Origin of the sequence: Nocardia yamanashiensis NBRC 100130, assembly GCF_001613325.1 — a bacterium.
In the GTDB taxonomy this organism is placed as follows: Bacteria; Actinomycetota; Actinomycetes; order Mycobacteriales; family Mycobacteriaceae; genus Nocardia; species Nocardia yamanashiensis.
The window spans coordinates 1-53,964 of record NZ_BDCD01000040.1; the positions used below are offsets into that span (position 1 = coordinate 1).

Sequence of the window (53,964 nt, forward strand, 5' to 3'; positions counted from 1 at the left end):
CCGCTGCTGCCGCCGCGCCCGCCACCGGCCGGGGGTCGCAGGCCGACGCACCACCCGCGGATCTCGTCGGTTCGCGGATCGCGCGAGCGGCGAAACAGTACGCCTTGACTGCGGAGGGTGCGCACGAACTCGGCTTCGTTGCGCGATGCGGCGAGCGAGGCGCGCACAATGCGTTCGATGGTGTCGCGGTCGGGTTCGATGGTGGCGGTGCGCATGGCTTGTTTGGCCTCCCCTCGGGCGATGCCCGCGGCGCGGGCAGCGGCGTAGATCTGGGCGCGGTGGTAGCCGCGTGTGGTGCGGCCGTCGAGACGGCCGAGTACCACGCGCAGGCCGTGGCGTTCCTCGAGCTGTCGGCAGGCGTCCTGGGCGCGGGCGAAGTCTCGATAGGTGTTGACGCGGGTTCCGTCTTCGCGGACGGCGCTCGCGGCAATGTGGATGTGGTCGTTGCCGCGTACAGACAGACCATGTCGTACGGCGGCCCAACGTGCATCGGCGCGGCCTGTCTGGTCGCCGGAGAACTCCATGATCTGCATGAATTCGTTGGCGATGGCGGCCCACTTCTCATCGGGGAGTTGGCCTTCGTCGGCGTGCAGGCTCAACGAGCAGTGCCACACGTTGCCGTCGCGCTTGGGCTGGAGTGGGTTGACCACGGGGCGGCCATCGGCGTCGATGATGGTCCGGCCCTGCGCGTCCCGCAGGTAGTTCGGCACGGTGACCACCGTGCCGAAGGCGCGACGCGGCGCGTCGATCTCGCGGGCGACGACGCGCGCTTGAGCGATGGTGAGTTCGCCATCGAATCCGAGCCCCATCACCGAATCGTGTCCCGCGACAAGGTGCGGATTGTGGTGCTGGTTCTCGTCTCCGGGTCCGGCGAGGTAGGCCAGCAGCCCACCCATCTCGGCACCGCGCGTGATTTTAGGAATCACCAGGACACCACCTTTTCAATGGCGGTACCGGCGCGGTCGGCGTACCTCTCGACGGCGGCGAGAACGGCGGCCAGTTCTGCGCCCTGGTCGCCGAGTTCGCGGGTCGCGTTGGTGACGCGAGCGATCTGATTGAGGTTGTTGCCGATCTTGCGCAGCGCTCCTTGCACCCGGAACAGTTCGTGGATGAGTTCGCGGAACTCATCCGGTGCCACCGGGAGCTCATCGGCGAGCGCGGCCTCACGCAGCAAGCGCGCTGTGCTCACGCGAGCGAGGTCGGCGAGCTCCTGGAGGTCAGCGTCCTCGGCGGGACTAACTTTGACTTTGATGGCCTTCGTGCGTGGGCCGTCTCCAGAGTTGGCGGTGCGCCGGCGCCTCTCGGCGCGGGTGGCATTGCGACTTGCTGAGTTGCGAGACAGCATCCGGACCGCCCGCGGTTCGGGCTGAGGCGTGACGTCTTCGGACATCTCGACACCTCCCCTTCTCCGTGCGGCCTTGCCGCGCGATTCCGGCCGTGAGCTGACTCCAGTTCAGCACGGCCGCGCCGCAGGCGCAATCGCCTGCCTCACTTAGGGCCTCTAAGTGCATAACTTGCTCCCGCGAGGAGCTTTAGCGACGAGCGGTGCGGCGGTTGGTACTGCTGGTTTGATGTGGCGCGCGCCGGCCTTCTTCGGCGCGGCGCAGCACGCGCAAATGGGCGGCGCGCGGCGTCGCACCGGCCTACGATGACGGACATGTCTGATCTCGATGAGCTGGAGACTGCGATCCGTCAACAGGCGGAGCAGAAGATTGCAGTGGGGCGGGCGCTGGCTGGCTCGCGCGACAAACTGTTGTCCGCAACGAATGACTACCGCCGGGATTTCGCGGAAGCGCTGAAGCACTTCACCGAAGCGGAGCTGAAAACGGTCGGGTTACTCATTGACGGGATCCGACCGGCTCCCAAGCAACCGGCGCGAGGGAAGGCCGCAGCGAAGGGCAGCAAGGCGGCGAAGACTGCTACGCCCGCTAAGGGCGAGGCCGTACAGGCGGACAAGTCCGCGGGAAACACCGAGAGTCTTGCGGCGGCACCGGTCGACGGGACAGAGTCAGCGACGGCCTGAAACGCAAAAGAAGGGGGGCCCGGCCGCTGCTGCGGCCGGGCCCCCCTTTCGGTGTAGGGCGGGTGACTAGGTATGCGGGTGTTCGCGTAGATGGGCGAGGCGTTGGCGCATTTCTCGCCATAGCCTTACGGCGTCGCCGGTCATCTGCTCGAGGTCGCTGATCGGTGCGTATGCGTCCGACATTTGTTCCATGCGCGCGCCGTGCTCGGCGAACGATCGGCGGTAGCTGTCTTCGACGACTTGCGCGGCGTCGGCCCATGCGGTGAGCGGCAGTCGCGTGGTGTAGACGTTGGCCAGATACATGAGGACGGATTGCGGCGAGGGGCGCGGTGTGACGGCGAGATGCCCGCGGGCGCGCGCCGCGACGGCTTGCGGTGTGGGGTCGGCTCCACCGACTGCGAGCTGTCGAATCAGGCCGATCGCGGTCCGGGGTAAGTGGCCTTGTAGATCGTCGTCCTGGACGTAGGCGAGTACGGCGGCGGCCTGTGTGGCGTCCAAGTTCAGCAGAGCGGCCACCAAGTTGTTCTCCGGATCGAAGACAGCTGCCGCCTCGGCCTCGAGGTGCTCGACGATCGCGTCGTATACATCGCGTTCGGGTGTGGGCGCGAGCTGACTACTGTTCCCCGCCGGGATGACTTCGGGGTGCGGATGGTCGTCGGGCTCGATCGGCTCGCGCATGCGAGGTCGTCTCCCTCCCTGCCGCCGGTGTGTGTCGCGGCGCAACGTGCCCCGTCCGTGCTCGGGTCGGCCCGGGTGTGTCCAGGGTATCCGGGCCGCCGGTGCCGCTGACCATGAATCGGGTCGCGTGCGCTTCGCGGGTCCGTTCGGTCGGTGTGTGCGTCGTGAGGGGCTGCCGCGCCAACTTCGTTGGCTTGCCACGGAGAGAAAGTGGGCGCGCTGGGAAGTGGTGTGCCGGTTGGTGGCGCGGCGGGTGAGTCGGGTGTGCTGCCGGTGGTGTTCGGTGACCGGCCCGCCGGAGAAAGACAGCATGGAGCGCAGCGGAATTCCGTTGCCGGGCGACCGTGCGGCCGCCGGCGGTCTGCTACGCGGTGCGAGCGCTGGCGCGGGCGTTGGCTTGGCTGACTCGGGCGCGCATGGCTCGCCATTGGCGAACGGCGGTGCCGGTGAGTTTCTCGAGATCTTCGATGGGTGCGAACTGGTCGGCCATTTGTTCCATGCGCGCGCCGAACTCGGCGAAGGATCGGCGGTAGCTGTCTTCGATGACACGGGCGGCGGCGGCCCATGGGTCGGATTTGATGCGGGAGGTGTAGACCTGGGCGAGGTAGAGAACGATGGTGCGGTGTGAGGGCTGGGGGGTGATGCCGAGCGGGCCGCGTGCGTGTGCGGCGACTGCGGCGGGTGAGGGCTGGCGGCCGCGGTGGGTGAGTTCGGCTATGGCGGTGAGGATGACGCGCGGCATGTGGGCGGCGAGATCGTCGCGGGTGACGAGTGTCAGGATGTCGGCGGCTTCGGCGGTGGTGGCGTTCAAGAGTGCTTCGATGAGTGCGTTTTCCGGGTCGATCTCCGTGAGCATCTGGGTACCGGGATGCTCGGCGATGGCGGCGACGACGTCGGCGAGCGGGTCGGGGTCGGGGACCGGGCGCAGGTCGCGGGCGGGCTGCGCGGGTGCGGCGGGATGGTGGTGGCGGGCGTGGGGCTGGGTGGACATCGGGTGTTCCTCCCCGCCCCACCTTCCGCAACTTATATCTAACGTTTCTTACGTTATGAACGTGGCGGAGGTGGGGCGTTCGGCGGTGGACGGGCGGCTAGATGAGGGTGAGTTGCTCGGTGTCGGCGGCGATGGCGTCGTAACGCCGGGCCTTGGCCGTGTGTTCGGCGTGCTCGGCCTCGAGTTGCGCGATGCGATCGGCGAGGTTGGCGGCAGCGCGGTTCTGCTCGGCGCGCCGGTAGGGCGCTTCGACGGCGGCGGCCGCGCGGTGCAGGGCGTGCAGATCGTCGCGGGTCATGTAGTGGCGCAGGATGGCCCGGACGATGGCGGCGGCGCGCTCCTTGGTGCGCGGTGGTGCGTCTTCGTCATGGGTCGGCCCGAGCGAGCGGCGGCAGTGCAGGCGGGTTCCGTCGATATCGTCGATGCGGTCGACGGTGAAACCGGCGGAGCCTCCGACAAGATCGATGCCGTTGATCACCGGCCGGTCTCGGCGGTGGTAGCGGTCGAACGAGTGGGGCCGGTTCCCCTCGCCGTACTCCACGCTGAAGCGCTGTACGGTGTCGCTCTCGGTCGGGTTCTGCGACACGATAGTGAATGTGCCGCTGGCCCGGGGGCCGGTGACGGTGTAGAAGGTGCGACCGGTGGTGTAGTCGGTGCGGATGGTGGCGTGTGCGTCGGCGTACTTGCCCAACTCGAGGAGGATCCGCGAAGGGTCCGCCGGCGCGGTCGGGGCTTGGCGCGCGGGGGTGGCGGCTCGCGGTGCGGGCTGCTGGCGGGGGCGTTCGGCCGGGGGCAGGGTGAGCACGACGGCGAGGGCCTGGGCGAGCTGCTCGGCCTGCCCGCCGGGGCCGGTGGTGATGGTGCGGGCCTCGTGGTCGATCTCGGCCCCGGCTCCGGGGGTGACCTGATAGCCGTAGCGCTCGAGCTGCTCGACCAGGGACGCGGCGAGGGCGGCGGCCGGATCGGCGACCGGTTCGACGGTGACCGGCTCGCCGTCGAAATTTTCGATGCCGTCGGTTTGGGAGATGTCGAAAACCGGCGCCATGCGAAACCGGGTCTTGGTCTGGGTCTCGCCCTCGGCGGCGCTGTCGGTGGGCGCGGGCTCCGCGTTGTTGTCGTTCTTGACTTCCTCGGTGCCGCGAGGGGCGACGATGCGCAACGCGCGCTCACCCTTGCGGATGGAGCGGCCGCGCATCTGCCACCCGCGGAAGTTCTCGACGTCGGTTACGTCCATGCCGCGCTCCTGGCCCTGCTTCTCGAGCATGGCGCAGTTGCGCAGCGAGTAGCGCAGCATCTTCGGGGCGGTGCAGCGGCTGAGTTTGGAGATGAGCGCCGCGACTGCGGCGGGGTCGGACAGCAGTGCGTCTGCCTGGTCGCGAATCGCGGCATCGGCGGCGTCGCGCTCTGCTCGTTCGGCTTCGCTGTAGGTGCGGCGCTTTCCCATGGTTCCTGGCTCCTCAATCCTCGTTAGCGGTAATTAAATTCTCTCATTTCTTACGTTTCATTGCGGCGGAATCGGCCCGATGACCGGGCGACGCCGTACGCGGCTCGCGGCCCATCTCCGCGCGCGGTCTACCCAGTTATCGGCCTGCGGGCGCGCCGGGCGGCGCTGGACGGACAGCATGTGCCATGCCTGGTTGTAGGCGGCTGCGAGGTTGGCGTGCCGGTCGCTGTAGCTGAGGGCTTCGCCGGAGCACTCGGGATTGTCGAATATGCCGACAGTCCATTCGGTGATCTCGTCGCGGCTGCGGGCAAGGTCGTTGTCTGCGCTGGTGACGAGCAGGTAGAGGGTGCCGGTCGGGTCCATGAGCGGGCCCGCTTCGACCTTGATGGCCATGCATCCGCCTCCGGTGCCGACGATGCGGACGGTATCGACTCCGGCGAGCTGGGCGAGTAGTTCGGCCTCGTGCTGGTGGACGGCGAGCAAGTGGCGGGCCTGGTGGTCGGGGCCGGGGGTCTCGGTGGTCATGGTGTCGGTTCTCCTTCGGTCGTACTGGGGGCTTCGGTGGTGATGTCGTCGTGTGTCACTGCGGCCGTTCGGGGGAGTCGCGCACGATGGCGCGCACGGATTCGACGGTTTTGCACCGCAATCCGAAGTAGGCGCGAACCCTGCTGGCCTGGATGTCTGGCGACAGCCTCGTGAAGGCGTCTTGCAGGGAGGCACTGAATACGGTGATCTCGGCGAGGATGACGGCGCGGTAACCGTCGCCGGTGGCGGTGATCTCGAGGTGTGTCGGGTGGTCGGCTTCGGTGGTGGTGGCCATGGTGGGCGCTCCTTGTGTCGGTTGGCGTTCACGCGGGCCGGGCATCTAACGAATGCCCGGCCCGTGTGGCTGCCGGGTGGGTGTTAGGACAGAACGGGTTTGATGCGCATGGCGTCGATGTAGCGGGCCTCGGTGTAGAACTCCGCGGCTTCCTCGCTGAGGTCGCGCACGTGGTCGCCGGTTCCGCCGGTGTCGAGCACCTTTTGCGCGGCCTCGATGGTGTTGGCGGCGGACTCGAGGCAGAACGCCACGCGCCGATCGAGGTAGGCGTGGAACTCGGCGGGGGTCTTGGAATTGGTGCCGGTGCCGATCGCTTCGCGGATGGCGGTTTCGATGCGGGCGGGGGTGCTGTAGCGCGGGGTGCGGGTGAGGTGCAGGCGCTCGATGGTGCCGGGCTCGCCCTCGGCGGTCCATTCGCCTTGGGGGGTGTAGCCGTGCTCGATAAGAGCCTGCTCCGCGGTGGTTCCGCTGTAGTCGATGCGCTCGACGAGCTCGTGTACTTCGTGCCCGGCGGCGGTGGTCTCGACGGTCTGCACGTGGATGATGGGGCCGGTGTGCTTGGGATGGCCTTCGGGGGCACGGCGGGCGATGAGTTCGGGCATGGCGGTGTGTTTCCTTCCTGGGGTGGGTTCACCGGTTGCGGGGCCGGCGGCGGTTCTTGCGGGCGATGCGATGGGGCCGCAAGTGGGCGTTCATCGGCTCGGCTGGTCGTCGGGGTCGGGCTGGTGGGGTTCGCGGGGGCTGGTGAGGGCCTGGGCGAGGCGGGCGGCGTCGGCGTCGCTGATCTGGACCCATGCGCACAGTCCGGTTCCGTCGCCGTAGGTGATGGCGAGAACGTATCCGCCGGTGCGGATTTCGCGGGCGGCGGTGACAGTGTCGCCGTCGCGGAGTCTGTCGGTGACGCGGACCAGGGTGCGCAGCGGCGGCGCGCCCGCGTTGGTGATCTGGATGTCTTCGGGTGTGGGGGTGGCGAGGGGGATACCGGCGGCGGTCGCGAGGGCGGCGGCGAGGTCGGCGGCGTCGGCGTCGGTGAACTGCGCGTAGTCGTGTGTGTCGTCCTCGAGGCGGGAAAAGGTGAGCTGGATGAGGCTGTCGGGTTCGCGGGTCGCTACGACGCCGTCGCCGTCGTGATCGAGGAATCGGGCCAGCACTGCGCCGGGGGTGTGGCTCGCGTCGATGAGCGCGGTGGCGAGCTGGGCGGCGTCGGCGTGGTCGATGCGGGCGTATTGCCGGGTGCTGGCGCGCTTGATCGTGAGGGTGAGCAGGTCGGCGGATTCGCGCGCGAGGTGTACCCGGATGCCGTGAACGTCGTTGATGCGGAACAGGATTGGTGCGGTCATGGGTGGGTTCCTTCGTGGTTGGCTCAGCGGAAGGCGGCGTAACGGGGTGAGCGACCGATGTCGATTCCGCGGGCTTTCATGACGGGATTGGTTTCGCCGTTGGCGGTGGTGAGGCTGGCGCGCACGGCCTCGGCTTCGATGAGCACGGTGTGGCCGACCGCGAAGCTCTGGTGGACACGGTCGGCCATGCCGTTGCGAAATGACACGTCATAGACCGTTTTGCCCGCGTCGATGTATCCGCCGTTGCCGTCGCTGCGCTGGTGGTTGTCGATGACGGTCACGTAAAGGGTTTTCGTGCCTCCGTCGTCATATTCGCGAATGTCGGAAATTCGGGCGATATTGCCTTTGATAAGGGCGCTGCTCATGGTGGCTTTCCTTTCCGGTGAGGTGGTCGCGGCCGGGTGGCCGCTGGGTTCCCCGCCCCGTGACGGGGCGGGGTGGTACGGGTTAGAGCACTCCGAATTCGGCGCGCAGGGCGTCGACCTGTTCGGCGGTGGGTGCGGTGGCGGGCGGGGTGCTGGTGGCCCAGAGACCGGCACTGATGCGCAGCTCGAAACCGGCAAGGCCGCTGCCGGTGAGCTGTTCGGCGAGCTGCTGTACGCGCTCCTGCATGGCGGCGCGGTAGGCGGAGACGCCGGTGGCGAGGTCGGTCGGGAATCCGAATTCGCCGAGTCGGGCGTAGGCAAGAAGGGCTTTCACGGTGTCGGGTGCGGCATGAGCGGGGATGGCGAGGGACACGCGGCGGGCGTAGCGGTCGGTCTGGGTCATTTCGGGGCTCCGTTCTCTCCGTTGCTGTTGTAACTATTCTATCTTTCTTACGTTTTGAATTCGGCCTTTCCGGCTTCTTTGAGGGGTGATGATTGTCTCGGTATTTTGGGGGTTTGGGGTGTTGCTTTTTTCTTTGGCCTCCCTTGGGCTTGGCTGCCTCCCGGCGAGGGCGGGGGTGTCGGGGGCTGGCCCCCGTGCACGCCCGGAGGGCGTGGGGTTGTTGGGGTTTCGGTGGACGGGCCGGGGGTGGCCGCGGTGGTGGACCCTTCGGATGGCTGGGGCGCTTTCGATCGCCGTGGGGGCCGGCAGGGCAAGGTGTGGGTTTTGCCTTGCCCTGCCGGCCCCCACGGCGATAGCCCTGGGTTGCCGTCCGGAGGGTCCGCCGCCGCCCCCGGTCCGGCCGCCGCGCGAGCGGAGCTCGCGGAGTTCGGCGAGGGGTTACGGCGCCGGGCGGCGGGCTGGGGCTCGGCCTCCTTGGGCGCGGGTCGGCTGGGGGGTGAGCCTGCGGGAGCTGCGTGGCGGCGGGAGGGCTTGGTGTCGCGGTAGCTCTAGGCGTTTTCGGTGTTGTGGTGGGGCTCGGCGGCCGGGTCGGCGTGTGGGCGGGTGTGTTGGTTGGGCGTGGGGTGAGCGGCTGGTATGGGTGAGAATGGTCGGATCGTGCGGTAGGGACGGGAGTTCGGTGATGGCGGATGTGTCGGGCGTGGATCGTGAGGTGGCGCGGTTGCTGGCGGTGTGGTCGCCGGTGAGCGCGGGTGATGTGGCGGCGATGGTGGCCGGTGAGCGGTTTTCGCCTGCGCTGCCGGTGGATTCGGGTGTGCGGTTCACGGTGGCGATGCCAGCGACCGGCGCGCGGGCCTGACGTTCGGGTCCGGCCCGCGGGCGCTGGGTGGTCTAGTTGGTCACGTCGTAGTCGCGCGGGTATTCGGCGTCCTCGACGGTGGAATTCGCGCCCATGCCGGCGGGCAGGCGGGTGCCTTCCCAGATCGTTGTGAACCGGTATCGGTGTAGACCGGGCTCGCGGCGTTCGGTCATGGCTACTTCGACGATGCGTTTGCGGGCGCGAGAGATCTTGGATTCGCGAACGTGTGTGATGAGTTCGTGGAAGGTGTCGAAACATCCGCAGACCTGCCATGCGGTGTCGGCATCGTTGCGGATCAGCAGCCGTAGCGGCATGTGCATGGGCGTGTAGTGGATGGTCATGGCCGGTTCCTTCGGATTGTCGCTCGTGCGGGCACGGCTTGGTGCCCGCATGAGTGTTGTTGCGGCGGTGGGTATTTCGATTCGGTTGGGCGCGGCCGCGCTAGTACCAGATGCCGAGTTGGTCGGGGTGGTGGTTGCGCGGTTTCCGGCGTCGGCGGCGGCGCGGTGCGGCGGGTGCGGCGTCGGCGGCGTCGAGGTCGACTGTCGTATCGGTGGGCGGGGTGAGTCCGGCCGCGAGGGCTTCGGCGCGTTGGTGTGCTTCGGCGGCGGCCTGTTTGCGCCGGTTGGCTTCTTGTCGGCGATGGCACGGGCCGTCCCATCGGCAAACGACGATGTATTTGTGGAGTGCTACGCCCCAGCGGGCCTCGCGTTCGAGCCATCGGGTGCGGTCGTCTGAGTGGATGGGCCAGAATTCGCGGGTGCCTTTGCGGGCACACCAGAAGCATTTGAAGCACCAATAATCTGGGTCTGACCATGAGTTCTTTCCCCATCCTGTCTTGTATTTGGTCATCGCTGCGGGGCGGCCGGGCCGGGGCGGGTGGTCAGGGTGGCGTGTGCGGCGAGGGCGGCGGCGACGGCGTCGGTGGCGGGGCCGTGGGCGAGGGCGAGGTGGAAGCGGGTGCAGGGTGCCCATGCGTTGTTGGTGCGGTCGTAGACCCAATCGGCGGTGTCGATGTCGATGGTGAACACGCCGGTTGTGGGGTCGGGGTGGGCGAGGACGATGGTGCCGATGGTTTCGGCGTCGAGTCGGTCGCTGAGTTTCTGGGCGTATTCGGTTGCGCTGGTGGGGGTTTGGTGTGGTGCGTATCCGGCGCCGGCGCTGTGGTCGGTGTGGTGGTGTGTGTCGGGGTCGGGGGTGAGGAGTTCGCGGTGGGCGAGGGTGGCGAGGCGGGCGAGGGTGGTGGTGAGTGGGGCTTTGAGTTCGTGGGGGCGGGTGCGGCGGTCGGTGTGCGTGCGCTGGTCGTGGGGGAGTTCGAGGCGTAGGCGGTGGGTTCCGGTGCCGTCGCGGTGGATGGCGGTATCGAGGATGAGGGATTGGAATCCGGGCCGGGGGCCTTGGATGCGGGCGGTGAGGGCGTGATTGTCGCCGAATACGGTGTATTGGACGGGTTGCCATCCGGTGCCGAGTCGGTCGGCGAGGCGGCGGGGCACGGTGGCGAGGTTGATGGTCATTGCGGGGCCTTTCGGGGTGTGGCCCGCGGCAGCGGGCCGCGCGCCGGCGGCGCGCCGCCCGCGCGTGCGCGGGTGGTGGCGTGTGTTTGTGGTGGTGTGTTTGGTTGGCGGCGGCGGACCGGAGGTGCGGGGGCTGGGAGTTGTCCGGGTGAATGGGGGCAGCACGGAGCGCAGCGGAGTTCCGTTGCCCGCGGCCGCGAGGGCCTGGGGGCGGCCCGGCCGGGGTGTCCGGTCGGGCCGCGCGCGGGCTTAGGGGGTGGTGGGTTCGGGTCGGTGTCGGCGGGTGAATGCCTGGTAGTCGATGAGGAATCCGTGGGCGAATTGGGTTGCCTCGGGGCCGAATTCGGCCGGGCCGGACAGGTGGATGTGGAAGCCGTGCACGTCGCCGAACGGTCCGCAGACGGTTTGGTCGGTGTCGATGAGCACGCGCACTTCGCGGTCTGTCCAGGTGCGGACGTAGCGGCTTTCGTCGTCGCGGATCGCTACCTGGCAGTCGATGGCCTCGCTCATGGCCTCGAGCAGGTCGCGGCGGGTCCGGTCGGCGTGGTCGGCGGCGGTCTTGGCGGCCCGGCAGAGGGCCAGTGCGTTGCGGACGGGGGTGATGACTTCGCAGCGGGCGGTGTAGGCGAGGTCCTCGATGCTGGATCGGCTGTCGAGTTCGGCGGTGTAGAGGTGGTGGCCGGTTTCTGTGGCGTAGGCGGCCAATGTGGGGTCGATGTGGCGGACGCTGCCGATGAGGTGGTAGCGGCTGGCCTCGGTGGTGTCGGGGGTGAGGGTGAGGTGGATTCCTTCGGTGTTGGTGAGGGTGGCGTGGTCGGGCTGGTCGCGGTGGCGTGCGGGTTTCCATTCCTCGTCGGTGACGGCGGAAATGCGGTCGGCGAGTTCGTAGGCCAATACGCGGATATCGGTGAGGGTCATGGTTGTTCGTGGCTCCTGGTCGGGGTGGTGGGGAAGACGAACGGGGCCGCGCCGGGTGTGGCGCGGCCCCGTGGGAGGGGGTGGAGGTCAGTCCTCGTCGGTGGGCTCGGCGAGGGGCTGGGCCTCGGGTTCTTCCTGGGTGTCCTGGTCGTCCTCGGCCGGGTCGTCCTGGCCCTCGTCGTCCTGGCCCTCGTCGGCCGGGGTGTCCTCGGCGTCCTGGTGCTCGTCGGCGTTCTCGGCGGTGGCCGGGATGTCGGCGGCGGGGGTGCCGGTGGCGATGGCCTCGAGGGCTTGGGCGGGGGTGATCTCGCCGAGTGTGAGCCGCTCGACGATGCCGGGCGCATATCCAAGGGCGATGAGCTGGCGCAGGTAAGGCCGTGACAGGGTCATGTCCACGGTCCAAAAGACTCCGGCCTGTGGTGCGGAGATGCGCCAGTAAATCGGCTTGTCCTCGCGCGGGTGCATCCGGCCTTCGATCGCTCCCATGGCCAGACCGATCGAGATCATCTGGGCGCGGGCGAGGCTGAGGCCGTGGTAGATCTTTCCGTCCTCGAGCTTGGCCGTGGTGGTGTCGAGCAACGCGCACGCGGTGGCGCGGGCGCTGTACTCGTTGAAGATCTCCGGGGCGCTGGCTTCCAAGCGCATTCGCCACATCTGGACATCGGTCGGCACCGTGCGCGGAATCCTCGAGAGCCATTCGGCGACGAACGTGCGGCGGGCGAGGGTCTCGAGCTTGGCTTGCTTGTTGAGAATTCCGACCGCTTTGCCGTTGAGTTCGGTGCTCTTGGCGCTGGTTACGGTCTTGGGCTTGCGCAGACCGGCGCGCTTGAAATCGAGGCAGTAGTAGCTGACCTCGACGTATTCAGCGGTGCGCACCTGCTCGGCGTGGTACATGCCTTCGGCGGCCTCGCGGGCGGGGTCGCGGTAGGTGTCCTGGTCGATGCGGTCTTCCTCGACCGGCTCACCGGTGGCGGCGTCTACGGTGCGGTCGCTGATCTCGAGGTGGACGGCCCACTGTGCGGCGGCTATGTCGGCCTCGGTCACCGGATCGCCCTCGGGGGTGCGCAGGTCCTCGATGGGCACGTAGAGCTTTTCGCGTTCGCTCGAGTAGGGCGCGCGGGGCAGGATGCGAAATCCGCGCTTGGCGTACGGGGCGGCGGCCTCCTCGATGAGTGCCGCGACCCGGCGGGCCTCGCGCAGCACCGCGAGTTCGCTGCTGAAGGTGTCGCGTTTGGCGGCGGCGACGAGCCGCGCCATGGCCTTCGGGTCGTTCTCGAATTCCTGGGCCTCGACGGCTTGCACGAGATCGAGTTGGCCGCTGATTGCGACCTGCCGGGCCTTTCCGGCTCCGCGCAGGGCCCTGATCGCCCTCGCCTGCTTGGCACCGATTCCCAAGTCCTTCAACGCTTTTGCTTTGACCTTGGCGGGCAAGTCGAGCCCGGCCAACTCTTCTTGTGCCTGGTAGACCTGCTCGTCGGTGAGTTCCTGGCGTTCGTTGTTGGCCTTGACTCCTCCGACCAGTTCAGCGGCGCGTTGCAGGGCCTCGCCGTCCTTGGGCAGTCGTACGACGTATTCGATTACGGGGAGTTTGGCGGCGCGGGCGGCGAGGGTTCGCCGCTGTCCGTCGTAGATGCGGACCGTGTTGTCTTCCAACAGGAATGCGACGGGGAGTTGCAACAGTTCCTCCCTGACCGATTCCACGTATTCGCGGTCGATCTTGGGCGGCGCTTCGGTCTCGGTCTCCCCGGTGGCGGCGTTGCGGACGTTGCGGCGGACATCGACGTGTCGGGGGTCGATGGGCCAGAGCACGCGGCCGGTCTTGCTGGCGGCGAGGCGGGCACGCAGTTCGGCGGCGGCCTCGTCCGACAGGGGGACCGGCTCGAAATCGGCTTCGGCGGCGGCGGTGATCTCGGCCGGGCTCATGGTGTGGGTGGTTGTCATTGCTGGTGTCGTCTCCTAGAGTGGGACGGCAAATGCCCCGGCCTGCTAACGACAGGCCGGGGCATTTGCCTTGTGGGAGTGGGGGATTTAGAGCAGGTCGGAACTGACGACGCTCTCCGGCAGGATGGCCGTGGCGTCCTTCGCGATCTCTACGGGCTCGGGCACGGTGCCGAGATGGCTATCTCGGTCGATGCACCAGACCGGGCTACCGGCGGTCGTCGCGCGGGTGGCGTACGCCGAATCGATGTAGTGCCCGGTTTCCTCGAGGACCAGGGCGACCTTGTCGATGAGCTGGTTGTGTTCGCTGGCGTTGTCTCCGACTCCGTTGGCCTCGGCGTCGATGATGATCGCGACGATTTGCATTCCCTCGGTGGAGCTGGTGAGCGTCCATCGCTCGTGATCGGTGTAGGGGACGCTCACGATGTCGTCGGGGTCGTCGGGCTCGAGGCTCTGGCCGTGCTCGATGACGTAGTGTCCGGGGATGCTGGCGCGTTTGACCAGCAACAGCACCAAACCACGGGCGGGAATGGGGTTGTGGAACTGCTGGGCCACTGCGGCGATGAGGGCGGGCACGTCGGCGATGATGTGATCCATTGCGGGGCGTTCCTTGTCAGTCGGCGAGGCGGGGCAAGGGATTGGCCGGGCGCGTGGTGATCGCGTCGGCGAGGGTGTAGACCGCGAGCGGGTGGGCCTGCTCGGCGGCGGGAACGATGCCGTAGGGCTGATCGGTCTCGATCGACCAGACGGGGTGACCGGTGAGGGCGCGGGCGGCGTAGGTGGCCTCGAGCTGGGTTCCTCGGTCGCGCAGGTGGAATGCGGCGGCGTCGATGAGTAGGGCGTGTTCGTAGCCGTTGGCTCCGACGTAGGTGGCGGTGTCGTCGATGACGACGGCGACGGCGGTGGTGGCGACCATGCCGGAGGTGAGTTCGATGATGGCGTTGGTGTCGAGCTGCTCGACCGGCGAGATGGTGACGTTCTCGACGATCGAGTAGCCCTGGCCGGTGGCCTTGGTCAGCAGCAGGACCAGGGCGCGGGCGGGGATCGGGTCGCCGAACTGGTCGGGCAACGATGCGATGAGGGCGGGCACGTCGGCGAGGTGCACGGTGGGGCGTTGGAACATGGCAGGGCCTTTCGGGTTGTCGAATTGTGTTGTGCCGGTGAGGTTGTGGCGTATTCAGCGGCGGCGCGGGTGGCGCGGGATCTTCTCGTTGTCCATTTCGGCGATGATCCATCCGCAGATCGGACAGACCCGGTCGGCGTCGCGGTAGTCGTGGCCGCGCAAGCGGATGTTCACGGTCCGATATCCGCTGCCTTCGCAGGTCTTGGTTTTTCGGAATTTGAATGTCCAGAACATTTCTTCGCTCCGGTGTTTCTCAGCGCTGCTTGTGCCGGTTGACTTTCAGCGTGGATTTCGCGTTTCCCTTCGCGCCGACTTCGTAGCCGCAGACCGGGCATTTACCGTAGGTCCATGCCTGGGTATAGCTGCGTCCCTCGAGTCGGGAGGGGTGGAACACGATGTCTTTCGGCTTCCGACCGGTGCCGGGGCACGGGGTGTATTTCGGCATCGAATTGCCCTTTCGGGGTTGTCGAATTGGAGTGGGGGCGCACTATTCCGCTGAGGTTCCTACGCCGCCCAGTTCGGTGGGTCGGCGCGTGACTGCCTGGTGTCAACCTTGGCGCTTCCGTGGGCCTTACGGCCGTTCTACCTGGGACAAGTCCCGCCGGTGGTATCCGGCGGCCCGTTGTGCGGGACCAGGCTGCGAAAGTCGGTATGTTCGCGGCGTGCGCTGTGAAGTTCTCAAAGGACGGCGGTGCGGTGGGCGGGTCCGGAATTCCGGTCCCACCCCCTTACCGTGTAACTACAATCTTACGTTTCTTACGTTTTCACGCCGAATTTATGCGGCGTGATAGCCGTCACACTATCGGGTTCCGAATTCGGGGGTGTCGATGCCGAATTTTGCGGCGGCGATTTGTCCGGCGGCGAGAATGTTGCGGATGAATTCGACGGGGATGGCGTGGGCGTGGGCGGTCTGCATGAGCTTGACCAATTCGGGGGCGTCGCGGTGGGCGCGGCGGTCGGCGGCGTCGGGCTGCTGGCCGTGGGCGGCGGCCTCGGCATCTCCGGTGAGGGCGGCGGTTGCGGCGTGGGCGGTGGCCTCGTAGCTGGCGATGCCTTGGCCGGTGACGTAGTAGAGGACTGCCGCGACCGAGAGCATGTGTGCGCGCTGGTGGCCTCGCAGCTGGTTGCCGATGGCGGTGTAGACCTGGGCGGCGGCGGGGATGTCGATGAGGGCGAGACCGAACAGGGCGGCGCGGGCGTCGCGGTGCAGGGCGAGAACGGCTGTGCGGGCCGCGATTTCGGTGGTGGGTACCTGGTTGCGGGCGATGATGCGGGCGAGGCGTCCGAGGATGTCGGCGTGGAATCCGGGGGCGGCGGCTTCGGTGTCGGCGGCGATGAACTGGTGCACGGTGGGTTCGGGGCGCTCGACGAAACCGGCGGCGTAGTCGGCGCGGCCGGGCAGGATGATGCGGCCGTCGGCGACGGCGGCGACGGCGGCGGCCGTGGTGGCGGGGTCGGGGATCGTTCCATCGTTGCCGTGGCACAGGTCGACGTAGGCGGCTCCGCGCTCGAGCAGGTGGGTGTAGGCGTAGCCGTGCACGGGGGTGCCGTGGAATTCCTGCTGGTCGCGGATGGCGTCGCCCAAGCGCAGGGCGGCTCCGGCGCGGCGGGCGTTGGCGATGACGAGAATGCGGGCGCTGTCCATGTGTTCGCGGCGCGCGAGGCGCGCGAGGTGGGTGGAGATTCCGGCGGGGGCCTGGTCGAGTTCGACGTCCAGGACCATGCTCACGCGACCGGCGCGCAGGAACACCAACACGATGATGTCGGCGGGCATGTATCCGAGAAATGCGGGGGTGGCGGCGAGGTGTTCGGAAATGGTGATCGCTTCGGCGTTGGTGATGGTCATTTCGGGTTCTCCTGCTCGGTTGGTTTCTGGGTGAATTGGTGTCGGATGGATATTCAGGCGGTGTGCAAGCGGTCGTAGAGTTTTCCGATGATTCGGGCGTTGTCGTTGCGGTGCTGGTTGAATGCCTCGGTGAGGCTCGCGAGCCGCTCGTAACCGGCGCGCAGCACTGCCAATTCGGCGTCCTTGCGGCTCCTGAAGGTGGGCACGTCGTCGCCGTTCAGCCCGTATGCGACCCATTCGCGCTGGTCACGGTGGGAGCGGCTGATACCACCGATGTACATATCGGACAGGTATTGACCCTCGAGTTTCACGTAGAAGCTCTCGACCGCGAATCGGTCGGCCGTGCCGGTGGTCTTGGTGTAGATCCGCATTTCGGGGCTCCGTTCCTTCGCTCCAACTTGATGTAACTATTCTATCTTTCTTACGTTTTACTCGAGGCATTTCAGACTCGCCGAGGGTGTGTTGTTTTTCTCTTTTTTCTTTGTCTTTTGCTCTTGCTTTTTTTGCCCGGCCTTTGCAAGCCTGCCTCCCCGGCGAGGGGCGGGGGGTCCGGTGGGGCAGCGCCCCCCGCGCGCGGCCGCAGGTCGCGGAGGTTTTTCGGAGCACGGGCCAGGGGAGGGGTGTGGGTGTTGGTGTCGTCCTTCGCTGAGCCTGGGGCGTCTCCGATCACGGTGGCTCGGTGCGGGGCAAGCGCGCTTTTTGCTTGCCCCGCACCGAGTCACCGTGATAGCCCCTGGTGGGCTCGGCGGAGGTCGACACCAACACCCTCCCGGCCCGGGCGACGCGCGGCCGGCAGGCCGCGGAGGAACAGGTGCGGCGCCACAGCGGTGCGGCCGCGCTGGTGCTGGCCGCCTCGAACGTAGGTCGGCTGGGTGGTGAGCCTGCGGGAGCTGCGCTAGGTGTGGGAGGGCTCGGTGCCGCGGCAGCTCAAGGGTTTTCGGGTGGTTGCACGGGTCGTTGAAAATACGAACGGGTGCGGCGGTGTCCTAGGCTTCGGGCATGTCCTCGGACAGGGCTTTGACGACTATCGGAGAGTTGGATTCGGGTGCGGATTCGACCACCGCATCGGAGACGATCGATGCGGTGAGGGTTGCTGGATTTGAACGACCGGGTGTCGGTCCAGTGCGGCGAATTCTTGAGCGTTTGATGCGTCCGGACCAGGTGCAGGTCGAACGTGATCTGGTCGAAGTCTTGATAGAGGCGATCCTGGCGGATCGGACAGCCTTGTCGGGCAGCGCTCGACCGCATCTCAGTCTGAGCAAGGTCGTCAGGCAGATCGATCATCGCGCGTTCGAGCGGCAGGAGCAGGTTAGACATGATCTGACCACCGCGATGACCGAGGTCGTCTTGCTGGACAAGCTGGAATGGGTTGTCGAGGGCAAGAATTGGCGCTTGCCGGAGGTCCTCGATCCCCATCCTGATCTTGACCTGGATCTCGATCACGCTCGTCAGGTTCGTTGGAGCACGCCGGAATCGGCACGGATCGTCCAGGTGGCGAAGGATCTGGGTTTCGCGGAATCCGATGCCGAACGCGCGTTGAAGTTCATCCGCGCCGCTGAGGCGTGGTTCAGCGCTGAGCGCGAGCCCGCCTCGGATCCTGGCATGCTGCGACGACAACGGGTGACCGCGCGGTTCAAGCCCCCGGGCAGGGCACGGGGGAACGGGATCGCGACGTTCGGAATGGGCTTCAACGTCTATGGCATCCATAGCAGTGAGGAGTGGTTGCCACAGGCGTTGCTGCGGGCAGATAGGCAGCGGCTGCGGTCCGCCGTGGTGGCCGCGATGCCCCGCAACGCGGTGGCGGCGGTGTGGGCGGTGTTCGAGCCCGTCGTGCTGGGTGCCCGGCAGGAGGCTGGGGGATGGCTCGGCGATGGGGTCGATCCGTTTGCGCCGTCGCGAGTGGTGGGGCTCGATGAGCTTCTTCCGACGGCGCGGTATCAGTGCCGTTTCGTGTTGGTGCATGCCCTTGAGCACCTGCGCGCGTTGTTGATTCACCGGTATCTGGCCCGGACGAAACCTCCGGGCCGGTTGTTCGTGGCGCGTCGTCGCCTGACTCGTGGCCCGAACATCCGCAGGTCGACCTTGTTTTTCTTGTCGACCTGCGGGACTGGCGCGCGTCTGAATTAGGTTGCGCTGCACGCGGTCCCGCGCTTTCGCGCTGGAGGAAGCGTGTACCTCTCTCTGCTGTTCTTCGTTGGTGCTGTGCCGTATGTCGGTGCGGTGATGTGGTGGGTGCTGGCGGCCCCGGTGCTGGCGTTCGTGGCGTTGGTGGTGGTCGCGGGCTTGGTCGTGCTGATGGCCGGGTCTGAGCGCGCTGGCCGGGCTCGGTGGCTGGTACGGGAGTTGCTGTCGGTGCTGCGGCGCGGTGGTCGCCGGTGAACCGGGGTCGGGGTCGTCCGATGCTGTGTCCGGAGGCGGTGTTGGCGCGGGTGGTGGCGTTGCATTTGGCGGGCTGGTCGGATCCTCGGATCTGCGAGGTTCTCAATGGTGAGGGTGTGCCGACTCCGACCGGTCGGGCGCGGTGGCAGCGCTGTCATGTGTGGCGGTTGCGTCGGACCGCGGCGGCGATGCGCCTGCTCGATGTGCAGGCGGATCGCGCGGCGTGAGTTGGGGTGCCGGCCCGATCGGTCCGGCACCACGCGGGGGGTCGGGCTGATCGGTCCGGCCCTCTGCGGCCCGGCCACCACTGCGCGGTTTCCGGCGCATCGTGGCTCCGGCAGGCCGTGATCTCTTCGCATGTTCTGCGGGAAACCGGTTGGGATTCTTTGCGTTACGAAAGTCGCTGTCGGTTGTTGTCCCCTGGTTGACGTGTGTGTTTGCTGCTGTCGATCGGTGCTGTTACCTTGTTTTCAAGGGGAGAGTTGTATTCCCCAGCGGCTCCGGTCTGTAGACCGGGGCCTTTTTTGTTGTCCTCATCCGTTTTTCAAGCCCTCGGCAGCTGCCGGGGGCTTTCGTCGTTTCTGGAGGTTTGCGTGTCGAGTTCGATGCTGTCGGTGGCGGTGGAGTCCGCGGCTATGGGTGTGTGGCCGGTGGTGGTGTTCTTGGGGGTGGTCGTCGTGGTGACGGTGATTGCGCTGGTGCGGGCGAATAGGGACGATGTACCAAGGGTTTTCGCCGCGTTCGCCAGTGCTTTCGGCTTTCGGGTGGTGCGGGTCGATGACGACACGGCCCCAGAGCCGGCGGCGGATGCGGGGGATGCGGCCGCTGGTGATGCGGCGACGGAGGTGGGCGAATGAGCAAGCGGTATATGCGTACTGACCAGGTGGAGCGGCTGGTTGTTCCGAATGGTGCTGCGGCCGAGATGGTCTCTCGCCTTCGGGAGGCGATAGGCCAACATCGGCAGCTGGAGTTGGACTTCAAGTGGTTCAACGATGGCGATCCATGGGCGAAGCGGATGGGGCCGTTGGATGTCTTGGAAGGGATGCTGGACGGACAATCGCTGCGCGCGATTGCCGGGTCTTCGGACGGCGGGGAAGTGCTGAACGAGTACGCGATGCTGATGGACAGGTTGCGGCTGTTCTTGGCGCGCCCTGATCAGTTGTCTCCGAACGGTCGGCCTTGGCAGGACGGCGATGTCGATGCCGAAGAGTTCGCGGCGTTCCTGCGCAGACTGCGTGTGAGCCGCGTTGACACCGTCCTCGCTCGCGTTCTCAATACCTCAGTTGTCGCCAAGATGGGAACATGCTGGTCGCATGATTCCCCGTCGGCGCTGCTGGTTCTGCGCAGGGGAGGCCGCAAGTGTCCGCAGTGCCCATGCTGGGTGCCCGCGAATCCACCGTCCGCGCATGGGCGTAGTCAGGGGCGGCCACGTGTGTATTGCAGTGACGGTTGCCGTCAACGGGCGTATCGGCGACGTAAAGCCTCGGTGGCGGGGGAAGGTGAGGGGTCCGGGCGTTCGGCGGCACGGTGGTGAGCCTGCGGGAGCTGCGTGGTGGCGGGAGGGCTCGGTGTCGCGGCAGCTCGCGATAGTGGTGAGCGGCAACGGGTCCGGCGCCCGCTTCGGTTCGGGGAGGCGGATGTGTGTCTGGCGCGGCCGGGCGGGGGCCGGTGGTCCGGCCCCCTGGCGGTCAGCTGCCGGAGACCGGATGGTCGCGGATTTCCTCGAGTTCGCCGTAGCAGACGGTGCAGATGAGTTCGGTGAAGGTGAAGGGCTCTGGAGCGGTGGTGGCGGCGGGATTCGTGCAGCCGGTGGTGGAGCAGATGGTGGAGGTTGTGGTGGTCATCGCGGTTGCCTTTCTGGGTGGGATGTTCGGGCTGCCCGTAGGGCTACCGCGCCGGTGGGACGCGGAAAAGGATCGGCGGAGCCGACCGCGTAGCGGCGTGTCCTTTGGAGCGTCTCGCCGGTGTGGTAGGGCTGTGTCCAGCTCGATCATCTTGCCCGGAAAGGGGGCCGTGAGGGCCACGGCCGGAAGGTTGCTTCACCACCGGCTGCACGAATTCCGTCATCGCCGGAATGCGCTGGGACGTGGCCACTTTCGACGTGCGTCGGATGGATGGTGAGCCTGCGGGAGCTGCGCTGGGTGTGGGAGGGCTCGGTGTCGCGGTAGCTCGGATCGAGGCCGTGGTGTTGCTAACCGGCGGTCACGGCGGGAAGTGCGGATGGGGGAGTCCGGCGCTGAAGTATGGGCGTTGATCTGCGGTTTCGTTGCAATTTCGAACCGACCGTAAGAAATGTAAGAATTGTAATATAATAGTTGCATGACTTTGTTGTTGGAAACGCGGCCTGCACCTGTAATCGACGCGGCGATTCGTGGGAATCGTAAGGTTTCTGCTGTGGCGATTGGTTCTGATATCGAGGTCGTGGACACCGAAGGTCTGCGTACGCGCTGGTCGGCGTGCTGGAAGACGGCGGCCGCGGACAGGTTCGTGCAGGTCAATTGGTGGGGGTCTCGGCCGACGGCGTTGTTGGTGTCGGCGGGGATGTGGCAGGAGCGCCAGAAGCTGGATCGGGCTCTGCTGGTGCCGGATTCGCGCGTGCACGAGCGGACTACGTCGGATGCTCGTACGCAGTTGACGGATGTGCTCGATGATCTCGAGGCGGGTGTCCACACGGTGCTGCTGTTTCATGGCAAGGCGAAAGCTGTTGTGGTGCCGTATGTGTGGGCGCGGCAGGCTTTTCCGGAGTTGATGTTGGCCGTGCCGGCGGATCCGCTGCACACGGATGTGGCGTGGGACGGGGAATTGGCGTTGGTGCTGAATCGGAGTCCGCGGGCGGCGCGGCGGTTCGAGCTGGAGTTCGCGGGGGCGGCGGATCCGGATTTCGAGGCTGATCGGGTGTTGCTGTCGTCGTCGAGTGTGCAGGCGCGGCGCCGGCAGGCTGCGGTGCGGGTGGTGGTGTATGTGGTCGATGGGCGTATAGAGCGGGTGCGGGCGGTGGATCCGGGTGGGGAGTGGGTTGATCGGGGCGACGGGTATGCGTTGGCTCCGGTGTCGGCGGCGTTGACGCGCGAGGAGATCGACGCGCGGTTCCCGGGGCTGGGTTTGTATCCCGGTGATGCGCGGCCCGCGGCGCCGGGGCAGGCGCGCGAGTACATCGACCTGTAGTCGTAGCGGGTGAACGCTCGCGGGTGTTTGCTGCTCAGGTGAGGGCTGGTTGGCTCTGAGTCCGGTTCATTCGGTCGGGTTGGGGTGTTGTGGGGGCTGTGAAGACATCGTTCGGCGATCGGTGTGGAACGACGGCCGCGACACCGGTGGCGGCAGTCAGAGCTGCCAGATAGTCAGGTAGCGGCGCCACCCACATGCGTGGGAGCTGGCTCATGAACTGGCGGGCGGTGCCGTCGGCTACCCACCCGTCGAGGACTGTGACGCTATGGATGAATGCGATGAGCTTCGCGTCCTGTGGTACGGGGTATGGGGCGGTCGCCGGATCTGTCCAGGCTGTGAGGCCCAGCGTGCGGGCCGCGCGCAGCCCGCGCTGATGCAGGTTCTCTGTCACCAGGTCGGAGACCTCGCGGCAGTCAGCATTGCTCGCGTCGGCGGGTGCGTAGCGGCCCAGGACCATATGCAGCAGTTCTGCGGTGGTGGTGGCTGGGTAGTAGTCGTGCCGCAGTCCGATGTGCCGGTCCCGCAATTGGTCCGCTGGATATGCGCTGGCGAGCGGCCGGGTGTGTGCGGGGACGCGCAACCTCAGCAACGAATGGCCTGTCCCGATCGCATCGTTGGGAGTGAGGCCGAAGCCTACCGTGCCGTCGGTCGCAACTATGTCCCAGCTTCGGCGGACGTGGATTTCGTTGGCGGTCAACCAGTCCGCGCGTCGGTACAGAATCACGGTGGGTGTTCTCCTACCGCCGCGGTGGACGGTTGGTCTAGTGGGCGGGCTGGTGTTCTGCTGCCGCCCAGTGGTCTGCGAGGTCGTCGAATTCGCCCTCCGAGACTCCGAGGGAGAAGTACAGCCATTCGACGGGCGTGAAGTCCAGGGCGACGCCTTCGGCTGATTGGAGCACTGCCGAACCGTCATCGTGGACGACGATGGCGGGCTCCGATATTTCCGTGGTGCGTCCTGCGACGGCGTCGAGAAAGCCGCGCCACTGCGGGATTGAGACGGTGATGACCGGCTGTGCGTCGGGGTCGTTGCCCGGGTTGCGCAGGTACTTGCTGTCGCGGATCAGGATCGTGGTGCCGGCCGATTTGACCTCGACGCAGTTGCCGCCGTTCCCGCCGCTCCGGTGTGCCTTCCGCCAAACGCCGACTTCGACGCAGTTGCCCCCCTGCCCGCCGCTACGGCGGGCCTTCCGCCAGGTCACGGAGTCGTAGGTGGTCATCGCGTAAGTCCTTCCAATGCAGAGATGATGAGGTTCGCTGAGTCGGCGGCGCTCAGCGCTTTCTTGTCGATGTCGCGCCAGATCCGCTCATAGGCGGTGAACTCGTCCTCTTTCTGCAAGTACATCGCGCCGGTGAGCGTGTCGACGTAGGCGAGCGGCGGTTCGATTGGCTTGCCTCTCGGGTCGTCGGGGAACTCCAGAAGAGTGAACGAATTCGCGGCGGTCATGCCGCCGTGTCCGCCTGCTGACCACGGCAGAATCCTGATCGAGATGTCTTTGCGTTTGCCCATGTCCAACAGGTGTTCCAGCTGGGGCGCCATAACCTCCGCGCCGCCGACCAGACGACAGGTGACGGCCTGGTTGAGTACGACGACGAGTCGCGGCGGGTTCTTCCGCGCGAGCACGCTCTGCCGGTCCAGCCTGACCTTTACCTTTTGCTGGATCTGATCTGGGGTATTGAAGCCCGCCGGGATGCTGAACATCGCCTCGGCGTACTGCTGGGTCTGAAGCAGTCCCGGGATGAGCTCGGATTCGTAGCTGCGGATCCTGGTGGCGGAATCCTCCATGACGACGAAACGGCCGAACCATTCGGGTAGCTCGGTGTTGGTGTAGTCGTGCCACCATGATTTCGAGCGGCCGTTCCGGGTCTCCGCAGCGAGCGCCAGCAGAATTTGCTGGTCTTCGTCGCATGCCTCGTAGAGATCGAGCAGTGCTTTGACGTTCGGCACGGTGTAGCGGACGGCCTCGTGGCCCTCTTCCATCCGGACGATGGTCGATCGGCTGATCCCGAGCGATTTGGAAACCTGCTCCTGAGAACGCTTGCCCCGCAATGTGACTAGACGTCGGCCGATGTGCCGCCGGATAAGCGCGGTACCAACCGTGTCCAGTGCCATGTCAAGCCCCTCCAGTCGCCCCGAGTTGTGTCACGCAAATTAAACAACGACACATCTCCAACTCACAAGGCTACTCCGGGGCAGACTCACGCCGGTTTTGCCCATTTTTAGCCAGGTTCGCATCATGCTGCCGTTGCTGACACAGACTGATTTCACGCATTGTGTTCTCGGTCCGAGTGTAGAACACTTGCGTTGTGGCCGAAGTCACCCCGACGCAGCACAAACAGGCAGGTGAGGCGATGGCTGTGCAGTCATGCGACACGGTGTCGAGTCGGTGCGAGCACTACCGCAACGCCCTACGTCTGCCCGCCACCCTGAGCCCTTGCGGTTCGCGGATCGTCTTGCGGTCGGACCTGGTGAGCGGTCTCGTCCTTCCTCTGCGGCTGGCCGAACGTGCCTGTGAGCGCTTGGCAGATCGTGGTGCGCTCGGCCCCGTGGTCGGCCATATGCGGATGGGACGGGCAACGATCCTGACCTGCGGGCACAAGGGGTCGGAGTTCGTGGAAGCCCCCGAGCTGGCAAGCCTGACGGTCAGTGTCGGGGTCAACTGCATCGTGCTGCCATCTCCGACTGATGAGCGGTCGGGCTATCGACGCTGGATTAGGCAGCCGGACAGCACTTTTCTGCCCTCAATGCAGACGGCTGTGGCTGCCGTTCTCGAGGTGGCGACATGACGACAGTTCGCGGGGTCACGGACATCGCCCCGGACGCAGGGGCTCATTCCGAACAGGATCGAAAGGCGGGGTGGTGGCAATGGGGCCGGTGACATTCGGGTATCTGCGGGCGGACTTGGTGACCGATCGTCGTAGGGACGTCGAGCAGATGATGCGCGAGTTCGGCGAGCTGCACGGCCTGGGCGGCGTGCAGTTCTTCTGCGAGCCGGGGCCGACGCTCGATGTGCTGTGGTCGCTGTATGCGGCCGTGGCGACGGCGGGCCCGCAACAGCATGTGGTGATGCCGACGCCGGCGCATCTGGATGGTTTAGCGGAATCGAGATCGCTTCTGCTGCAACGGTTTACGGATCTTCGTGCGCAGGTTTGGTATCTCTCGACAGAGGCGAATTCGGTGACCGATCGCCGGCATGCGGTCTCGGTGCTGCCGGATATGGGTGGTGCCTCGTTGGTCGGCGAGTTCACGTGTCGGGCGTTGCCGACGTCGGAGCCGGTCGCGCGGCTGCATCTTCATGAGGATCTGACCCGGGCGGGCCTGCGGGACATGGTCGACGCGGCGGAGGCGGTGGTGGTCTCGCTGGTCGTAGACGCGGTGCGGGCGGCGCAGTCGGAGATCTCGGCGGCTTCGCCCATCTACGCCGAGATCGATGCCCAGTTCAATCAGCTGACGGTCCGGCTGAGCCGGACCGCCGATGAGCTGCTGATCGAGGTACACGAGACGCGCGCTCATTCCGACGAACCGATCCGGGTCACGGTCTCGAGCCGGGGCCGCGCGTCCCGGACTCGCGCGCGCGACGGCGGGACGGTGACGTGGTGCGCGCTGCCGCTGGCGCGGGAATGGCACGAGCTGGGCGACGCAGTCGGCAGGTACACCGCGATGGTCGATGCGGAGCGGGGTGGCCGGATATGAGCAGGGCCGAGCTGGGTTACGGCATCGTTCGGTCAGATTTGACCAGGACCGCGGTGGGGGACCAGGAAGCCAGCGTGCGCCGGGCGGCCGCAGTCGTGGGCCTGCCGTTGGCCGATGTCTCGACGCTGGCCGGTGAGCAGCATATTGCGCTGTTGCACGCCACGTTCGAGCACGCCGCGATCACCACGGTTGTGGTGCCGAGCCGGGAAACCCTGGGCGATGACTGGATAGCGGCAATACGCCTGGATGTCGATGTGCTGGTGGCGGATCCGCTGTTTCGGTGGCCCCGGCGGCCGTCGAGCGCGCGGCCGGATCCGGCGGCGTGAGCGGTGATCGCCGTGGCAGAAGCACAGTGCAACGCGGTGTCCGCGGCCCTGGCGGGCACGGGTTCGGCGCGGTGGGCCGACGGGCTGCCGGATTGGCATGAGCTGGTCGCGGCGATCTGCGGGCATGCCGGTGACGGCCCGGACGCGCATCCGGTGACGCGGTGCGCGCGAGCACTGGCGGAATTGCGGACGAAGTCGCCGAGCGCGGCGGGGTTCGCGGATATGCGGGCGGGGCTGGTGGAGCGAATCGACTTGTGGGGCATGCAGTTCGCGCCGTTCATCGCGAGGTGTTCGGAGTCGCTCGGTGAGGCGGTCGATGCGCTGGCACGGACGCATCTGGAAGCGGAAGCGGCGCTGGCGGCCGGGCGCGATGCCGAGACCTGGCATGCGGCTTGGCTGGCGGCCAGTGAGCGGGCGGTGGCCTGGACGGACTTGTGTGCTGAGGCGATGTGGGGGCAGCGGCGTGTGCCCTAGCGGCGGCTTCCTGAGAAGCGCGGTGGCGAGTGGTCCGCGGCGGGTGTGGCAATGGGGTCACTACGAGGTGGAGGTGGAGGTGGACGGCATGACCACGTGTACCGGCAGGATTGTTGTGCAAGAGCGCTTTTCGACCGGCTTCGAATGGAACGGGCCCGAACAAGAGACCCTGATCGTGCTGGATTTGCGTGATGCCTTTCTGGCTGACAGGGCTGAAGAGTTCGCAGCCGACTTCACCAATCGCTGGGCCCTGCACGACGAGAACGCCACAGCGCACACCATCGTGGATCTGGTCGCGGGGCTGCACCGCTGGAATACCGCGCAGGGCGCGCGGGCGGCGCGGCGTGGACGGTTGCGGTTGCGGTGGGCAGCCGATCCCGCCCTCTTGGTGATCGAGGTGTGGGACGAGCATCCCGGCCCGTTTCGCAATGTGGCGTCGAAGCACGCCGAATCCGAATATCGGTACTTCGCCCTGGCGCTCCTGCGCCCGCGGTCAGGCTAGCTAGGCTGTGCCGATTCCTTCTGTTCCAACCCCGCCCCCTTTTCTGTGGATGGAGATATTTCAGTGGCGCCCAAGTCGTCGAAGGTGGATACCGTAGCCAACCTCGCCAAGCGGCGAGGTCTGGTCTACCCGTCGGGCGAGATCTACGGCGGTACCCGCTCGGCCTGGGATTACGGGCCGTTGGGGGTGGAGTTGAAGGAGAACATCAAACGGCAGTGGTGGCGGTCGATGGTCACCGGTCGTGACGATGTCGTGGGCCTGGACTCCTCGATCATCCTGCCGCCAGCGGTGTGGGTCGCGGCCGGGCATGTCGAGACATTCACCGATCCACTGGTCGAGTGCCTGCACTGCCACAAGCGGCAACGGCAAGACCACCTGCAAGAGGCGTACGCGGCCAAGCACAAGGTCGAAGATCCGGATTCGGTGTCGATGGAGCTGGTGCCGTGCCCGAACTGCGGCACGGTCGGCCAGTGGACCGATCCCAAGCAGTTCTCGGGCCTGATGAAGACCTATCTGGGCCCAGTCGAATCCGAGGAGGGTATGGCGTATCTGCGGCCGGAGACCGCGCAGGGCATCTTCGTCAACTTCGCGAACGTAGTTGGTACGCAGCGGATGAAGGTGCCGTTCGGTATCGGCCAGATCGGCAAGAGCTTCCGCAACGAGATCACTCCGGGCAATTTCATCTTCCGGACGCGGGAGTTCGAGCAGATGGAGATGGAATTTTTCGTCAAGCCTGGCGAACACGACGAGTGGCATCAGTACTGGATCGACACCCGTCTGTCCTGGTACACCGACCTGGGCATTCGCCGGGAGAATCTGCGGCTGTTCGAGCACCCGAAAGAGAAGTTGTCGCACTACAGCGCGGGTACGACCGATATCGAGTACCGGTTCGAGTTCGCGGGCAGCGAGTGGGGTGAGCTGGAGGGCATCGCGAGCCGTACCGACTTCGACTTGACGGCGCATTCGCGGCATTCGGGCCATGAGTTGACCTATTTCGACCATGCGGCCGGGCAGCACTACATCCCGTATGTGATCGAGCCTGCGGCCGGGCTGACGCGGTCGCTGATGGCCTTCCTGGTCGACGCCTACACCGTGGATGAGGTGCCGACCGCCAAAGGCGGCACGGAGGAACGGATCAGCCTGCGGTTGGATCCGCGGCTGTCGCCGGTGAAAGCGGCGGTGCTGCCGCTGTCGCGCAATGCTGAACTCTCGCCCAAGGCAAGGGATCTGGCCGCGCAGCTGCGCAAATGGTGGAACATCGACTTCGACGATGCCGGCCAGATCGGCAAGCGGTATCGACGACAGGATGAGATCGGTACGCCGTTCTGCATCACGGTCGATTTCGACACCCTCAACGATCAGGCGGTGACGGTGCGCGAGCGGGATTCGATGGCTCAGGAGCGTATCGGGCTCGACCAGGTCCAGAGTTATCTGGCAACCCGCTTGCTCGGGGTCTGACCGCCTGCAAAATAACGGCCACCGCCAACGAGACAGGAAGTTTTCCGGTCTTTTTGGCGGTGGCCCCTTTTTTGGGCCGGATTTCGCGAGTTGTGGTTCTACCGTGTGCCTTTCGTTCCCACGGACCGTGGAAAGGAGGAGTGCAATGGACCAGTTCGAGACCGTTGACGTGGCTGATCAGACCACCGATGACGTCATGGCATACGTGCCGCCGACCGTCGAGACAACCGAGAACCTGCCGCCACAGTGCTCGTTCTAGCCAGTTCGGTGAGGGGACACCGCCACGATTGTCGTGGGCGCCAGGTGTCCCCTTGCTCTTTCCAGCCCGATACGGGGTTTCTGTCTTCATTCCGTCTGCGCGCGAGGGGATCTCGGCCATGACCATTACCACTATCCTTCCGGCGCCGGCGGCGCAGCTGCGTCGCCGGTTCGTCTATCGCCCGGAACTGCGGTTGCTCTATGACACCCGCTCCGGGCTCGAACACCGGCTCAACGACACCGCGGGCACGTTCGTCGATGCCACGTTCGTGAGTCCCGATCCGGTTGCGGTGCTGGCCGGTGGCTATCGGGTCGCGCCTGAGCAGATCGCGCAAGATCTGGCGGTCTTCTGGTTCACGGTGTGGAACGCGCCGCAGCGGCCGCAGCCTCGCCGCCGGAGCGGCGATTCGCTGGGGTGGGCGCAAACCGATGTGCCGTTCCCGCTGGCGCTGGAGGTCGAATTGACCCGAATGTGTAACTGGCACTGCGGGTTCTGCTACAACGTGTGGAAGGTCTCGGATGAGGAAGGGGTACGCGGGCGCAGCGACACCGGGTTCACTCCCGACGTGCATATGTCGCTGACCACCGCGCACGCGGTGATCCAGCAGGCCGCGGAGGGCAAGTGCTTGCGGATGCGGTTCTCCGGCGGGGAGCCGACGTTGCATCCGGACTACCGCGAGATCGTGGCCGCTGCCGCGAGCGCCGGCATGGACGTCGAGTTGTTCACCAACGGCATCCGCATGACCGCGGCCGAAGCGCGACGGCTCGTCGATGTCGGGCTGCGGGTGGCCTTGTTCAGCGTGCACGGGCTCGATGAGACCCATAACGCGATGGCACGCAATCCGGGCGCAGCCGGGCAGGCGTGGCGCGGGATGCGCGCGGCCGTGGCGGCGGGGCTGACCACGGTAGCGGAGGCGTTGGTGTGCGCCGACAACCTGCACGAGATGCCGGAGCTCACGCGGCGGCTGGTCGATCTCGGGGTGTCGGATGTGAGCTTCATGCCGTACGTGCCGGTGGGGCCTGCCGATCCGCGGCGCCCGGTGCTGCTGGCGCAGCTGGCCGAAACCATCGACGAATGCACGGCCGCCCTGGACGGGCTGCGGGTGCGGGTGCCGTGCGCGCCCCGGCACTGCCTGACCCCTGAACCGACCGCGATCAACGACCCGGTACGGCCGGAGTTCGATAACCATTGCGCGGCAGGGCTTTTGTGGGCCTCGGTGTCTTATGACGGAATGTTCCGGCATTGCCCGCATTCGAGTACCTATGCCGGGGCCGTGGGCGATGGTCTGGCGCGGCTGTGGCGGGAGCGGATGGTGCCGACGGTGCGCCGGGCGCTGGCCCCGGCCGGGGCGTGCGCGGGGTGCGGGCAGTTGTCGGCGTGCGGCGGCGGCTGCCATTTGGGCAAGGTGCGGGCCTATCCGGGCGCGGCCGCGCCGGGTGGGCGGGTGCTGCTGCCGTTGGCGCCGACCGGCGCGAGCGGGTGCGGGCGATGACCGCCGGCGTGGTCGACGAGCGGGCCGCGCGGTTGCTGGCCCGGCTGGAACTGACCGGTGACGATGTCCTGCATGATCGGGTCTCTGGCCGAAAACTGGTGCTCAACAAGACATCTCGGGTCTTCTGGCTGATGGTGTGCGAGCACGGGACCGGTTCGGCGGCCGCGGCCGCGCTGGCGGCGCGCTTCGGTATCGGGATCGAGCGCGCGACGGCGGATCTGGCCCGGTTCCTCGATGGGATCGACCAGGGGCAACGGTGTGCGGGCAGTATCCTGCCTGGCGCTGATCATGCGGTGCTGGAGCCGACGGCGGCGTGTAATGGCCAGTGCCCGCATTGCTATCACGGAACTCGTAATGATCATTGGCCTGCGGAGGCGATTCCGGAGATCCTGGCCAAGGTCCGCGCCGAAGGCTTGCGGTCGGTGTCGGTCACCGGCGGCGAGGTGTTCAGCGCACACTACGTGTCGCGGTTCTTCGAACTGGCGACGCTGCTGCGGGCGGAGGGGATCGAGCTGGCGAGTGTCAGCACGAACGCCACGTTCCTCACCGAAGAGGTCCGCGATCGGATTCTCGCCGAAGTCCCGGAGTCGACGGTGTTCCGGATCAGCTTGGATGCGCTGCGTTCGGATCTGCTCGACCGGGTCCGGCCGGGGTATCGGCACCTGCGCGATCCGTATGGGCCGATCCGCGGCCTGGCGGAGGCGGGTCGGCCGTTGGTGTTCACGACGAACATTTGGTCGCAGCCGATTACCGAGATCGCCGATATCGGCGACTACCTGCGCGGCTACCCGAAGGTGCAGGCGTGGAACGTGCGCCTGGCGGTGCCGGTGCACCATGGGGCGGGCGAGCGCACCCGCACCCCGGCCCGCAAGCGGCAGTTGTTCGGGGTGCGCCCGGATGTGCGGCTGCCGCTGCGGCATTTCACGGCGATCCTGGCCGCTCACGCCCGTGAGCCGTTCGGGTTCCCGGTGCGGATGGGGAACTACCTGGCGACCAGCGTGCTCGCGAATCCGCAAGCGCTGAGCGCGTTTGCGCCGGGGCACCCGTGCCGTGAGGATGAACAGCTGGTCACCCTGAAGGCTGACGGCGCGATCACGCAATGCCCGATCCTGACCGAGCTGGCGCCGGAGCTGTCGGCGGGGTCGATCCTCGACGACGACGCGGCCGGGTTCCGGGCCCGGCTGCCCCTGGCGGGGCTGCACACCGATGCGATGGCGTGCGCGGGTTGTCCGGTGCGCCCGGTGTGCGGGGGCGGGTGCCGGCTGTATTCGATGGCCTATGACGGCGGCCTGACGGGCTGTGATGAGCCCGCGCGGGCGCTGCTGGTGTGGATTCTCACTGATCCGACCGGGCTACTTCGGCAGCACTGGCCGGGTTATCACGCCCGGATGCTGGAGCTGGTCGGGGACGTCGACCTCGAGGGGCTGTACGGCGCGCACGTGGCCGGGTGGGACCGGTGAGCGGCCCGCAGCTGGTGCTGATCGGCACGGCGCTCACCGCCTACGACACGGTCGCCGACTGTCCGCGCCAGCCTTGGACGGTGGCGACGATAAGCACGTTGTGCATCGCCCCGGCGTATCGCGAGATCGTCGATGGGATCGAGGCGGGCATCCGCGCTCACGTGTTGTGGTGGGCCACGCAGGCGGATCGCTCGGTCACTCGCCGCCGGGTCGATGCGGGTGGCCCGCTGGTGGGGGTGCTGGCCAGTCGCAGTGTGACCAGGCCGAATCCGATCGGGCTGACGCTGGTGGACCTGGTCGACGTCGATGGGCTGAATCTGCGGGTCCGCGGCCTGGATTGCGTCACCGGCACACCGTTGCTGGATCTCAAACCCGCGATCGAGCTGCCCGCCTACCAATGAGAGGGGATCGAGATGTCTACTGCTGTTCCAGCAATGTCGTTGCCGCAGGCGCGTTCTGAGCTGTTCGAGCGCGGGTTCGCGGTGATCGAGGATGTGGTGTCGCGCGAGGACGCGGCGCGCATCGCGGAGGTCGCGATGGAGGTGGCCGCGGCGGAGATGGCGAAGGATCCGAATTCGCCGTTCACGGTCGATCGAGGCGGCGACGGCGAGGTGGCGCCGCGCAAGATCGACTACCCGTTTCTCAAGCATCCGGAGTTTCGGGCCTTCGCGTCGGATCCGCGTCTGAGCGAGCTCGCGGCCGGGCTGCTGGGTGAGCCGGGGTACTTGATGCGCGATCAATTGTTCGCCAAGCCACCGTTTTTCGGGACGCCGAAGCCGTGGCACCAGGAAAACGCGTCGTTGGGCTACGTCCCGGCGGACGGCATGATCGTGACGTGGGTGGCTTTGGATGACGCGACCGCGGACAACGGGTGTCTACGGGTCATCGAGGGGTCGCATCGCGTCCTGCTTGAGCACGTGCCGCAGCCGGGGGCACCGTACAACCATGTCCCTCCGCCGGATTCGGTGGACGTGGCCCGGGAGGTGCTGTTGCCGGTGCGGGCCGGCGGGGTGGTGGCGTTGCATTCGCAGGTGCTGCATTGCTCGGCGGTTAATCGTTCGCCGCACTGGCGGCGCGCCTATACGGCGCACTGGGTGGTGGCGTCGATCGGCTGCACGACCGACGCGCAGAGGTACGGCTATTCGCGCACTGCGGGCGGCGGGCAAGGTCTGCGCTATCGCGCCCCCTGACTCCCTGCTGTGGCGGCTTCGTGGGCTGGGCCACCTCCGGCGGTACCGGCTGGAGGTGGTGAGCCTGCGGGAGCTGCGCGACGGCGGGAGGGCTCAGTGTCGCGGCAGCTCCGCGGGTGATTCGGTATGGGGCCTGGAAGGGCCTCAAATGCCGCTATCGGCGAGCGTGGTAACACATTTCCACCTCACACACCTCACTACATCGATGCATTTCGTCACTGTGACGCCTATTCGGGCTGGAATCGCTTCCGGCCCTGCGTATCTCGCGGCCGGTGAGTAGTCGAAGGTTCGCCCCAACTCGCCGTCGATGCGGCTGGATTCTCGTGCGAGCCCGGCGCATTGGCCGTGCCGATCTCGACCGTGGGGACCGTCGTCGGAGAGCAGGGTGGGGCCGGTTGGGGTCTGCGCGGGGAACACGATTCCGCCGACCTGTGCACGGATGGTGGTGGCGCACACGCTCACCGAGTGCGGCCGGGTCGTAGCACGCGGGACTCGTCGACTCATGGGCCGATGCCCGGGGACTGGTTCTGCGGGTGGGGCCTTCGGCACTTCACACTGCCGCCCCAACGTCGCCTGTCTCGACAAGGCAGCGCCACGGAATGCCGATCGGGCGCGCCGACTTCCGGCGATCTGCGCGAAGGTTCTGTGTCCTGGGTGGGAGCCGGGAACGTCGCGCGTCGGATCCGCACGGGAGCATCCAGCGGTTGAGTGGCAAGGGAATCGCCTGCCGCGTGTATCGCGGTCGAGTCAATCACGTTCGTGGACGGGAGGGTTCGGGCGCGATGCGACCGCTTCTGTTCGGGGGTGGGCCATGACGGAAGTATCTGTGATGGTTCGCACCTGGGGCGGGTGTCCTCGCGGCAGATGGAACCGAGAGGCGCGGTGCGCGGCGAGCGCAGCGAGACCCGCACGGCCGTCGCCAGTCGGAGGACGCCGGCGGGGGACGGTTCGTCCAGTCGGCCGATGGCCGGGGGCGGTGCCGGTTTCCAGCGCTCGCCGCCGATTGGCAGAAAGGTCCGGGGTCCGAGTTGGTGGGGAGCATCGAAACCCTCCGCACGCGATGGCCTGCACGGGGTTCCGTTGCCTCAACCGGCGTCATAGCGCGGAAGATTTTTCCTTCGCGTGCCTCGACTGCTGGGTGACTGAGCCGCGCCGGACATGTTCGTAATGGGCGGCTCCGAGGTAGTCGGTGCCCAGTCGGTTCCCGGGAACCCCGCCGAAGGGGCGCGACACTGGCGCGCCGAGATTTCCGAAATCCGGCGCTGCGTCAGCAGCAGGCGCGTTGGTGCCCGGCTCGCATCGAGGTAGCTTCCTTCTCTCGATGGCAGTCGACCGGGGCGTCGTGTGGACCCGGGCGAAGGTTCTCGGTTGATCGCTGGCATCACGCCGTGCACAGACCGGCGGGTTCGTTCTCTCGATAGGTGGCCACGTTGTGCGGCACCAGACACCGAGAGCGTCGGTGCCGCCCGTGCCAATCGGCTAGGCGCAAGCGTTCCGCTGGGAGCCGTGGGCGGGTTCTCCACGCGGCCAAGCGTTAACCATTCTGAGCACGCCATTAGCCGACGAACCCGAAGAAACTGGCCGCTGACCTGCGGATAATACGTCACTGTGACGCCAAATCGAGGCTATGTCAGACAGTCTCGCATACCTCCGAGCGTAAACCCTAGAGAAACATCGACTTCCGGTACGGCTCCTTTATGGAGAGGGACGCTCCGGCTCGAATCACCTTGAGAGTCAAGGTGTCAGCTAATCTCCACCGTGGGAAATAGGCCGTCCACGCACGTCCGCCCCACGCTGCGCTATAGGCAGAGCGATACGTTGCGCTATACGTACTGCTATACGCCGCGCGATGCGTCGGACTATGCGCCTCGCTATACGTTCCGCGATAGGTAGACATATACGTTGTCCGATATACCACGGTATAGATTCCCTGATAGTTCGAGTGCTAGCTGTGGCGATCTGTTGGGTTCGCGTGTCGCGCTAGGTGTTTCGATCTTCCCTCCCGTAGGATCGCGCGCAATGCCAAGCACGTATCCCGCTAGAGAGGCCGGTCTATGGCTGTCATCGCTGCCAAGTTAGGACTTGTTGATCTGATCGATGTGCAATCTGCGCTCAAACGCAGGTTGCAGCTCATACTCGACAGTGCCATGCCCCGCAAGGTTGTTGTCATCATCAACGGCAAGGGGGGCGTCGGAAAGTCTTCCACTGCTGTAGCTCTCGCCTACGATCTGTCTCAGTCGGGACACCGCGTTTTGCTTGTCGAGCTCGATGAGCAGGGAAACAACTGCGAAGACCTTGGATTGACTGGCGGCGCGCTCGCTGACAACGGCAAGGCTCAGGCGGATGCTGTTCTCGATGGGACACCTCTGGTTCCCACTGGCGAGGCACGTCCGAACTTGTTCGTTGTTCCGGGTGGTACCGAACTCGAAGCGGTTGTAGAGGAGTTGTACGTCCAGAAGCGTTACGCTTCGTATCAGGACGACCCCGCTGCTCAGACTGCCTGGATGGGTATGTATGCAGCCGCGATTGACGCCGTCCGTGATCAGTACGACGTGATCATCCTGGATGTCGCGCCCGGCTCAGATGTCCTGCAACTGCAAGCGCTCGTAGCGGGGGATATGGTCGTCATTCCGTCCAAGTCCGACCCTTCGAGCCGCAAGGGACTCCGAGTTGTCGCCCGTAGATTCGAGAAGGCGTTGCAGCTGAATCCCGGTCTCAGGCTGCTGGGAGTGGTGCTGTTCGCCACCAACACATCCGCGACCAGGGTCATCAAGAACATCAAAGCGCACCTCGAAGCCGACCTCGATGGCGCGGCTCCGGTGTTCAAGCAGAGCATTCGTCACGTGGAGGCGGCGGCGGTTGCCTGTCGCACGAAGGGCATCGTCCCGCAGGAAGCGGACGAGTCGCACGAGTTCGACGCAGCAACACTGAAGTCCATCCGATCACTTGCGAGTGACTATCGGGCCCTCGGCATGGAGTTCCTACAGGCAGTGGCCGCCAGCAAGAAGGAGACTGACGCAGCATGAGCAGCAAGAAGGACGACACTCAGGCCACGGACGACAAGGTCGGCGGCCTGCCCAAGGATCCCGGCCTCGGCGGCTTCAAGGCGGCAGCGGCGGGAGCGTTCGGAACCTCGACGCGCACCGCCCCGCGTCCGGATGAGGCGGAGAAGCCCGCGCCGGCCAATGCACCGGCCGAACGCGGTTTGCACGCAGTTCCACCGGCGACGGATGTTGTCGTGCGCCGTGCGCCGAGTGTGCCGACGGCTGTTCAGTCGGTGATGGCCGTGGATCTGGACGCCGGAGATGTCGAGATCCGGATCGAGGTTCCGAACCTCGGTGATGAGGGCGCGAAGCTGACTCAGTGTCTGGTGAACATCGAATCGCCGGTACGTGATCGGTTCGCCAGCTACCAGACCACGACGAAACAGGCGACCGGCCAAGAGCCCAATAATGCGGTCGTGGTCCGGCGTGCGTTCCTGCACGCGCGCAAGGACGATAAATTCGCGGATTTGCTGGCTGCGGTCAAGAACAGGTCGCGTCTGGCGGAGGATGTGGACGATGATCCCGATGGCCTGTTGGGTCCGGCTGAAGGGCGCCGGAGTGCCCGCGGCCGGATGAAAAACTCTGTGCAGCAGTCCTTCCGGCCTACCAGGCAGGAGTTGGCCACCTACGACGCCTTTTGGCAGGGCTACGGCTTCCCGAGCCGCAGTGACTTCCTCAATGCACTGCTGGATCTGTTCCTTCCGGAACTGCCGTCGCAGCCACGGGCGCGGCGGGCGGGCACTTCGGCGGCTGTAGCCAAGGCGACACAGAGCGCGAGTAAGGACACGGCGGACCAACCGGCGGAAAGCGCTACAGCGCAGGAAGATTCGAGCAACTAGCTCGCCCGGTCGGTCGGGCGTAGTGCACAAGGGTGCGGGTATCACCGGCTACCGGTGATACCCGCACCCTCCGTTTGTAGCTCGATCGCGCTGGGTTGGGGCCGAACTGTTTGGGATGTGGCGGTTTTCGAGTCCGCGCAGTGTCTGCCGACCAGCGGGAGGAGGGGTCTATTGCTGGTCGGTCTGCGACGCGGTCGGGGGCGTCTGTGATGAGCGTGCGCGGTTGATCTCGTGCTGCATGAGGTTGATCCGCTCGTTGAGGGATTCGACTTGGGCATCGTGGGCGCGCTGGATCGAGTCGAGCTGGGCCGCTGCGCGGGCCTCGTCCTGTGCGCGTTCGGTGGTGCGTTCGGTTGCGAGACGGCGCAATTCGTCCTGGTGGGCCTGCTGGTTGTCGTCGAGCCGTGTTTGCAGGGTATCGAGGCGGTCGGTGAGGGTGGCGAGTTCGTTCCGGTGCCGGCTCTCGGTGGCGTCGTAGCGTTGCTGAAGGCGGTCGCGGTCGGCGCGGGTGTTGGTGAGTTCTTCGCGGGCGGCGGCCGCGGCGGTTTCGTCACGGACGGATTTTTGGCGGGCCTCGGCTGCGGCGGCTTGCGCGGCGCGCGTCTGCTCTGCGGCGGTCTCGGCGGCCGATTGCGCGGTCTGCGCTTCGGCTTGGGCGGCGGCGATAGCTGAATCGGCTTCCGCGCGGATGCGGGCGATCTCCCGGTCCGTGTGCTCGGTGGCCTCACGGATTCGGTTCTGGGCATCGGTTTCGGCCGTCTGGATCCGTTGTTGCGCGGTTCGCTCTGCGTCGGCAATGCGGGCGGCGGCGGCGCCTTCGGCGGCGGCGATCCGAGCGTCAGCGTCGGCGGTAACCTGCTGAATTCGGGTGTCGGCGTCGGCAATTGCGGTGTCGGCCTCGGCGCGGGCCTGCTCGGCAGCGGCCTGGGCGGTGCTGACGGCCTGGGCGGCGCGCTCAGCCTGCTCAGCTGCGGCGCGCTCGGCGCTGTCCGCACGGATGTTGGCCTCCTCGGCGGCCTCGACGGCTTCGGCGCGGGCCTGCTCGGCGGCTTCGGCGAGCTGGCGGGAATTGCGTTCGCGTCGTTCGGCGGCCAGTTGCGCACCGCGCGCCTCTTCCACCTTCTTGCCTTCGTCGTAGCGCACCGATTCGATTTCGGCCGCCCGTGCTTCGTCGTCGCCGACTAGCGCGACTTGCCTGCGAAGTTCGCCGATGGCGTTGGTCAATTGCGTGGTCGCGGCCTCTGCGACCTGTTCAACCCGTGCTATTTGCTCGGGAATCGACATGCGTGCCAACGACACCGGGCGTGCGCCGGCGGGGTCGTCCGGGAGGGGCTCGGCGGGTATCGCGCCGGATTCGAGCCAGTTCCTCAACCGCATGGATCGGGTGGGGGTGTGCTTGGCCCCGCCCGCGGCGTCGCGCACCTGGGCGCAATAGGCGTTGCGACCGTCCTGGGCCGGGTGGAAGCAGCCCGGGAACCGGCAGATCTGCCGGTCCAAGGGCTTGGCGGCCCGTACGAGTCCATCAAGCGCGTACACGTCGTCGATCGCGGCCGCATGTGCTTCGAGCTCGGTGGCGGCCGCGTCGTCCAGGGCCTCGATCGACCGGGCCGTCTGGATCGCGGCTAGAACCGCCTCCCGCGCCGCCGCCAAGGTGAATGCGTCTTCGAAACCGATAGGCGCGGTGCCCGGGAGATCCTTCATAGCCATTCGAAAACAATATCATAACTATCATGACTTGCATGACATTCATGACGTTATGCAAGTCATGTAATTCTTATTATGGTTGGCGCGCCTTGCCCCGTGTCGCGGACCGTGGCGGCAGCTCCCGCCGGTTGGTCTCCGGCCGGGGCCATGCGGATCGTGCGGGGATTGTCACTGGCCTTCCGCGCGTGCCGTTGCGGCCGGGCGGTCGTGGACCAGTGACACTGAAAGAGCCCGCAATCGGCAGAACTGCTGCTGTAGTGAGAAAGTGACCGCCCTGGCGTAACTCCGCCGGGGGAATGCATGATGGTCGGTTTCGTGGCAGTAGCTCGGACAGCAGGAGGCGTGTGATGAAGGCCAGACGCGATGGAACGATCATCGTCAACGTCGTGGGCGGCGTCGCCGACATGAGCGCGTTCGAGGATGTGTTCGCTGATGGGTACTCACCGCAGGCGTGGGCGCAGTTTTTCGCGCGGATGCCCGATGCGAAAGTCCGCGAGGACGAGCGCGATTTGGTCCTCGCGCTGGCCGAGCTCGGTTATCGCATCACGTATTCGACGATGTTCTCGGCGATTACCAGCGCCGATACCGCTGGGTGGCTGGCGGCTCACGAGTTTCCGGCTGGAGACCTGCGATGCCGCAAAGTCGATGACCGGTCGCCGGCGGTGCTGATCAAACGGCAGCACTGCGAGGCGGTTCGGCGCGAGATCGAGCCGGACACGCCGCTGGTGTTCGTCGACGACCAGGCGCACGTGATCAAGTACCTTCGCGCCGGCGGGATCTTGGCGTTCGCATTTGATGAGCTGCTCGATTTGCGGCTGGGGGACCTGCGGCGCACGCTGGCGGCGCCGCCGCCGAAGCCGGTGGCCAAGCCTCGGCGCGGGCCTGCGTTGACCGTTGCGGGCGGGCTTGTCGATGCGCTGCGCGAGGCGGCCGCGGCGTTGGGTGACGCAGACGGCTGGGCAAATCTGTCAACGGTGTGCAACGCGATCACCAAACGGCATGCGCGCGTGGACGTTTCCCAACAGGGTTATCACTCCCTGGGGAAGTTCGTGCTGGGCTGCGGCGCGTTCGAGGTCGATCACCGCGACGCGGGCCCGGGACGCACCCCGACTCCGTATGTGCGGCCCGCACCGGTGCACGGCTGAGAGCCCGTTAGGGCAAGCGGCCGCAGGTCAGGGGCACAGTGCATCCTCGAGGATGGTCGCGCCGAGTTCGAGTTGCAGCAGCGCCAGCGCGGCTTCGTCGTCGTCCTCGTCGGGTTCGTGCTGGTCGGTGCTGATGGTCGGCGGCCTCGCACCGGGGGAGACCGTGGCGAGGTAGTCCGGGGTGTGGTGGTCGAGTTCGGCGATGCTGGAGTAGCCGCTGATCTCGCGGGCGTCGTAGTTGGCGGTGATGACGTCCCAGAATTCCCAGAACTCGGCGCGTTCGTCACGGTGGCGCGCGAGGCGTGCGGCGTGGCGTTCGTCTGCCCTTGCGGTGAGGTCGGGAACGCGGCGCGGTGAGCGGCCGGTGCGGGCGATCCAGCCGTGCCCGTAATCGACCAGGCCGAATTCCTGAAGGCGTCGAATTGCGCGGTGCACCGTGCTGAGGCTGATTCGGGCGGCTGCCGCGAGTTCTTCGGGGGCGACGGTTTCCCCCGACCCGGATTCGATGGCCTGGAGCATTGTGTAGACCCACCAGGCCGCGAATCCCACCTCGCTCCATATCGGGTCAATGGGTTCGGGGCGCGCCGCAATGGCCTCCCATTCGGCCGCTCGCACGATTTCTCCGTCGAGTCGGGGGGTGATGAGGGAGTAGCGGTCTCCGGAGTGGTCTCGGGCATTCCAGCGGCTCACGAAACACACTGGTGATCCTTCAATCGACCGCAGTTTCCGCAGTACAGTGTGGGTGGCCTCTTCACCGCACAGACCTGCGGCAACGGACAGGAATCGGATGCCGACCGCGGTGGAGGCGCTGCGGTTCATGGCCATGGCCGCTGCGAGCGCCGTCACGACTACCAGGGCTGTCCATTGCTGCTGGCGCTGAAAGTGTCCGGAGATCAGGATCCATTTGCGGGCGGCGGCCAGTGTGTAGCGAATCTCCCGGAGACGCCTATCCCCCCCTGTGTGCACTTGTTCGGATTTATGGGCGGCTTTAGACGAATTTTCCGACTTACTCGCGAGGCGCTTGGTTGCGTATTCGAATGCCCGTGTCCAGTCGAGTGTCAGACGTTTGACGTGGTCTTTGCGTTGGGCGTAGTGGGCCCAGAATCCCGCCCAATCGGGATTGTCACGGGTGGCGCGAACATCGTTGAGCGACCAGCCGAGCATGGCGAGCTGGTGCAGGACCGACAGCCGGGCGTGGCTGGGGGTCCATGGCTTGCGCAGTTTGTCGCGCAGGTCGGGGACCTTCGCGAACCGCAGGAACGCTGCGACCCACGGGCGCAGCTTGTCGCCGGGAACGGTCGGCAACCGGTCGTCGGCACCGGGGCCGGGGACGTAGTCGCGGGCACCGGCGGCCGGGCCGTCGGTGTTGTCGGCAGGCTGGGCGGTGGTGAGGTGCATTTGCTCGTTGGCGATGCCGCGCAGCTTCGCGGCGAGGCCGGGAGCCGAGCGGGTCTCGAACGCGGCGAGGGCTTCGGACACGGTCATGCCGAGCAGTTCGCGGAATCCGCCGCCTTTGCAGCGGGCTCCGGGCGGGGCGATGCAGCCTTGTTCGGGGTTGGACATCGGCAGGATGTCGAGTGTGGGCAGCAGGGATTGCAGCTGCTGATACATCGGCAGCAGAGACCGGCAGCGCAGCTGCTCGCCCCTTGCGAGCGGTACGTAGACGTGGATGCCGCCGCGCGGGGAGACATCGGCGACGTAGGTTCCGCCGAGTTCGCGAACCCATGCGATGAGCCGGAAGGCGTCGCGCTCGACGGCCGCGCGCGCGGCGGCGCGGGCGGCAGGGGAGTCGTCGGTGGCCTTGGGGTCGAAGTCGAAGACGAGCACACCGGTGCGGCCGTCGTTGTTGAAGATGCAGACAGCGGCCGGGCGTGAGGGGAGTGTGCGGTAGGTGAGACGTGCGGCGTCGTCGTATTTGCCCTTGCCACCTGGCCGGGGGGCTACGTAGAGCCGCATCCAATGGCGGCCGGCGAGGTGGAGAGTGAAGGCGGCCCAGAGAGCGCGAGCGATTCGCTCGTCAGCTGGATCATCGCCCGGAACAGTGTCCGCGATGTCGGGCCGCAGCGCCGTGGCGCTTGGGGTTTGCGTCGTAGGGGTTTTCGAGGCCACGACACACGCCGATCCGGTAGCGCCGGAATTTGGGCGTGCGGTATCCTCGGACCCAGAGTCCTTCAGCAATGTTCCTGTCCAATGGTTGATTGCTAAGGGCCCTGTCACAACCCAATCGGGAGATGTTTCGCAGCTCTCCCGTAGGCTTCCGCGACAGCTCCCGCGCTTGGCAGGCTTGGGGGCTGTCGCCCTACTTTGGGGTGTTTCTTTGGGGCCCTGGGGGTCCTATTCAGTTGTGCTGGCCGCGATTTCGCGGACCTTTACATCATCGTGTCGGGTACGCCCTGGCTAGGCGACCGACTTTCGCTTGCGCGAATCCTCCTGGCTTTCCTCCGCTTCAAGGGGCGGCTGGTTCTTGTCCTCCGGGACAAGAATGTCTTCGACTGGGATGCCGCTCATCTCGGACACCACCATCGTCAGCCACCTGCTGCGGTCGCCACCGTGTGCGGCGGCGAGGTCATCGATCAGCTTGTCGACGTTCTTGTGCAGCTTGAAGCCATACGTTTTCGGGGTGTACTTCAGGCGTTTTACTCCAGCCATGGTGAGCATCCTTGCACGGGAAGTCTTGATTCGGTGTCCGACACGCTGATCTTAGTTAACCAGAATGCGAACCGGCTAATCCGCTGGAAATCCTGGCACGGATTGGCCTGGGGGAGTGCGGATTCGCCCTGATCGGGCGCATGGATGACGACCGGACGGTACGAAATTCGTGTGCTGACAGCCCGACCTCGGCAGGGTGGATGCGGCAGGATGAGGGATCGATACCGGGTCCGCTTCCAACAGCGTGGGGTGAATTGATGGCAGATAAGGACGCAGCTCAGTTGGCTGCGGAACCGTATACGCCGGTGTTCCTTGCGATTTACGACGTGTGGGTGATCAAGCTCAGCGACCGGTTCGCGTGGCGTTGCCCGGCGGAACGGATGCTCGAGCCGTACCGGAAGTTCGCCGGTGCCCGTCATCTCGAGGTCGGTCCGGGGTCGGGCTGGTATCTGGTGAATGCGCAGCTGCCCGCGGATTGCACTGTGACGCTGCTGGATCTGAATCCGACGCCGATGGAGCACACCCGACGTCGGTTGCAGGGCAAGGTGGGTCGCGTCGAGACCGTGACTGGCAGCGTGCTTGAGCCGGTGCCGGTAGAGGCGGGGGAGGGCTTCGACTCGATCGGCATCAATTTCGTCTTCCACTGCCTACCGGGTTCTTTCGCGGAGAAGGGGGTGGCGTTCAAGCATCTGGCCGGGGTCCTCGCGGATGACGGGGTGCTGTTCGGGTCAACGATTCTCAACCAGCGCCCGGCCACGTTGTTCGGGCGGGCGCTGACGGCGGCCTACAGCCGGGTCGGGGCGTTCAATAACAACGCCGATGATCATGCCGGGCTGGAGGCGGCGCTGAAGGAGGCGTTCGCCGATGTCGAGTTGGTCGATATCGGCGACGTCACCTTGTTCACCGCGCGCCAGCCCCTGCGCTGATTCCGGTGTCCGACTGGACGATTGCGGCTCAGCGGTGGCGAGGCGGGGGTTAGGCGCGAGTCCGCGGCCAGAGCTCGGCGAGCGAGAGCAGCTGTTCGAGTTCGCCGGTGAGGTCTCGAGTACCCAGTTGCACAGGACTCGCGGCGGGCGTGAGGCTGGCTGCGGGCAGGCCGGAGTTCTTGGCCTCGATGGCGGCCGCGATATGGGCGGCATAGGTGGCCGGATCCGGGTCGGCGAAGACCGGCGCGGTGCTGTAGCGCTTGAGATGCAACAGGCTGTCACGGATTTCGACGATCATGCGGTGTAGCCGGGTGGCGGGCTCGACGCGGCCGTGTTCGTCCCGGGGCAGGTCGAGCACGATTTCCGGAACAGCGGCGGTGAGGTCACGCCACAGTGGCCGCAGGCGGCGGCAGTAGCGGCTGGTGCGGTCCCATCCGGTGATGGTGAGCGCGGTACTGACCAGCGGAATCGCAACGGCCGCAGCGGATCCGACGGTGGCGAGGAAGAATATCCAGCTCTTGAGTTGCATTTCGGGGTCGGAATTGGGTTCGTCGGCGAGCACCTGGAGCGCCGTCACGGCCGGTGTGGCGACCGCGTCGAATCCGATGACGACCGCCAGAACGATGATTGCGATGTAGAGGGCGCGTTCGCGGGCGGTGGCGTCGGGCTGGCGGAGTTCGCGGATGGCGACGTAGCCGAGCGCCACGGCGGCGATGCCGATGGGCAGATAGAAGGCAACCCATGCAACGACAGCAGGCCAGCCCATGTATTCGTCGATGAGCTCGTTGGCGCTGCGGGCGGGGGTACCCGCGATGAGAATGACGATCGTCGCTGCGATGCCGGCCATGGTGTAGAAGCGCTGCTGGTGCCATGTGCGTTCGGGGTCGTCACCGCCCCACATCCCGACGATGCCCCAGATGTAAGTGATGGACAGGACGATGGAGCCGAAAGACAGCTGACGAGCGAACTGGATGGTGAGGTCGTCATCGAAGGGCAGCGCTCGGGCCAGCCAGTGTTCGAACCAGGCTTCGCGCAGGAGCAGCCCTGTGCCCGCACCGGCGATCATGGCGCGGTTGATGAGGCGATCGACAGGGCTGTCGTTGAGTAGCCAGAGTCTTCCGATGATGACGAGCAGGATGGCGACCATTACCGGCCATGCGATGAGGCCGGGAATCGCTGAAGTCATCGGCGAGGTCCTATCGGTGGCGGCCGCGGAAGAAGGTGGCACGCAGTCGGCTGGGTGTGCGCTTGGGCAGGGTTGCTTCGACCATGACCCAGTCGGCGAAGCTCTCGGCGTCGCGCTCGAGATCGGTCGTGTAGTCGCGGCGGCGGAGCACATTGCGGATTGCGTCCAGCGACAAGTCCGGCATGAGTGTGGTCAGTGGGAGATCGGTTGTCTGCGAGGGTATTTCAGCGGGGGTTTCACCGTGCCCGAGCAGCATGTGCCCGATTTCGTGGGCAAGAATGTGGTCGGCGTGCCATTCGGTGTCCGCACCGTACATGATCACATCGTCGTCCTTGCGGGCGATCCAGAGCCCTGATCCTGTGCCGCATCCGCTGCCTGCCAGTGCGCCTGGGTCGATCGCACATAAGACGATCGGCCGTCCACGGTGCGCGGCGACACGGTCGATGTACTCGGTGACGTCCCACGGATATGGGATCGGCACGAGCTTGGCCAGTTCCTCGAATCGCGCGGAGATGTTGTGCACCGCGGGATTCCCCCTCTCACCCTGTATTTGATCTATCCCCTGCGGGAAAGAGTCTAATTCCCCTGGTGGGGTGGGGTGGAGTGGTTATGTTCGTGCCTGCGGTCATCGGCAGGCGCAGGGGGCGCTAGCTTGTCCAGCTGCTCGGCGAGTTCGGTGATGTCGACGGTCCCGCGCATATGCACGTGGCGTAGTCCAGCGTCACGCATCGACGCCAGCAATCGCAGCTGCTGGTGGAATGGCGCGGCGAAAGCAGCATCGACCAGGTAGTCAGTGGGTACCTGGAAGTGCTCGGACAATGCCGTCAACAGCGCGTTCTCGGGAGGATTGTCGTCATAGGCACCTTCGCGCAGAGCGTTGACCTGCTCGGCCGGGATATCGCGACCGAGACGAGCACCGATTGCCTGAGCAACCTCGTCGACGTTTTGTTCCGGCATCGCCCGGGGGTGGAAAGTCCGGAAAAGCTGGTTGACTCGAGTGCTCAGCGATAAGGGCTGTACGTCGTTGGTCTGCATCGAAGATCACCTCCTCAGATCGGCTGCTGATCTTCAGCATATCGGTGCTCCGACTGATCGATCAGGGATCATCGTGCCTGGCGGGCCGGGGCAAGGGCACCCCGGCCGTGGGTCTACTTCGCTTGTGTCTCACTCGAATCCCCACATCCGGGTTTCCCAGTCCATCCCGGTCTCGGGGTCGACGGGGGGCCTAGCGGGCTCCGGCTTGGGTGGTGCGGCCGCGCCAGCATTCGCGCGGCGCTGCTGCATCTCGCGTTCCACTGCGATCGTGATGCGCCGCTGGGCCATGGCTTCGGCCGGGTCTGTGCCCTCGGTGAGTGCCTTGGTCAGAGCTACAGCATCTTCGATGGCTTCGCGGGCGCCCCGTACCCATGCTGGGCTGATGGCGTGATCGGCATCGCCGATGAGGATTACTGGTGCGACGGGGCGGAGCAGGTTGTGCATCGACACTTCGCGGGTGTTGGAGACATGGATGGTGTCGGTGGCCTCGACGATGGTGGCGATCAAGTCTTCGGCGGTGGGATCGGCGGCCAGCAGTGCGTCCATCCACAGTCCGGCGGGATGAAAACCGATGTCGTCCATGGGGATCGGATTGCGGGTGAGCCGGGCGAACCAGTACACGGCCTCGGGGGTCTGCAAGTGCCCGAACGTGGTGACCGGCAGAGGGCCTTCGCCAAGCTGGCCGTGGAAGTGCATCACGTCGGGGTCTGGCAGTGTCACCGGGCGCGCGGTGGTGCCGTAGATGACGACTTGTCCGGCGTAGGTGGGGCTGCGTCGGGGATCCAAGGTTGTCCGGGCCAGCGAATCAATGCCGTCGGCGGCGATGACCAGGCCGCCGCTGTTCAAGGCACCGTCGGGCCCGAAGAGGGTTCCTGTGCGGCGGTCGATGTCGGTCACGGTGTGGCCGTAACGGATGTCGGTATGGGCCGCGCGGGCGAAGTCGGTCAGCGCGTGCATGAGGCCAGCACGCGGGTAGAGGCGCTGGCCTTGCGAGGGACCGGTATCACTGCCGGCGGGACGATAGTGGAACTTGAATCCGCCGGGAATGGGATGCGAGACGGCGTCCAAAGCTTGTGGCGACACACCGAGCGCGGCGAGGGATCGCTGTGCTTGTGTGTCCAGCACTAGGAATGCACCACCGGCCGGAGCGGGTTGGCGCTCGTAAACGGTGACGGGGTATTGGCGGTGTGCGAGGGCCGCGCCGAGCGCGGTGCCGGCGATGCCGCCACCGATGATGGTGGTGGGGGTGACCACGGGAGCCTCCTTAGCGGTGCTGAACGAGTCGATAACTGCGGGCCAGCTCGATCAGGGGATCGGTGCCTGGACTCTCGATGGTGAGCAGGCCGACCGGGCGCACCGGCGCTATCGCTTCGGTGCGGTCAGGGTCGCGGCGCAACCGGTTGAGCGCGGCCGCCACTCGTTCGGGGGACTGGCAGCCCTCTGCGTCTAGGTCTTCGCTGAGCTGGGGACTGATGGTGACCAGCCGATCGCGGCATTCGATGCGAGTGCGCGACAGGGCCGCGTGCGGCCGCAACAGTAGCGGAGTTCGCCCGGTGCGCGGGTAGGCCAGCGCCGACGGGGAGACCGCTTCGAGTGTGTGGAGCAACTCGCGCAGGAGGCGGTTTTCGCCGATTGCGCGCCACAGGGAGACCAGTTGCCGGGAGCGGTGGGCGGCCGCGACCGCGCCGAAGCTCACCACCCATCCCACGGTGCCCGCCAGATACAGCAGCCGTTCGCCGACCGTGTACACCGCTGGGGCTTGTTGTCCGGCGTGCTGAATCCACACATCGGCGATGAAGGCGATGCCGGCGGCGGCCAACGCCCACAGGCTCACCGCTGCCAGCGTCATCGCTGCGCGCAGCGGGCCCTGAGCGCGGCGTGCGGTGCGGGTGGCCAAATACCCGCAAATCGCTTGCGCGAGTGGGAAGAATGCGAAGACGAACGAGTAGTAGCGGGCCACCTCGACCGCCGCGAAGTCGGTGAGGGCGGTCCCTGCGGGGACGGCCGTGCCTGCCGTGATTACCGCGACGGCGCTCAGCGCAGCGAATCCGGTGAGCGCGACTGAGATTCGCCATGCCCGGGTCGTGGCGTCGCTGTGCGCGTAGTAGGCACAGGTTGCGCACCAGGCGATGAGCAGAACCAGTGCCTGCACGGCGGCCAGGACGAACGGGCGGCCGCCGGGTTCCTGATTTTCGGTGTGGGCCATCGATTCGAGGACGAGATTCGCGGCGGTAGCTAGCAGAGCGGTGGTAATCAGCGCTGACGGGAGCGAGGGCCGTCGCCCGGTCTGGTAGATCCGCCATACCGCGATGAGCACGAACACCGCGGACCGGACCCACCATTGCGCGGTGGTGAGGCCGTTCATCGGAGATTCCCTTCGTCGGTCATTGCCAGGCGATCCGATCCTCGAGGGTGCGTGCAATGGCGGCACTGCGTTCGTCGTCCTGGCCGGGGAGGCGGGCATCGAGGTCGGCCCGGACCCAGGTGGTGATGGTGCGCGCCACGAACTCCGCGTCGCGTTCCTCACCATTTGTGTAGTCGCCGGTGCGGTGGGTGCCCTCGAACATGGCTTGCGCTGCGGAATCGGTTGTGCCCAAGAGGATATGAGCAAGCTCGTGCATCGCGATGTGGATCTGATGCTCGAGGTTGGTGTGTGCCTGCACGAAGATCAGGTATCCGCCGTCAGTACAGATGGTGCCGCCGAAGAATCCCGGGACTCGAAAGGGATGGCTATCGAGATCGATCGTGCAATCCAGTCGTCGAGCCACGGCGGCGATCAGCACATCGGCAGAGTCGTCGGGTCGGACATCCAGCTCACGCAACAGCCGCGCCAGCCGATGCCGCAGCAGCAGATACCGGCCGGGAGCGCGCGGCGGCGGAGCATTCAACAGAGGAGGGTGGTGCATGTCTCGCGCCCTTTCTCATCTCACCCGGGCGCGCGTGACACCCGCGAGGTCCCCGGGGCCTAGGCTGTTTTGTCTTGCCCGGCAGTGGGTTTGCGCCGTGCTATGACTTTGGCGAACAGTTCGGCGAGCTCGTCGTGGTCGATGGCGTCGCCGCGCAGCGCGAGTCCTCGTACCCCTGCGTCGCGGGCTGCGGCGATCATGCGAACCCATTTGTCGGTGGCCTGAACCGCGTCGCCGGCGGAGTCGAGCAGGTAAGCAGCCGGAACCCCGAAGTGGTCGGCGATGGCCGCCAGTACAGCCGGATCACTGGGGCTCGCGCCCTCGCTCCCCCCGGCGCGCATCCGTCGAATCTCACTGGCAGGCACAGCTTTTCCCAGCTTCGCAGTGACCGAACGCGCTACGTCGTCCTCGGTTTGCGGCGTTGTCCCGCGGAGCCGGAAGGCGTCGAAGAGTCGATCCAGCTTCGCACTCAGTGCCAGCATGGTCGATTCGCTCATTTTCGCCTCCTTCTCACACGGGAAACAATATCGCGGTGGCTTCCTCCGGTGTGGTTGACGATCAGGGAGGATGTTGTGTCATCGAGGTAGTCATGACGAGCCGCTTTGCCTGGATTGGAAGCGTCGCTCGTAGCGTTCCCTGTCGGCCTCGTCCATGCCGTCTGTACGGCCGAGCAGGTAGCGCCGGTAGAGCCGCTCATCGGCGTTGGGGTCCTCGGGCGATACCGGCACCGAAAGCGCCTCCCCGAAGGCGATTTCCATCCACGGCGATGGGGTGGCACCGCGGTTGCGCTCCAGCAGATCTGTCACGAACGGCCCTATCAAGTTGGTGACCGCGAGATCGAGTTGTTTCAGCGCGGCGGGGAGCTCGGCGGTGCGCGCCTCGTGCAGCGCGCGGTGGGCGTCCAGCAGCGGTAGTAGCTGCTCCAGGCCGACGGTGCGTTCCGTGGGACCGGTCTCCAGCTCGCGCTGATCCTCGAGGCGGATCGGTTCACGGCCTTCGGTGAATGCTGTCGATGCCGACCCGGGCACCCACTGCAACACGGCGTCGTACTTCTCGAACGTGCCGGTGTGGGTGTTCTCCCCCAGACGCCCCGCCTCGGCTTCCACTTGAGTCCCTATCGAGGGCCCGTTGAGCTCGTTGTAGACGCGCTGCATCGACAGGTTCAGCTGCTTGCGGCGGTCTTTGACCGCGCGCGCGAAGAACTCGCCGTGTGCTCCCATGAACACCATCCTACTTCAGAATCACTATGAAACGTACCGGCAGACGTACTGTTTTTCCTTCAAAACCCGGCATCTCGCTCCGACAACGTTCTAATTTGTATTGAAATTGAAGCGTTGAGGTTCTAGTGTCCCAGTGAAAGAGATCACGCGCGAGCGGCTGGCCCGTCAGCGCAGGCCGAGCTTTTGGGCTCTCGAGAAGGGAAGTGAGATGAGCACGAAACGAACGCTGACCGTGCTGGCGGCTCTGCCGACAGTGCTGGCGGTCGGCACCGGGGTTGCCCACGCAGCTCCAGCACAGCCGGGCTTGGCCGCGCCCAATGGCGCGAATCCGGGTCTGACCGCGCCGAACGTCCCGCAGGCGGCGCCGCAGCAGGCCAGTCCGGCGAACTTGGTACCGGATGCGCAGGTTGTGGTTCCGGCCCCTAACCGGGCCAAGCCGAGCCAGCAGGGCCCGGTGCAGACCTGGGTGCAGCCCAGCAAGCCCAGTGCTGACACTGAGCCTGACGGCAGTGGAAGCGAGGAAGCGCCTGCGGCTGAGCTCGTAGTGGTGCAGACCTGGGATCAGGGCAAACTGCGCATTGGTGATGCGCTGTTCGATGCGCCGGCCGGAACCGATGTGGTGGCGCTGCGGAAGGCGCAGGGCTACATCGACATGGCGGAATGGAACCTCGCGGCCTTCTACGACTCGCAGGGGTTTTCCAAGGACGAGTCGGATCGGCGGGCAGCCTCGACGGTCGGCGGCGCGGTGGTCGGTGTCATGGCAGGCGCGGCCGGGGCGGGTGTTCCGGCGGCCGTGGTCGGCGGTGTCGGCGGCGCGCTGATCGGCGGAACGATCGGCGGTATCGCCGGTGCGGCCTTGGGGACGCTGATTCCGGTTCCCGGATTCGCCACGGTGACATCGGGTGTCGCGGGAACGGTGATCGGCGCCGTGGCCGGTGGCGCGATCGGCGCGGCGGTTCTGGGTGTCCCGGCGACGGTCGTCGGCGGCGCGGGCGCGGGTGTGGTCGGCGGCGCGGCCGGTTACGGGCTCGGCGGCGGCACGAACCTGACCGAGGCTCCCAAGGTGGAGCCGCTGGTGGAGGTGGCGGCTCCGGCCGCTCCGCCGCCGGTCGCGGTTCCGGTCGTGGATGTCGCGGCGGTCACCCAGCAGGTCAGCACGGTTGTCGACCAGGTGGCGGCGGTCGCGCCGGTAGCCGCTGACGCGGTGGTCTCGCTCAGCAATGCCATCGACGCGATGCCGCCGGTGGATCCTGCGACCTTCGGCGCGGCCGCGGCTCCGATCAATGACTTGATCGGAGCGGTACAGGCGGCCGTGGCACCGGCGCAGTAGTTCGCGAAAGGGGTGTTCTCGGTGAGCGATCAAACGCATGGGCAGGTCGGGCCTGACGACGACAGCGAGTTGTGGCGGTGGCCGACTTTGTCCCCGGTCACGGCCGATTCGTCGGCGGCGTCGGGGGACGACGGCGCGGAATGGCTGGACTGGGTCGATGCTGCCGAGGACACCCCCGCCGCAGCGGCGGGGGTGGACGACGACGCGGCCGACGCCGGGTTCGCGCTGGATGTGGATGTGCTGCCCGAGGATCCGATGGCCCCGGTAGTGGCCACGATGCGTAAACGCGCTCAGGCGCAGGCGCGCCGCAGGGCGGCGCTGGTCCGGCTCGGTGTCGGTGGAGGCGTGCTGGTCGCGGTCGCGGCGGTCGTTGTGGGCGTGGTGTTCGTGATGGGCGGCAACGGTAAGGACGCTGCGGCGGCTGGTCCGGCGCCGGTTGCGGCGACACCGGTGGCGGCGACGACGTCGGCAAAGCCGGTGTGGTGCAAGGAGATCGACACTCCGACCCGTGTGGTGTCGTCGGGTCCGGGTGATGAGACGACGGCTATCGGGGTGATCGTCGCCCAGCAATACGCCTGGTACGTGATGCGGGATGCGAACGCAGTCCGCGCGCATCTGGCTCCGGACGCGGCGGCGGCCGCGCCGGAGGCGACCGCCAATGCCATCGCCTCTACTCCGGCGGGGACCGCGCATTGCGTCACGGTCACCGCTGAAGGTGAGAACCGGTTCACGGTGAACGTGGTCGAGCGCCATCCCGACGGCACCGAAGTGCCGTGGGACCAGGTCGTGACCACGACTGTGCGCGATGGGCGAGTGCTGATCACTTCGATCAAATAGGGGAGCTGATGATGGACTTGCGCATCGATGTGCAGGCGCTGGAGGGCAGCGGCACCGATCCGGATTTCATCGCGTTGAACGATCCGGCCGCGCCGGGCTCGCCGACGGAAGCCCCGCCGCTGCACGGCGGGAAGGGTCGGCTGTTGCGGGTGGCGCTGCCGCCGGTGTTGGTGCTGGGCTCGGCGGGCGGGTCGGGGGCCTCGACCACGGCATTGGGCCTGGCGGCGGCGGTGCGCGGGGGCGATACCGGTAAGCAGGTGTGGCCTATCGCGGTCGACGCGACCGCGTGCGGGGGAGACCTCGCCAAGCGGGGCGCGGACGCGGCGGCTCCGGCAAGTTCGCTGCAAGCGTGGCTGGAATTCCCGGCGCCGTATCGCGAACGGGGAACTTCGGCGGCCGGATGCGCGGGCCGGTCGTCGTCGGGTGCTGCGGTGCTGCCCCGTACCGGGGATCCGCTGCCGGGCCGCAATTCGTTCGTGAGCGTGCATCGCGATCTGGTCGGCGCAGGCTGGCTGCCGTTCTATGACGGTGGCGCGCCGGTGAGCAATAAGAGCCTGTCGCCGCTGCTCGCGGATCCGACGGTGGCTCTGGTGATCACGGTCGCGGCCCGCGCGGACGCGGTCAACCGGTTGCAGGCCGCGCTGAAGTGGCTCGATGACAACTACGGGCAATTCCATCTGTCGGATGCGGTGCTGGTTGTGACGCAACAGCATCCGACGCCGGTGGCTGCGGCCACCGAGCACGTGCGCAAGCACCTGGGCAAGTGGGTGCGCGCAGTAACCGAGATTCCGTTCGATCTGCATCTCGCCGAAGGCGGCCCGGTGGCGTGGCACCGGCTGAGCGGCGAGACCAGAGCCGCGTATGTGCATCTGTTGGGAGAGTTGCGATGAGGAAGACGACGATCGCCCGGAGCGGGCGCGGAGTTCTGGCCACGGCGGCGGTCGCGGTCGTCGTGGTGGCCGGTGGGGCGTCGCCGGCGGCCGCCGACCCGGCGACCACCACGGCGGCCGCAGATCCGAGCGGCGATATCCCCTGCACCGCTTTGCATGTGGTGGGTTTCCAGGGGACCGGCGACAGCGGCGACAGCGCCAATCCGACCGCGGATTCGGGGTTTCTGGGCGCGTCGGTGACAGGGCCGCTGCTGCGGCAGGTCAACGGTGAGAACGGCTCGGCGGTCTCGCGGCAGCTGGTGGCCTACGCGGCGGACTTCGGTCAGAACAAGACCTATACCGAGAGCGTGACCAGCGGTATCGCTCTCGGCATCAAGGCGATTGCGACCTATGCCAATCGGTGCCCGAAAGCGATGATCGCGATCATCGGGTATTCCCAGGGCGCGCAGATCGCCGATGAGATCGCTCGCATCATCGGTTCGGGGGAGACGAACGCGCCGATCCCGGCGAATCGGGTGGCGGGGGTGAGTCTGTTCTCTTCGCCGATCCGCACCAATGAGGCGACGACGTTCCCGGGTGCTGGGACGCGGATGTCTCCGGCGACCGCACCGGGGGTCTCACAGACGGTGCTGTCGGATCTGATGCTGGCAGCGGCGAATGCGACTGCGGGAGCGGGGATTTCCACGGCGGCTCTGGCCAAGGCGACGGGGTACGGGGCGCTCACGGGGCGCGTGGCGTCCTGGTGCGCGACCGGCGATATCGCGTGCTCGACTCCGGCGGATTCGCAGCTGGCCAAGATCATCGCGAATATCGCTGGGCAGACACACTTCTCGGGTCAGGATCCGCTGCGCACGGTCGCCGATATCGCGACCTCGCTAGGCAGTTCGATTCTCAAGACCGCGGTCGAAACTGTGAACTCGGATCTGTCCTTCTCCGGCGGCAAGTTCAGCGTCAACACCGGCAATACGAGCATCTTGGGCCGATTAGCGACCAATACCAACCCGGTGACCTCTAGCGCGTCTTCGACGGCCGACATCATCCGCTCCATCATCAAAGTGGGTGTGATGGGCTTCAACGCGGCGGTCACCTTCGGACAGAAAGTGCTGTCGAGCTCGACCATTACCAGTCTGGTCACCACGGGGTTGACCAATCCGGCAGCGGTGCTGGTGGATCTGGGTGTGCAGCTGGGCAAGGCGGCCCTGGAGCTGGTTCCGCCGGCCACGGTGCTCAGCGGTGTGCAATACATCTTCAACCAAATCACTTCGTTGCTGTCCGACAATGTCGGACTCGTGCAGATGGCCTTGGACCTGCGGTATTGGCAATCCGGCGCCCAGCACACCTCGTACGACTCCTGGCAGGTCGGAAGCGACGGGCAGACCCCGACGGCGTTCACGGTGGCGTGGTTCGGGGCGCTGGCGACCGCGCTGGATGCGAAGGCCAAGGCGTCGTCGACGTCCAAGCCGAGCACCACGACGACACGCGCCACAACGACTACGGCCACAACGACTCCCGCCCCGGTGACGACTACGACGGTGCGGCCGTCGACAACGTCGCCGGTGCCGACCACGGCTGTGCCGGGGCAATGAGCGGGGAGG

General features: G+C 66.5%; 62 protein-coding genes. 26 read left to right on the forward strand and 36 right to left on the reverse strand.

The genetic code is table 11. The features are described 5' to 3' along the window. Both NY1_RS36005 and NY1_RS36010 read right to left on the reverse strand, forming a co-directional pair. Nucleotides 1-926: relaxase/mobilization nuclease domain-containing protein (locus tag NY1_RS36005; protein ID WP_157762675.1), on the reverse strand; the 926-nt coding region annotated here is incomplete at its 3' end. After that, nucleotides 923-1,390, reverse strand: a complete 468-nt coding sequence (locus NY1_RS36010) for a plasmid mobilization protein (RefSeq protein ID WP_084536000.1) — start codon at nt 1,388-1,390, stop codon at nt 923-925. The genes NY1_RS36005 and NY1_RS36010, both read right to left, overlap by 4 nt. A gap of 267 nt (nt 1,391-1,657) precedes the next feature. Between NY1_RS36010 and NY1_RS36015 the strand changes: the two genes are divergently transcribed. After that, the gene (locus NY1_RS36015) at nt 1,658-2,023 is read left to right on the forward strand and encodes a hypothetical protein (RefSeq protein ID WP_067721654.1); all 366 of its coding nucleotides are present in this window, start codon (nt 1,658-1,660) and stop codon (nt 2,021-2,023) included. Nucleotides 2,024-2,089: 66 nt separating this feature from the next. Here the strand turns inward: NY1_RS36015 and NY1_RS36020 are convergent, their stop codons facing one another. From NY1_RS36020 to NY1_RS36060, 9 genes are all read right to left on the reverse strand, one after another. Continuing rightward, nucleotides 2,090-2,701 carry a hypothetical protein gene (locus NY1_RS36020; RefSeq protein WP_067721655.1) on the reverse strand — a complete coding sequence of 204 codons (612 nt, stop codon included), beginning with the start codon at nt 2,699-2,701 and terminating at the stop codon, nt 2,090-2,092. 364 nt (nt 2,702-3,065) lie between these two features. Continuing rightward, entirely contained in the window at nt 3,066-3,692 is a 627-nt protein-coding gene (locus tag NY1_RS36025; protein ID WP_067721656.1) for a hypothetical protein, read from the reverse strand. A gap of 97 nt (nt 3,693-3,789) precedes the next feature. Continuing rightward, nucleotides 3,790-5,136 carry an ArdC-like ssDNA-binding domain-containing protein gene (locus NY1_RS36030; RefSeq protein ID WP_067721657.1) on the reverse strand — a complete coding sequence of 449 codons (1,347 nt, stop codon included), beginning with the start codon at nt 5,134-5,136 and terminating at the stop codon, nt 3,790-3,792. 57 nt (nt 5,137-5,193) lie between these two features. After that, nucleotides 5,194-5,661, reverse strand: coding sequence for a hypothetical protein (locus tag NY1_RS36035; RefSeq protein ID WP_067721658.1), 468 nt, complete (start codon nt 5,659-5,661; stop codon nt 5,194-5,196). Nucleotides 5,662-5,716: 55 nt separating this feature from the next. Continuing rightward, nucleotides 5,717-5,956, reverse strand: a complete 240-nt coding sequence (locus tag NY1_RS36040; RefSeq protein WP_067721659.1) for a hypothetical protein — start codon at nt 5,954-5,956, stop codon at nt 5,717-5,719. Between the two features lie 83 nt (nt 5,957-6,039). Beyond that, a complete protein-coding gene (locus NY1_RS36045) occupies nt 6,040-6,558 on the reverse strand; it encodes a hypothetical protein (protein WP_067721660.1) in 519 nt (172 codons plus the stop codon). A 90-nt stretch (nt 6,559-6,648) separates the two neighbouring features. Further along, nucleotides 6,649-7,296, reverse strand: coding sequence for a hypothetical protein (locus NY1_RS36050; RefSeq protein WP_067721661.1), 648 nt, complete (start codon nt 7,294-7,296; stop codon nt 6,649-6,651). A 23-nt stretch (nt 7,297-7,319) separates the two neighbouring features. Next, the gene (locus NY1_RS36055; protein ID WP_067721662.1) at nt 7,320-7,661 is read right to left on the reverse strand and encodes a hypothetical protein; all 342 of its coding nucleotides are present in this window, start codon (nt 7,659-7,661) and stop codon (nt 7,320-7,322) included. 82 nt (nt 7,662-7,743) lie between these two features. Beyond that, entirely contained in the window at nt 7,744-8,064 is a 321-nt protein-coding gene (locus NY1_RS36060; RefSeq protein ID WP_067721663.1) for a hypothetical protein, read from the reverse strand. Nucleotides 8,065-8,746: 682 nt separating this feature from the next. On the opposite strand from NY1_RS36060, the gene NY1_RS43375 reads away from it, so the two are divergent. Then, entirely contained in the window at nt 8,747-8,923 is a 177-nt protein-coding gene (locus NY1_RS43375) for a hypothetical protein (RefSeq protein ID WP_157762676.1), read from the forward strand. 32 nt (nt 8,924-8,955) lie between these two features. On the opposite strand, the gene NY1_RS36065 is transcribed toward NY1_RS43375, so the two are convergent. Beyond that, entirely contained in the window at nt 8,956-9,264 is a 309-nt protein-coding gene (locus NY1_RS36065; protein ID WP_157762677.1) for a hypothetical protein, read from the reverse strand. Between NY1_RS36065 and NY1_RS36070 the strand changes: the two genes are divergently transcribed. Next, nucleotides 9,263-9,661, forward strand: coding sequence for a hypothetical protein (locus NY1_RS36070; RefSeq protein ID WP_157762678.1), 399 nt, complete (start codon nt 9,263-9,265; stop codon nt 9,659-9,661). The two genes, NY1_RS36065 and NY1_RS36070, sit on opposite strands and share 2 nt — an antisense overlap. A 110-nt stretch (nt 9,662-9,771) precedes the next feature. Here the strand turns inward: NY1_RS36070 and NY1_RS45245 are convergent, their stop codons facing one another. The 9 genes from NY1_RS45245 to NY1_RS43900 form a co-directional block, all read right to left on the reverse strand. Further along, nucleotides 9,772-10,437 carry a hypothetical protein gene (locus NY1_RS45245; RefSeq protein WP_067721666.1) on the reverse strand — a complete coding sequence of 222 codons (666 nt, stop codon included), beginning with the start codon at nt 10,435-10,437 and terminating at the stop codon, nt 9,772-9,774. A gap of 249 nt (nt 10,438-10,686) precedes the next feature. Next, a complete protein-coding gene (locus tag NY1_RS36080) occupies nt 10,687-11,355 on the reverse strand; it encodes a hypothetical protein (RefSeq protein ID WP_067721667.1) in 669 nt (222 codons plus the stop codon). 87 nt (nt 11,356-11,442) lie between these two features. Beyond that, entirely contained in the window at nt 11,443-13,296 is a 1,854-nt protein-coding gene (locus NY1_RS36085) for a hypothetical protein (protein WP_067721668.1), read from the reverse strand. A gap of 87 nt (nt 13,297-13,383) precedes the next feature. Beyond that, the gene (locus NY1_RS36090; protein WP_067721669.1) at nt 13,384-13,890 is read right to left on the reverse strand and encodes a hypothetical protein; all 507 of its coding nucleotides are present in this window, start codon (nt 13,888-13,890) and stop codon (nt 13,384-13,386) included. A gap of 16 nt (nt 13,891-13,906) precedes the next feature. Then, nucleotides 13,907-14,416 (reverse strand): hypothetical protein, encoded by a 510-nt coding sequence (locus NY1_RS36095; RefSeq protein ID WP_067721670.1) that lies wholly within the window; start codon nt 14,414-14,416, stop codon nt 13,907-13,909. 54 nt (nt 14,417-14,470) lie between these two features. After that, nucleotides 14,471-14,650 (reverse strand): hypothetical protein, encoded by a 180-nt coding sequence (locus NY1_RS36100; protein ID WP_067721671.1) that lies wholly within the window; start codon nt 14,648-14,650, stop codon nt 14,471-14,473. 19 nt (nt 14,651-14,669) lie between these two features. Beyond that, the gene (locus NY1_RS36105) at nt 14,670-14,861 is read right to left on the reverse strand and encodes a hypothetical protein (protein WP_067721672.1); all 192 of its coding nucleotides are present in this window, start codon (nt 14,859-14,861) and stop codon (nt 14,670-14,672) included. A gap of 354 nt (nt 14,862-15,215) precedes the next feature. After that, a complete protein-coding gene (locus NY1_RS36110; protein WP_067721673.1) occupies nt 15,216-16,262 on the reverse strand; it encodes a DUF4192 family protein in 1,047 nt (348 codons plus the stop codon). Nucleotides 16,263-16,315: 53 nt separating this feature from the next. Continuing rightward, a complete protein-coding gene (locus NY1_RS43900) occupies nt 16,316-16,633 on the reverse strand; it encodes a hypothetical protein (RefSeq protein WP_067721674.1) in 318 nt (105 codons plus the stop codon). 628 nt (nt 16,634-17,261) lie between these two features. On the opposite strand from NY1_RS43900, the gene NY1_RS36120 reads away from it, so the two are divergent. The 4 genes from NY1_RS36120 (at nt 17,262) to NY1_RS43385 (ending at nt 20,175) form a co-directional block, all read left to right on the forward strand. Next, nucleotides 17,262-18,389, forward strand: a complete 1,128-nt coding sequence (locus NY1_RS36120; protein ID WP_157762679.1) for a hypothetical protein — start codon at nt 17,262-17,264, stop codon at nt 18,387-18,389. Nucleotides 18,390-18,431: 42 nt separating this feature from the next. Further along, nucleotides 18,432-18,641 (forward strand): hypothetical protein, encoded by a 210-nt coding sequence (locus tag NY1_RS36125; protein WP_067721676.1) that lies wholly within the window; start codon nt 18,432-18,434, stop codon nt 18,639-18,641. Nucleotides 18,642-19,078: 437 nt separating this feature from the next. Next, a complete protein-coding gene (locus NY1_RS43380) occupies nt 19,079-19,498 on the forward strand; it encodes a hypothetical protein (protein WP_157762680.1) in 420 nt (139 codons plus the stop codon). Next, on the forward strand, nt 19,495-20,175 hold the full coding sequence (locus NY1_RS43385) for a hypothetical protein (protein WP_157762681.1): 681 nt from the start codon (nt 19,495-19,497) through the stop codon (nt 20,173-20,175). The genes NY1_RS43380 and NY1_RS43385 overlap by 4 nt, the downstream gene beginning before the upstream one ends. A 154-nt stretch (nt 20,176-20,329) precedes the next feature. On the opposite strand, the gene NY1_RS43390 is transcribed toward NY1_RS43385, so the two are convergent. After that, nucleotides 20,330-20,485 carry a hypothetical protein gene (locus tag NY1_RS43390; RefSeq protein WP_157762682.1) on the reverse strand — a complete coding sequence of 52 codons (156 nt, stop codon included), beginning with the start codon at nt 20,483-20,485 and terminating at the stop codon, nt 20,330-20,332. 550 nt (nt 20,486-21,035) lie between these two features. Between NY1_RS43390 and NY1_RS36140 the strand changes: the two genes are divergently transcribed. Beyond that, nucleotides 21,036-21,806 carry a hypothetical protein gene (locus NY1_RS36140; RefSeq protein ID WP_067721679.1) on the forward strand — a complete coding sequence of 257 codons (771 nt, stop codon included), beginning with the start codon at nt 21,036-21,038 and terminating at the stop codon, nt 21,804-21,806. Nucleotides 21,807-21,840: 34 nt separating this feature from the next. Here the strand turns inward: NY1_RS36140 and NY1_RS36145 are convergent, their stop codons facing one another. The 3 genes from NY1_RS36145 to NY1_RS36155 all read right to left on the reverse strand — a co-directional run bounded on the left by NY1_RS36145 (nt 21,841) and on the right by NY1_RS36155 (nt 23,916). Continuing rightward, nucleotides 21,841-22,503, reverse strand: coding sequence for a hypothetical protein (locus tag NY1_RS36145; RefSeq protein ID WP_157762683.1), 663 nt, complete (start codon nt 22,501-22,503; stop codon nt 21,841-21,843). 64 nt (nt 22,504-22,567) lie between these two features. Beyond that, nucleotides 22,568-23,023, reverse strand: a complete 456-nt coding sequence (locus NY1_RS36150) for a DUF397 domain-containing protein (RefSeq protein ID WP_084536006.1) — start codon at nt 23,021-23,023, stop codon at nt 22,568-22,570. Then, a complete protein-coding gene (locus NY1_RS36155) occupies nt 23,020-23,916 on the reverse strand; it encodes a helix-turn-helix domain-containing protein (RefSeq protein ID WP_067721681.1) in 897 nt (298 codons plus the stop codon). The genes NY1_RS36150 and NY1_RS36155 overlap by 4 nt, the downstream gene beginning before the upstream one ends. Before the next feature lie 194 nt (nt 23,917-24,110). Here NY1_RS36155 and NY1_RS36160 point away from each other — a divergent pair, with 194 nt between their 5' ends. The 12 genes from NY1_RS36160 (at nt 24,111) to NY1_RS36215 (ending at nt 36,541) form a co-directional block, all read left to right on the forward strand. After that, a complete protein-coding gene (locus NY1_RS36160; RefSeq protein WP_084536008.1) occupies nt 24,111-24,590 on the forward strand; it encodes a hypothetical protein in 480 nt (159 codons plus the stop codon). Nucleotides 24,591-24,669: 79 nt separating this feature from the next. Next, nucleotides 24,670-25,497 (forward strand): hypothetical protein, encoded by an 828-nt coding sequence (locus NY1_RS36165; protein WP_067721682.1) that lies wholly within the window; start codon nt 24,670-24,672, stop codon nt 25,495-25,497. Beyond that, complete coding sequence (locus tag NY1_RS36170; RefSeq protein ID WP_157762684.1) at nt 25,494-25,823, forward strand: hypothetical protein; 330 nt, start codon at nt 25,494-25,496, stop codon at nt 25,821-25,823. The genes NY1_RS36165 and NY1_RS36170 overlap by 4 nt, the downstream gene beginning before the upstream one ends. Before the next feature lie 12 nt (nt 25,824-25,835). Then, on the forward strand, nt 25,836-26,297 hold the full coding sequence (locus tag NY1_RS36175; protein WP_157762685.1) for a hypothetical protein: 462 nt from the start codon (nt 25,836-25,838) through the stop codon (nt 26,295-26,297). Nucleotides 26,298-26,376: 79 nt separating this feature from the next. After that, on the forward strand, nt 26,377-26,799 hold the full coding sequence (locus NY1_RS36180) for a hypothetical protein (RefSeq protein ID WP_157762686.1): 423 nt from the start codon (nt 26,377-26,379) through the stop codon (nt 26,797-26,799). A 63-nt stretch (nt 26,800-26,862) separates the two neighbouring features. Further along, the gene (locus NY1_RS36185; protein WP_067721686.1) at nt 26,863-28,257 is read left to right on the forward strand and encodes a glycine--tRNA ligase; all 1,395 of its coding nucleotides are present in this window, start codon (nt 26,863-26,865) and stop codon (nt 28,255-28,257) included. Between the two features lie 377 nt (nt 28,258-28,634). Beyond that, nucleotides 28,635-30,008: a radical SAM protein gene (locus NY1_RS36190; RefSeq protein ID WP_067721687.1), complete on the forward strand. Its 1,374-nt coding sequence runs from the start codon at nt 28,635-28,637 to the stop codon at nt 30,006-30,008. Then, nucleotides 30,005-31,468: a radical SAM/SPASM domain-containing protein gene (locus NY1_RS36195; protein ID WP_157762688.1), complete on the forward strand. Its 1,464-nt coding sequence runs from the start codon at nt 30,005-30,007 to the stop codon at nt 31,466-31,468. The genes NY1_RS36190 and NY1_RS36195 overlap by 4 nt, the downstream gene beginning before the upstream one ends. Beyond that, complete coding sequence (locus tag NY1_RS36200) at nt 31,465-31,869, forward strand: SAM-dependent methyltransferase (RefSeq protein ID WP_067721738.1); 405 nt, start codon at nt 31,465-31,467, stop codon at nt 31,867-31,869. Before NY1_RS36195 ends, NY1_RS36200 begins: the two co-directional genes overlap by 4 nt. Nucleotides 31,870-31,902: 33 nt before the next feature. After that, nucleotides 31,903-32,658 carry a phytanoyl-CoA dioxygenase family protein gene (locus NY1_RS36205; protein WP_067721689.1) on the forward strand — a complete coding sequence of 252 codons (756 nt, stop codon included), beginning with the start codon at nt 31,903-31,905 and terminating at the stop codon, nt 32,656-32,658. A 2,054-nt stretch (nt 32,659-34,712) separates the two neighbouring features. Then, on the forward strand, nt 34,713-35,684 hold the full coding sequence (locus NY1_RS36210) for a ParA family protein (protein ID WP_067721690.1): 972 nt from the start codon (nt 34,713-34,715) through the stop codon (nt 35,682-35,684). Further along, a complete protein-coding gene (locus tag NY1_RS36215; RefSeq protein ID WP_067721691.1) occupies nt 35,681-36,541 on the forward strand; it encodes a hypothetical protein in 861 nt (286 codons plus the stop codon). The genes NY1_RS36210 and NY1_RS36215 overlap by 4 nt, the downstream gene beginning before the upstream one ends. Nucleotides 36,542-36,709: 168 nt before the next feature. Here NY1_RS36215 and NY1_RS36220 read toward each other — a convergent pair whose 3' ends face one another. Beyond that, complete coding sequence (locus NY1_RS36220) at nt 36,710-38,248, reverse strand: coiled-coil domain-containing protein (RefSeq protein WP_169815451.1); 1,539 nt, start codon at nt 38,246-38,248, stop codon at nt 36,710-36,712. A 344-nt stretch (nt 38,249-38,592) separates the two neighbouring features. On the opposite strand from NY1_RS36220, the gene NY1_RS36225 reads away from it, so the two are divergent. Continuing rightward, the gene (locus tag NY1_RS36225) at nt 38,593-39,390 is read left to right on the forward strand and encodes an OST-HTH/LOTUS domain-containing protein (protein WP_067721693.1); all 798 of its coding nucleotides are present in this window, start codon (nt 38,593-38,595) and stop codon (nt 39,388-39,390) included. Between the two features lie 27 nt (nt 39,391-39,417). On the opposite strand, the gene NY1_RS36230 is transcribed toward NY1_RS36225, so the two are convergent. Further along, nucleotides 39,418-41,346, reverse strand: a complete 1,929-nt coding sequence (locus NY1_RS36230) for a helix-turn-helix domain-containing protein (protein WP_067721694.1) — start codon at nt 41,344-41,346, stop codon at nt 39,418-39,420. A 441-nt stretch (nt 41,347-41,787) separates the two neighbouring features. Further along, nucleotides 41,788-42,048, reverse strand: a complete 261-nt coding sequence (locus NY1_RS36235) for a hypothetical protein (RefSeq protein WP_067721695.1) — start codon at nt 42,046-42,048, stop codon at nt 41,788-41,790. Nucleotides 42,049-42,296: 248 nt separating this feature from the next. Between NY1_RS36235 and NY1_RS36240 the strand changes: the two genes are divergently transcribed. After that, entirely contained in the window at nt 42,297-42,965 is a 669-nt protein-coding gene (locus NY1_RS36240) for a class I SAM-dependent methyltransferase (RefSeq protein ID WP_067721696.1), read from the forward strand. Nucleotides 42,966-43,014: 49 nt separating this feature from the next. On the opposite strand, the gene NY1_RS36245 is transcribed toward NY1_RS36240, so the two are convergent. The 8 genes from NY1_RS36245 to NY1_RS36280 all read right to left on the reverse strand — a co-directional run bounded on the left by NY1_RS36245 (nt 43,015) and on the right by NY1_RS36280 (nt 49,312). After that, the gene (locus NY1_RS36245; protein ID WP_084536017.1) at nt 43,015-44,151 is read right to left on the reverse strand and encodes an MAB_1171c family putative transporter; all 1,137 of its coding nucleotides are present in this window, start codon (nt 44,149-44,151) and stop codon (nt 43,015-43,017) included. Nucleotides 44,152-44,161: 10 nt separating this feature from the next. Continuing rightward, complete coding sequence (locus NY1_RS36250) at nt 44,162-44,674, reverse strand: hypothetical protein (RefSeq protein ID WP_067721698.1); 513 nt, start codon at nt 44,672-44,674, stop codon at nt 44,162-44,164. A 53-nt stretch (nt 44,675-44,727) separates the two neighbouring features. Further along, a complete protein-coding gene (locus NY1_RS36255; protein WP_067721699.1) occupies nt 44,728-45,186 on the reverse strand; it encodes a hypothetical protein in 459 nt (152 codons plus the stop codon). Nucleotides 45,187-45,315: 129 nt separating this feature from the next. Further along, nucleotides 45,316-46,440, reverse strand: coding sequence for an NAD(P)-binding protein (locus NY1_RS36260; protein WP_067721700.1), 1,125 nt, complete (start codon nt 46,438-46,440; stop codon nt 45,316-45,318). Nucleotides 46,441-46,450: 10 nt separating this feature from the next. Then, the gene (locus NY1_RS36265; RefSeq protein WP_067721701.1) at nt 46,451-47,551 is read right to left on the reverse strand and encodes a hypothetical protein; all 1,101 of its coding nucleotides are present in this window, start codon (nt 47,549-47,551) and stop codon (nt 46,451-46,453) included. 19 nt (nt 47,552-47,570) lie between these two features. Further along, nucleotides 47,571-47,969 carry an ImmA/IrrE family metallo-endopeptidase gene (locus NY1_RS36270; protein ID WP_169815452.1) on the reverse strand — a complete coding sequence of 133 codons (399 nt, stop codon included), beginning with the start codon at nt 47,967-47,969 and terminating at the stop codon, nt 47,571-47,573. Between the two features lie 182 nt (nt 47,970-48,151). Continuing rightward, the gene (locus NY1_RS36275) at nt 48,152-48,589 is read right to left on the reverse strand and encodes a thioredoxin domain-containing protein (protein ID WP_067721703.1); all 438 of its coding nucleotides are present in this window, start codon (nt 48,587-48,589) and stop codon (nt 48,152-48,154) included. Between the two features lie 90 nt (nt 48,590-48,679). After that, a complete protein-coding gene (locus NY1_RS36280; protein WP_157762690.1) occupies nt 48,680-49,312 on the reverse strand; it encodes a hypothetical protein in 633 nt (210 codons plus the stop codon). 208 nt (nt 49,313-49,520) lie between these two features. Between NY1_RS36280 and NY1_RS36285 the strand changes: the two genes are divergently transcribed. From NY1_RS36285 to NY1_RS36300, 4 genes are read left to right on the forward strand one after another with little or no spacing between them, the layout of a single operon-like run. Beyond that, nucleotides 49,521-50,642 carry a hypothetical protein gene (locus NY1_RS36285; protein WP_157762691.1) on the forward strand — a complete coding sequence of 374 codons (1,122 nt, stop codon included), beginning with the start codon at nt 49,521-49,523 and terminating at the stop codon, nt 50,640-50,642. A gap of 21 nt (nt 50,643-50,663) precedes the next feature. Further along, a complete protein-coding gene (locus NY1_RS36290) occupies nt 50,664-51,479 on the forward strand; it encodes a DUF8176 domain-containing protein (protein WP_157762692.1) in 816 nt (271 codons plus the stop codon). Between the two features lie 11 nt (nt 51,480-51,490). Further along, a complete protein-coding gene (locus NY1_RS36295) occupies nt 51,491-52,369 on the forward strand; it encodes a MinD/ParA family ATP-binding protein (protein WP_157762693.1) in 879 nt (292 codons plus the stop codon). Further along, nucleotides 52,366-53,955, forward strand: coding sequence for a cutinase family protein (locus NY1_RS36300; RefSeq protein WP_067721708.1), 1,590 nt, complete (start codon nt 52,366-52,368; stop codon nt 53,953-53,955). Before NY1_RS36295 ends, NY1_RS36300 begins: the two co-directional genes overlap by 4 nt. Nucleotides 53,956-53,964 lie beyond the last annotated feature (9 nt).

Excerpts from the sequence above, each read along its gene's own strand:
- NY1_RS36090 (WP_067721669.1), bottom strand. The coding sequence starts at position 13,890 with ATGGATCACATCATCGCCGACGTGCCCGCCCTCATCGCCGCAGTGGCC.
- NY1_RS36275 (WP_067721703.1), bottom strand. The coding sequence starts at position 48,589 with ATGAGCGAATCGACCATGCTGGCACTGAGTGCGAAGCTGGATCGACTC.
- NY1_RS36155 (WP_067721681.1), bottom strand. The coding sequence starts at position 23,916 with ATGGCACTGGACACGGTTGGTACCGCGCTTATCCGGCGGCACATCGGC.
- NY1_RS43390 (WP_157762682.1), bottom strand. The coding sequence starts at position 20,485 with ATGACCACCACAACCTCCACCATCTGCTCCACCACCGGCTGCACGAAT.
- NY1_RS36230 (WP_067721694.1), bottom strand. The coding sequence starts at position 41,346 with ATGCGGCTCTACGTAGCCCCCCGGCCAGGTGGCAAGGGCAAATACGAC.
- NY1_RS36045 (WP_067721660.1), bottom strand. The coding sequence starts at position 6,558 with ATGCCCGAACTCATCGCCCGCCGTGCCCCCGAAGGCCATCCCAAGCAC.
- NY1_RS36210 (WP_067721690.1), top strand. The coding sequence starts at position 34,713 with ATGGCTGTCATCGCTGCCAAGTTAGGACTTGTTGATCTGATCGATGTG.
- NY1_RS36215 (WP_067721691.1), top strand. The coding sequence starts at position 35,681 with ATGAGCAGCAAGAAGGACGACACTCAGGCCACGGACGACAAGGTCGGC.
- NY1_RS36100 (WP_067721671.1), bottom strand. The coding sequence starts at position 14,650 with ATGTTCTGGACATTCAAATTCCGAAAAACCAAGACCTGCGAAGGCAGC.
- NY1_RS43900 (WP_067721674.1), bottom strand. The coding sequence starts at position 16,633 with ATGCGGATCTACACCAAGACCACCGGCACGGCCGACCGATTCGCGGTC.
- NY1_RS36105 (WP_067721672.1), bottom strand. The coding sequence starts at position 14,861 with ATGCCGAAATACACCCCGTGCCCCGGCACCGGTCGGAAGCCGAAAGAC.
- NY1_RS36165 (WP_067721682.1), top strand. The coding sequence starts at position 24,670 with ATGGGGCCGGTGACATTCGGGTATCTGCGGGCGGACTTGGTGACCGAT.
- NY1_RS45245 (WP_067721666.1), bottom strand. The coding sequence starts at position 10,437 with ATGACCATCAACCTCGCCACCGTGCCCCGCCGCCTCGCCGACCGACTC.
- NY1_RS36080 (WP_067721667.1), bottom strand. The coding sequence starts at position 11,355 with ATGACCCTCACCGATATCCGCGTATTGGCCTACGAACTCGCCGACCGC.
- NY1_RS36255 (WP_067721699.1), bottom strand. The coding sequence starts at position 45,186 with ATGCAGACCAACGACGTACAGCCCTTATCGCTGAGCACTCGAGTCAAC.
- NY1_RS36070 (WP_157762678.1), top strand. The coding sequence starts at position 9,263 with ATGGCCGGTTCCTTCGGATTGTCGCTCGTGCGGGCACGGCTTGGTGCC.
- NY1_RS36170 (WP_157762684.1), top strand. The coding sequence starts at position 25,494 with ATGAGCAGGGCCGAGCTGGGTTACGGCATCGTTCGGTCAGATTTGACC.
- NY1_RS36110 (WP_067721673.1), bottom strand. The coding sequence starts at position 16,262 with ATGACCATCACCAACGCCGAAGCGATCACCATTTCCGAACACCTCGCC.
- NY1_RS36030 (WP_067721657.1), bottom strand. The coding sequence starts at position 5,136 with ATGGGAAAGCGCCGCACCTACAGCGAAGCCGAACGAGCAGAGCGCGAC.
- NY1_RS36295 (WP_157762693.1), top strand. The coding sequence starts at position 51,491 with ATGGACTTGCGCATCGATGTGCAGGCGCTGGAGGGCAGCGGCACCGAT.
- NY1_RS36265 (WP_067721701.1), bottom strand. The coding sequence starts at position 47,551 with ATGAACGGCCTCACCACCGCGCAATGGTGGGTCCGGTCCGCGGTGTTC.
- NY1_RS36285 (WP_157762691.1), top strand. The coding sequence starts at position 49,521 with ATGAGCACGAAACGAACGCTGACCGTGCTGGCGGCTCTGCCGACAGTG.
- NY1_RS36025 (WP_067721656.1), bottom strand. The coding sequence starts at position 3,692 with ATGTCCACCCAGCCCCACGCCCGCCACCACCATCCCGCCGCACCCGCG.
- NY1_RS36015 (WP_067721654.1), top strand. The coding sequence starts at position 1,658 with ATGTCTGATCTCGATGAGCTGGAGACTGCGATCCGTCAACAGGCGGAG.
- NY1_RS36040 (WP_067721659.1), bottom strand. The coding sequence starts at position 5,956 with ATGGCCACCACCACCGAAGCCGACCACCCGACACACCTCGAGATCACC.
- NY1_RS36010 (WP_084536000.1), bottom strand. The coding sequence starts at position 1,390 with ATGTCCGAAGACGTCACGCCTCAGCCCGAACCGCGGGCGGTCCGGATG.
- NY1_RS36055 (WP_067721662.1), bottom strand. The coding sequence starts at position 7,661 with ATGAGCAGCGCCCTTATCAAAGGCAATATCGCCCGAATTTCCGACATT.
- NY1_RS43385 (WP_157762681.1), top strand. The coding sequence starts at position 19,495 with ATGAGCAAGCGGTATATGCGTACTGACCAGGTGGAGCGGCTGGTTGTT.
- NY1_RS36225 (WP_067721693.1), top strand. The coding sequence starts at position 38,593 with ATGAAGGCCAGACGCGATGGAACGATCATCGTCAACGTCGTGGGCGGC.
- NY1_RS36245 (WP_084536017.1), bottom strand. The coding sequence starts at position 44,151 with ATGACTTCAGCGATTCCCGGCCTCATCGCATGGCCGGTAATGGTCGCC.
- NY1_RS36190 (WP_067721687.1), top strand. The coding sequence starts at position 28,635 with ATGACCATTACCACTATCCTTCCGGCGCCGGCGGCGCAGCTGCGTCGC.
- NY1_RS36280 (WP_157762690.1), bottom strand. The coding sequence starts at position 49,312 with ATGGGAGCACACGGCGAGTTCTTCGCGCGCGCGGTCAAAGACCGCCGC.
- NY1_RS36235 (WP_067721695.1), bottom strand. The coding sequence starts at position 42,048 with ATGCTCACCATGGCTGGAGTAAAACGCCTGAAGTACACCCCGAAAACG.
- NY1_RS36050 (WP_067721661.1), bottom strand. The coding sequence starts at position 7,296 with ATGACCGCACCAATCCTGTTCCGCATCAACGACGTTCACGGCATCCGG.
- NY1_RS36120 (WP_157762679.1), top strand. The coding sequence starts at position 17,262 with ATGTCCTCGGACAGGGCTTTGACGACTATCGGAGAGTTGGATTCGGGT.
- NY1_RS36300 (WP_067721708.1), top strand. The coding sequence starts at position 52,366 with ATGAGGAAGACGACGATCGCCCGGAGCGGGCGCGGAGTTCTGGCCACG.
- NY1_RS36095 (WP_067721670.1), bottom strand. The coding sequence starts at position 14,416 with ATGTTCCAACGCCCCACCGTGCACCTCGCCGACGTGCCCGCCCTCATC.
- NY1_RS43375 (WP_157762676.1), top strand. The coding sequence starts at position 8,747 with ATGGCGGATGTGTCGGGCGTGGATCGTGAGGTGGCGCGGTTGCTGGCG.
- NY1_RS36205 (WP_067721689.1), top strand. The coding sequence starts at position 31,903 with ATGTCGTTGCCGCAGGCGCGTTCTGAGCTGTTCGAGCGCGGGTTCGCG.
- NY1_RS36220 (WP_169815451.1), bottom strand. The coding sequence starts at position 38,248 with ATGGCTATGAAGGATCTCCCGGGCACCGCGCCTATCGGTTTCGAAGAC.
- NY1_RS36020 (WP_067721655.1), bottom strand. The coding sequence starts at position 2,701 with ATGCGCGAGCCGATCGAGCCCGACGACCATCCGCACCCCGAAGTCATC.
- NY1_RS36150 (WP_084536006.1), bottom strand. The coding sequence starts at position 23,023 with ATGACCACCTACGACTCCGTGACCTGGCGGAAGGCCCGCCGTAGCGGC.
- NY1_RS36035 (WP_067721658.1), bottom strand. The coding sequence starts at position 5,661 with ATGACCACCGAGACCCCCGGCCCCGACCACCAGGCCCGCCACTTGCTC.
- NY1_RS36065 (WP_157762677.1), bottom strand. The coding sequence starts at position 9,264 with ATGACCATCCACTACACGCCCATGCACATGCCGCTACGGCTGCTGATC.
- NY1_RS36240 (WP_067721696.1), top strand. The coding sequence starts at position 42,297 with ATGGCAGATAAGGACGCAGCTCAGTTGGCTGCGGAACCGTATACGCCG.
- NY1_RS36085 (WP_067721668.1), bottom strand. The coding sequence starts at position 13,296 with ATGACAACCACCCACACCATGAGCCCGGCCGAGATCACCGCCGCCGCC.
- NY1_RS36195 (WP_157762688.1), top strand. The coding sequence starts at position 30,005 with ATGACCGCCGGCGTGGTCGACGAGCGGGCCGCGCGGTTGCTGGCCCGG.
- NY1_RS36060 (WP_067721663.1), bottom strand. The coding sequence starts at position 8,064 with ATGACCCAGACCGACCGCTACGCCCGCCGCGTGTCCCTCGCCATCCCC.